The organism is Mesorhizobium sp. M1334 (assembly GCF_040317995.1).
Taxonomy (GTDB): domain Bacteria; phylum Pseudomonadota; class Alphaproteobacteria; order Rhizobiales; family Rhizobiaceae; genus Mesorhizobium.
Window position 1 is genome coordinate 283,543 of sequence record NZ_JAMYLM010000002.1, and the last position, 57,169, is coordinate 340,711.

52 protein-coding genes (2 of these 52 running past the window's edge) are annotated in these 57,169 nt (G+C 63.5%); 22 read left to right on the forward strand and 30 right to left on the reverse strand.

Annotation, left to right across the window (positions count from 1 at the left end; genetic code table 11):
• A protein-coding gene (locus NKH17_RS04795; protein WP_352468341.1) for a helix-turn-helix transcriptional regulator crosses the window boundary here: on the reverse strand, positions 1-575 show its 5' portion. The gene continues 109 nt to the left of window position 1, outside the view; 575 of the gene's 684 nt are visible here — the first part of the coding sequence; the start codon lies at positions 573-575; the stop codon falls past the left edge of the window.
• Between the two features lie 123 nt (positions 576-698).
• Between NKH17_RS04795 and NKH17_RS04800 the strand changes: the two genes are divergently transcribed.
• The 7 genes from NKH17_RS04800 to olsB all read left to right on the forward strand — a co-directional run bounded on the left by NKH17_RS04800 (position 699) and on the right by olsB (position 8,141).
• Positions 699-1,184, forward strand: a complete 486-nt coding sequence (locus NKH17_RS04800) for an anthrone oxygenase family protein (RefSeq protein WP_352476402.1) — start codon at positions 699-701, stop codon at positions 1,182-1,184.
• An 89-nt stretch (positions 1,185-1,273) separates the two neighbouring features.
• Positions 1,274-2,335: an RsmD family RNA methyltransferase gene (locus NKH17_RS04805; RefSeq protein ID WP_352476401.1), complete on the forward strand. Its 1,062-nt coding sequence runs from the start codon at positions 1,274-1,276 to the stop codon at positions 2,333-2,335.
• Positions 2,336-3,199 carry a TrmH family RNA methyltransferase gene (locus NKH17_RS04810; protein WP_352476400.1) on the forward strand — a complete coding sequence of 288 codons (864 nt, stop codon included), beginning with the start codon at positions 2,336-2,338 and terminating at the stop codon, positions 3,197-3,199.
• Positions 3,200-3,225: 26 nt separating this feature from the next.
• A complete protein-coding gene (gene lspA / locus NKH17_RS04815) occupies positions 3,226-3,702 on the forward strand; it encodes a signal peptidase II (protein WP_352476442.1) in 477 nt (158 codons plus the stop codon).
• Between the two features lie 51 nt (positions 3,703-3,753).
• On the forward strand, positions 3,754-4,743 hold the full coding sequence (gene acuI / locus NKH17_RS04820) for an acrylyl-CoA reductase (NADPH) (protein WP_352476399.1): 990 nt from the start codon (positions 3,754-3,756) through the stop codon (positions 4,741-4,743).
• 84 nt (positions 4,744-4,827) lie between these two features.
• Positions 4,828-7,116, forward strand: coding sequence for a PAS domain-containing hybrid sensor histidine kinase/response regulator (locus NKH17_RS04825; protein WP_352476398.1), 2,289 nt, complete (start codon positions 4,828-4,830; stop codon positions 7,114-7,116).
• A gap of 149 nt (positions 7,117-7,265) precedes the next feature.
• Positions 7,266-8,141: a l-ornithine N(alpha)-acyltransferase gene (gene olsB, locus NKH17_RS04830; protein WP_023675251.1), complete on the forward strand. Its 876-nt coding sequence runs from the start codon at positions 7,266-7,268 to the stop codon at positions 8,139-8,141.
• Positions 8,142-8,236: 95 nt separating this feature from the next.
• Here the strand turns inward: olsB and grpE are convergent, their stop codons facing one another.
• Positions 8,237-8,872 carry a nucleotide exchange factor GrpE gene (gene grpE, locus NKH17_RS04835; protein ID WP_352476397.1) on the reverse strand — a complete coding sequence of 212 codons (636 nt, stop codon included), beginning with the start codon at positions 8,870-8,872 and terminating at the stop codon, positions 8,237-8,239.
• A 238-nt stretch (positions 8,873-9,110) separates the two neighbouring features.
• Here grpE and NKH17_RS04840 point away from each other — a divergent pair, with 238 nt between their 5' ends.
• On the forward strand, positions 9,111-9,311 hold the full coding sequence (locus tag NKH17_RS04840; RefSeq protein WP_254816803.1) for a hypothetical protein: 201 nt from the start codon (positions 9,111-9,113) through the stop codon (positions 9,309-9,311).
• A gap of 125 nt (positions 9,312-9,436) precedes the next feature.
• On the forward strand, positions 9,437-10,459 hold the full coding sequence (locus NKH17_RS04845) for a fatty acid desaturase (RefSeq protein WP_254816802.1): 1,023 nt from the start codon (positions 9,437-9,439) through the stop codon (positions 10,457-10,459).
• 149 nt (positions 10,460-10,608) lie between these two features.
• Here NKH17_RS04845 and NKH17_RS04850 read toward each other — a convergent pair whose 3' ends face one another.
• The 6 genes from NKH17_RS04850 to cysG all read right to left on the reverse strand — a co-directional run bounded on the left by NKH17_RS04850 (position 10,609) and on the right by cysG (position 16,347).
• Entirely contained in the window at positions 10,609-11,229 is a 621-nt protein-coding gene (locus tag NKH17_RS04850; protein ID WP_352476396.1) for a DJ-1/PfpI family protein, read from the reverse strand.
• A gap of 136 nt (positions 11,230-11,365) precedes the next feature.
• On the reverse strand, positions 11,366-11,902 hold the full coding sequence (locus NKH17_RS04855; RefSeq protein ID WP_352897527.1) for a DUF934 domain-containing protein: 537 nt from the start codon (positions 11,900-11,902) through the stop codon (positions 11,366-11,368).
• 208 nt (positions 11,903-12,110) lie between these two features.
• On the reverse strand, positions 12,111-12,875 hold the full coding sequence (locus NKH17_RS04860) for a phosphoadenylyl-sulfate reductase (protein ID WP_352649547.1): 765 nt from the start codon (positions 12,873-12,875) through the stop codon (positions 12,111-12,113).
• Positions 12,850-14,520, reverse strand: a complete 1,671-nt coding sequence (locus NKH17_RS04865; protein WP_352802202.1) for a nitrite/sulfite reductase — start codon at positions 14,518-14,520, stop codon at positions 12,850-12,852. The genes NKH17_RS04860 and NKH17_RS04865 overlap by 26 nt, the downstream gene beginning before the upstream one ends.
• A 73-nt stretch (positions 14,521-14,593) precedes the next feature.
• Complete coding sequence (locus tag NKH17_RS04870; protein ID WP_352649545.1) at positions 14,594-14,899, reverse strand: DUF2849 domain-containing protein; 306 nt, start codon at positions 14,897-14,899, stop codon at positions 14,594-14,596.
• Positions 14,896-16,347 carry a siroheme synthase CysG gene (cysG, locus tag NKH17_RS04875; protein WP_352476391.1) on the reverse strand — a complete coding sequence of 484 codons (1,452 nt, stop codon included), beginning with the start codon at positions 16,345-16,347 and terminating at the stop codon, positions 14,896-14,898. Before cysG ends, NKH17_RS04870 begins: the two co-directional genes overlap by 4 nt.
• 437 nt (positions 16,348-16,784) lie before the next feature.
• Here cysG and NKH17_RS04880 point away from each other — a divergent pair, with 437 nt between their 5' ends.
• Entirely contained in the window at positions 16,785-17,234 is a 450-nt protein-coding gene (locus NKH17_RS04880) for a baeRF12 domain-containing protein (protein WP_254816796.1), read from the forward strand.
• Positions 17,235-17,358: 124 nt separating this feature from the next.
• Here the strand turns inward: NKH17_RS04880 and NKH17_RS04885 are convergent, their stop codons facing one another.
• From NKH17_RS04885 to NKH17_RS04905, 5 genes are all read right to left on the reverse strand, one after another.
• Complete coding sequence (locus NKH17_RS04885) at positions 17,359-18,111, reverse strand: SDR family NAD(P)-dependent oxidoreductase (RefSeq protein WP_254816795.1); 753 nt, start codon at positions 18,109-18,111, stop codon at positions 17,359-17,361.
• 61 nt (positions 18,112-18,172) lie between these two features.
• The gene (locus tag NKH17_RS04890) at positions 18,173-20,425 is read right to left on the reverse strand and encodes a transglycosylase domain-containing protein (protein WP_352476390.1); all 2,253 of its coding nucleotides are present in this window, start codon (positions 20,423-20,425) and stop codon (positions 18,173-18,175) included.
• Positions 20,426-20,716: 291 nt separating this feature from the next.
• A complete protein-coding gene (locus NKH17_RS04895) occupies positions 20,717-20,968 on the reverse strand; it encodes a hypothetical protein (protein WP_352448348.1) in 252 nt (83 codons plus the stop codon).
• Between the two features lie 43 nt (positions 20,969-21,011).
• Positions 21,012-21,632 (reverse strand): ribonuclease D, encoded by a 621-nt coding sequence (locus NKH17_RS04900; RefSeq protein ID WP_023675237.1) that lies wholly within the window; start codon positions 21,630-21,632, stop codon positions 21,012-21,014.
• A 103-nt stretch (positions 21,633-21,735) separates the two neighbouring features.
• Positions 21,736-23,121: a M20/M25/M40 family metallo-hydrolase gene (locus tag NKH17_RS04905; protein WP_352476389.1), complete on the reverse strand. Its 1,386-nt coding sequence runs from the start codon at positions 23,119-23,121 to the stop codon at positions 21,736-21,738.
• Between the two features lie 442 nt (positions 23,122-23,563).
• Here NKH17_RS04905 and polA point away from each other — a divergent pair, with 442 nt between their 5' ends.
• Entirely contained in the window at positions 23,564-26,512 is a 2,949-nt protein-coding gene (gene polA, locus NKH17_RS04910) for a DNA polymerase I (RefSeq protein WP_352897531.1), read from the forward strand.
• A 110-nt stretch (positions 26,513-26,622) separates the two neighbouring features.
• Here the strand turns inward: polA and NKH17_RS04915 are convergent, their stop codons facing one another.
• Positions 26,623-27,027 (reverse strand): Fur family transcriptional regulator, encoded by a 405-nt coding sequence (locus NKH17_RS04915; protein ID WP_023675234.1) that lies wholly within the window; start codon positions 27,025-27,027, stop codon positions 26,623-26,625.
• 207 nt (positions 27,028-27,234) lie between these two features.
• Between NKH17_RS04915 and NKH17_RS04920 the strand changes: the two genes are divergently transcribed.
• The 3 genes from NKH17_RS04920 (at position 27,235) to NKH17_RS04930 (ending at position 30,621) form a co-directional block, all read left to right on the forward strand.
• Positions 27,235-29,436 carry a caspase family protein gene (locus NKH17_RS04920; RefSeq protein ID WP_352897533.1) on the forward strand — a complete coding sequence of 734 codons (2,202 nt, stop codon included), beginning with the start codon at positions 27,235-27,237 and terminating at the stop codon, positions 29,434-29,436.
• A gap of 103 nt (positions 29,437-29,539) precedes the next feature.
• Entirely contained in the window at positions 29,540-29,920 is a 381-nt protein-coding gene (locus NKH17_RS04925) for a hypothetical protein (protein ID WP_352802208.1), read from the forward strand.
• Positions 29,917-30,621 (forward strand): DUF4760 domain-containing protein, encoded by a 705-nt coding sequence (locus NKH17_RS04930; protein ID WP_352802210.1) that lies wholly within the window; start codon positions 29,917-29,919, stop codon positions 30,619-30,621. The genes NKH17_RS04925 and NKH17_RS04930 overlap by 4 nt, the downstream gene beginning before the upstream one ends.
• Before the next feature lie 150 nt (positions 30,622-30,771).
• Here NKH17_RS04930 and NKH17_RS04935 read toward each other — a convergent pair whose 3' ends face one another.
• Positions 30,772-31,854 carry a trypsin-like serine peptidase gene (locus NKH17_RS04935; RefSeq protein WP_352802212.1) on the reverse strand — a complete coding sequence of 361 codons (1,083 nt, stop codon included), beginning with the start codon at positions 31,852-31,854 and terminating at the stop codon, positions 30,772-30,774.
• A 266-nt stretch (positions 31,855-32,120) separates the two neighbouring features.
• Here NKH17_RS04935 and NKH17_RS04940 point away from each other — a divergent pair, with 266 nt between their 5' ends.
• On the forward strand, positions 32,121-33,335 hold the full coding sequence (locus NKH17_RS04940; RefSeq protein ID WP_352970257.1) for a S1 family serine peptidase: 1,215 nt from the start codon (positions 32,121-32,123) through the stop codon (positions 33,333-33,335).
• A gap of 66 nt (positions 33,336-33,401) precedes the next feature.
• On the opposite strand, the gene NKH17_RS04945 is transcribed toward NKH17_RS04940, so the two are convergent.
• Entirely contained in the window at positions 33,402-33,752 is a 351-nt protein-coding gene (locus NKH17_RS04945; protein ID WP_352476382.1) for a hypothetical protein, read from the reverse strand.
• 190 nt (positions 33,753-33,942) lie between these two features.
• On the opposite strand from NKH17_RS04945, the gene NKH17_RS04950 reads away from it, so the two are divergent.
• Positions 33,943-34,272 (forward strand): DUF2934 domain-containing protein, encoded by a 330-nt coding sequence (locus NKH17_RS04950; protein ID WP_352649531.1) that lies wholly within the window; start codon positions 33,943-33,945, stop codon positions 34,270-34,272.
• Positions 34,273-34,327: 55 nt separating this feature from the next.
• On the opposite strand, the gene NKH17_RS04955 is transcribed toward NKH17_RS04950, so the two are convergent.
• The 8 genes from NKH17_RS04955 to NKH17_RS04990 all read right to left on the reverse strand — a co-directional run bounded on the left by NKH17_RS04955 (position 34,328) and on the right by NKH17_RS04990 (position 42,644).
• Complete coding sequence (locus NKH17_RS04955; RefSeq protein WP_352802215.1) at positions 34,328-35,020, reverse strand: molybdate ABC transporter substrate-binding protein; 693 nt, start codon at positions 35,018-35,020, stop codon at positions 34,328-34,330.
• Between the two features lie 131 nt (positions 35,021-35,151).
• Positions 35,152-36,198 (reverse strand): L-glyceraldehyde 3-phosphate reductase, encoded by a 1,047-nt coding sequence (gene mgrA, locus NKH17_RS04960; RefSeq protein ID WP_352802217.1) that lies wholly within the window; start codon positions 36,196-36,198, stop codon positions 35,152-35,154.
• Positions 36,199-36,329: 131 nt separating this feature from the next.
• Positions 36,330-37,478 (reverse strand): Gfo/Idh/MocA family protein, encoded by a 1,149-nt coding sequence (locus NKH17_RS04965; protein WP_352897539.1) that lies wholly within the window; start codon positions 37,476-37,478, stop codon positions 36,330-36,332.
• Positions 37,479-37,490: 12 nt separating this feature from the next.
• Entirely contained in the window at positions 37,491-38,237 is a 747-nt protein-coding gene (locus NKH17_RS04970; RefSeq protein ID WP_352649528.1) for a sugar phosphate isomerase/epimerase family protein, read from the reverse strand.
• 103 nt (positions 38,238-38,340) lie between these two features.
• Positions 38,341-39,471, reverse strand: a complete 1,131-nt coding sequence (locus tag NKH17_RS04975; RefSeq protein ID WP_352897541.1) for an ABC transporter ATP-binding protein — start codon at positions 39,469-39,471, stop codon at positions 38,341-38,343.
• A gap of 5 nt (positions 39,472-39,476) precedes the next feature.
• Entirely contained in the window at positions 39,477-40,412 is a 936-nt protein-coding gene (locus NKH17_RS04980) for a carbohydrate ABC transporter permease (RefSeq protein ID WP_352802223.1), read from the reverse strand.
• A complete protein-coding gene (locus NKH17_RS04985; RefSeq protein WP_352476374.1) occupies positions 40,405-41,298 on the reverse strand; it encodes a carbohydrate ABC transporter permease in 894 nt (297 codons plus the stop codon). The genes NKH17_RS04980 and NKH17_RS04985 overlap by 8 nt, the downstream gene beginning before the upstream one ends.
• Before the next feature lie 107 nt (positions 41,299-41,405).
• Positions 41,406-42,644 carry an ABC transporter substrate-binding protein gene (locus NKH17_RS04990; protein ID WP_352476373.1) on the reverse strand — a complete coding sequence of 413 codons (1,239 nt, stop codon included), beginning with the start codon at positions 42,642-42,644 and terminating at the stop codon, positions 41,406-41,408.
• Positions 42,645-43,036: 392 nt separating this feature from the next.
• Between NKH17_RS04990 and NKH17_RS04995 the strand changes: the two genes are divergently transcribed.
• From NKH17_RS04995 to NKH17_RS05005, 3 genes are all read left to right on the forward strand, one after another.
• Positions 43,037-44,086: a LacI family transcriptional regulator gene (locus NKH17_RS04995; RefSeq protein WP_352802226.1), complete on the forward strand. Its 1,050-nt coding sequence runs from the start codon at positions 43,037-43,039 to the stop codon at positions 44,084-44,086.
• A gap of 317 nt (positions 44,087-44,403) precedes the next feature.
• Complete coding sequence (locus NKH17_RS05000) at positions 44,404-44,832, forward strand: YybH family protein (RefSeq protein ID WP_352476371.1); 429 nt, start codon at positions 44,404-44,406, stop codon at positions 44,830-44,832.
• Positions 44,833-45,248: 416 nt separating this feature from the next.
• Complete coding sequence (locus NKH17_RS05005; protein ID WP_352476370.1) at positions 45,249-46,967, forward strand: adenylate/guanylate cyclase domain-containing protein; 1,719 nt, start codon at positions 45,249-45,251, stop codon at positions 46,965-46,967.
• Between the two features lie 192 nt (positions 46,968-47,159).
• Here the strand turns inward: NKH17_RS05005 and gnd are convergent, their stop codons facing one another.
• The 6 genes from gnd to NKH17_RS05035 form a co-directional block, all read right to left on the reverse strand.
• Entirely contained in the window at positions 47,160-48,584 is a 1,425-nt protein-coding gene (gene gnd, locus NKH17_RS05010) for an NADP-dependent phosphogluconate dehydrogenase (protein WP_352476369.1), read from the reverse strand.
• A gap of 140 nt (positions 48,585-48,724) precedes the next feature.
• On the reverse strand, positions 48,725-50,362 hold the full coding sequence (locus NKH17_RS05015; protein ID WP_352476368.1) for a copper resistance CopC/CopD family protein: 1,638 nt from the start codon (positions 50,360-50,362) through the stop codon (positions 48,725-48,727).
• 52 nt (positions 50,363-50,414) lie between these two features.
• Positions 50,415-50,930, reverse strand: a complete 516-nt coding sequence (locus tag NKH17_RS05020) for a YcnI family copper-binding membrane protein (RefSeq protein WP_352476367.1) — start codon at positions 50,928-50,930, stop codon at positions 50,415-50,417.
• 25 nt (positions 50,931-50,955) lie between these two features.
• Positions 50,956-51,492 carry a copper chaperone PCu(A)C gene (locus NKH17_RS05025; protein WP_352476366.1) on the reverse strand — a complete coding sequence of 179 codons (537 nt, stop codon included), beginning with the start codon at positions 51,490-51,492 and terminating at the stop codon, positions 50,956-50,958.
• 99 nt (positions 51,493-51,591) lie between these two features.
• A complete protein-coding gene (locus NKH17_RS05030; RefSeq protein WP_352476365.1) occupies positions 51,592-51,948 on the reverse strand; it encodes a DUF2946 family protein in 357 nt (118 codons plus the stop codon).
• Positions 51,949-52,067: 119 nt separating this feature from the next.
• The gene (locus tag NKH17_RS05035) at positions 52,068-52,970 is read right to left on the reverse strand and encodes a GntR family transcriptional regulator (protein ID WP_352476364.1); all 903 of its coding nucleotides are present in this window, start codon (positions 52,968-52,970) and stop codon (positions 52,068-52,070) included.
• Positions 52,971-53,226: 256 nt separating this feature from the next.
• On the opposite strand from NKH17_RS05035, the gene NKH17_RS05040 reads away from it, so the two are divergent.
• From NKH17_RS05040 to NKH17_RS05050, 3 genes are all read left to right on the forward strand, one after another.
• Positions 53,227-54,732 carry a UxaA family hydrolase gene (locus NKH17_RS05040; RefSeq protein WP_352476363.1) on the forward strand — a complete coding sequence of 502 codons (1,506 nt, stop codon included), beginning with the start codon at positions 53,227-53,229 and terminating at the stop codon, positions 54,730-54,732.
• Positions 54,733-55,061: 329 nt separating this feature from the next.
• Positions 55,062-56,057, forward strand: a complete 996-nt coding sequence (locus NKH17_RS05045; protein ID WP_352476362.1) for an ABC transporter substrate-binding protein — start codon at positions 55,062-55,064, stop codon at positions 56,055-56,057.
• Positions 56,058-56,157: 100 nt separating this feature from the next.
• Positions 56,158-57,169 carry the 5' portion of a sugar ABC transporter ATP-binding protein gene (locus NKH17_RS05050; protein ID WP_352476361.1) on the forward strand. 542 nt of this gene lie beyond the right edge of the window, so 1,012 of the gene's 1,554 nt are visible here — the first part of the coding sequence; its start codon is at positions 56,158-56,160; its stop codon lies beyond the right edge, outside the window.

Consider the following 57,169-nt stretch of genomic DNA (forward strand, 5'->3'; position numbering starts at 1 on the left):
TGCCTGAAATCCTGGCGCATCTCGCACCAGGCCGCGACGACGCGCACCTTGTCGAAGAAGCCGAGTGCGAACGGCCAGACGGTGCGCTCGGAGGCAGCGCCGCCGGCGTCGCGATAGACAAAGCTCAGCTTGCGCTCCTCGCGGATGGCCTGCCGCACCACGCCGAGATCGATGCCTTCTGTGACCTCGGTGCGCGACCCGACCAGCAGCGTCGAGGCATCGAGTTCCTCGCGCAAATCGTCCGGCAGCACCGCCGCGATCTTGGCCAGCGCGTCGGTGGCGGCGTTCGCAAGCCGCCAGTCCGGCTGCTTGGCCACCCAGCGCGAACCGAGAACGATCGCCTCGATCTCCTCATCGGTGAACATCAAGGGCGGCAGCATGAAACCTGGCCTGAGCACGTAACCCAGCCCCGCCTCACCCTCGATCGGCGCACCCTGCCCCTGCAGCGTGGCGATATCGCGATAGAGCGTGCGGATCGACACACCCATTTCGCCCGCGAGGCTGCGGCCGCTGACCGGCCGGCGATGCCGGCGCAGGATCTGGATCAGGTCGAGCAGGCGTTCGGCGCGGGACATGGATCGCAACCCGGTATGATGGATGTCCAATTTGAATGGACGATAGTGCGCCTGCCCTTTCGACGGCAAGCAAGACGATCGCCGACCGGAACGTCTGCGCCCTGACGTCGTTGTCTGGCCATTATGGATATACGCGGTTTTCTGTTGTTCTGGTCGGTTTTGACCGCCATCGTCGCGGCGCTCAGCCTTGGGCCGTCTTTCGCCCATGTGCTGGAATCGGTGCCGCGGCTGACCAGATGGCCGCCTTCGCTCTGGCGTGAAACCACTGTCTTTAACGCTCAGTTCCAATTCTTCGCGATTGTCGGCGCACCGCTGGACCTGGCGGCAATCGTCTGTCCGGGCCTCCTCGCCTGGATGCTGCGCAGCGATCGCCCGGCATTCTGGTGGGTCTTGGCCGCCACCGTGCTCTACCTGATAGCGCTTGGGGCGTGGTTTGCGCTGGTCAAACCGGCAAACGATGTCCTGGCCACCTGGGTACCTGGACCGATCCCGGACAATTTCGAAACTATCCGGAGCCGCTGGGAAACCGGCCATATGGTCGTCACCGGCTTCAAGGCCGTTGGTTTCATAGCGCTCGCAATCGGCCTGCTGTCGATCAGGCGCGGCTGATCCGGCTGCGCACGTCGGCAGCCCTTTTGTTGCGCCGGTCAATGTGCTGTGGCAGAAGCGGCCAAGCCGCCGTCCGGAGATGCGCCTTCTTGAAACCTTTTCGCGACAGACGCCGCGATAGCCGACCGCCCGCAAAAGGCGGGGCGGAGCATGTCCGGCGGCGCGACGCCAGCCCAACCGCCGGTCCGGAGCCTAGACCGCAAGACCGGTCCGAGCCAAAAGCCGCGCCGCGCATGCTCTCGCGCCGCGATGGCGCGCTGCCTGCCGAACATTTGCCGCTGATCCTCGAAGTCGGCCCCAATCAGGACTACGCGCTGCTAGACAGTGGTGCCGGAGAAAAACTCGAGCAATACGGCCCCTACCGCATCGTTCGGCCGGAGGGCCAGGCGATCTGGCAAAAGGCATTGGCGGCCAGGGACTGGGAACGCGCCGACGCCATTTTCACCGGCGATACCGACGAGGAAGGCATCGGCCGCTGGCGCTTCCCCAAGACGCCGCTCGGCGAGACCTGGCCGATGAAGCATGACGGCATCGACTATCTCGGCCGCTTCACTTCGTTTCGCCATGTCGGCGTCTTTCCCGAGCAGGCCTCGCACTGGGACCACATGGCCGGACTGATCGCGGCGGCAAAACGGCCGGTGAAGGTGCTGAACCTGTTCGGTTACACCGGCCTTGCCTCCCTGGTGGCGGCGCATGCCGGCGCCGAGGTCACCCATGTCGATGCTTCCAAGAAGGCGATCGGCTGGGCACGCGAAAACCAGGAGATGGCTGGGCTGTCGCAAAAGCCGATCCGCTGGATCGTCGACGATGCCGTGAAATTCGCCGAACGCGAGGAGCGCCGCGGCAGCCGCTACGACATCATCCTGTTCGACCCGCCCGCCTATGGCCGCGGACCGAAAGGCGAGGTCTGGCAGTTGTTCGAGGACCTGCCGGCGCTGACCGACATCTGCCGCGCGATCCTGACGCCGAAGCCGCTCGCCGTGGTACTGACCGCCTATTCGATCCGCGCCTCTTTTTTCGCGATCCATGCCCTGATGCGCGACACCTTCGCCGGCATGGGCGGCACGGTCGAGTCGGGCGAATTGATCATCCGCGAGAAATCTGCCGGTCGGGCGCTTTCGACCTCGCTGTTCTCGCGCTGGGTGGCCTGAATGAGTGCGTACGAACGGCACGCAGGCGCGCCAGGGCAGGTGAAGGAAGTCACCAGCCTCGCCAACCCGCTGATCAAGGACATCAAGGCGCTCGCGCTGAAGAAATTCCGTGACCAGCAGAATGCCTTCATGGCCGAAGGCCTGAAGCTGGTCATCGACGCGCTCGATCTCGGCTGGTCGATCAGGACATTGGTCTTCGCCAAGGCCGGACGTGGCAACGCGGCAGTCGAAAAGGTCGCGGCGCGCACGGTCGCCGCCGGCGGCACGGTACTTGAAGTCTCGGAAAAGGTGCTGGTCGCCATCACCCGCCGTGACAATCCGCAAATGGTCGTCGGCGTGTTCTCGCAGAAATTGCTGTCGCTGAAGGACATCCGCGTCGAGGACAGCGATGTCTGGGTAGCACTCGACCGCGTTCGCGACCCCGGCAATCTCGGCACCGTCATCCGCACGGTCGACGCTGTCGGCGCCAGGGGCGTCATCCTGGTCGGCGAGACCACCGATCCCTTTTCGGTCGAGACGGTGCGCGCCACAATGGGCTCGATCTTCGCCGTGCCCGTCGCCAAGGCGTCGCCCGAGGCTTTTCTCGCCTGGCGAACGAGCTTTCCCGGCCTCGTCGCCGGCACCCATCTGAAGGGTGCGGTCGACTACCGCTCGGTCGATTTTTCAAAAGGCCCGGTGCTTTTGGTGATGGGCAACGAGCAGCAAGGCCTGCCTGACGAGCTTGCCGCAAGCTGCGACAAGCTGCTGCGGATACCGCAGGCCGGCCGCGCCGATTCACTCAACCTTGCGGTGGCCACCGGCGTCATGCTGTTCGAGATCCGGCGCGACGCGCTGAAGCTCGGCCCGGAGGACGCCAGATCGTGACATCTCAAACCGTGAAACTGCAAACCATGAAGTCCTGGAGGCCGTACGCTCTTCTGGTCATCGCCGCGATAGCGCTCGACCAGTGGCTGAAATACCTCGTCGAAACCGGCCTTGCCTTTCAGGAACGGCTCGACCTGCTGCCGTTCCTGGCGCTGTACCGCACCTACAACACCGGCATCGCGTTCTCGCTGTTTTCGTCCTTCGGCGACACCGGCCTGGTGGTCGTCGCGGTTCTGGTGGTCGCTTTCGTGCTCTATCTTGCGGCCCGCACGCCGCCCGGCCACCTGCTTGCCCGCATCGGCTTCGCACTGATCGTCGGCGGCGCGCTCGGCAACCTGATCGATCGCGCAATCTACGGCCATGTCATCGACTATGTCCTGTTCCATACGCCGGTCTGGTCCTTCGCCGTCTTCAACCTCGCCGACGCCTTCATTTCCGTTGGTGCCGTGCTGGTCGTCTTCGATGAGCTCATTGGTTGGCGGCGCGGAATGTCGAGCGATTGACCTCACTCGCCTGGCGCCGCACATTCTGATCTGCAAGCCCGAGGAGAAAACATGCCCGAAACCTTCAAAGCCATCCTCGTTTCGCGCGACGCCGAGAAAAACCAGTCGGTCGCGGTGACCGAGCTTACAGAGGCAGACCTGATGGAGGGCGACGTCACCGTCGCGGTCGAGGCGACGACGGTGAACTACAAGGACGGCCTTGCGATTACCGGCAAGGCGCCGGTAATCCGCCGCTGGCCGCTGGTGCCGGGCATCGATCTCGCCGGCACCGTCATCTCGTCCTCCAATCCTGACTGGCGCAAGGGTGACAAGGTCATATTGAACGGCTGGGGCGTCGGCGAGACGCATTTCGGCGCCTTTGCCGGGCGCGCCCGCGTCAAGGGCGACTGGCTGGTGCCGCTGCCGGACGGAATGAGCCCGCATGATGCGATGGCGATCGGCACCGCCGGCTACACCGCCATGCTTTGCGTCATCGCGCTGGAGCGCCACGGCATCGTGCCCGATCGTGGTCCGGTGGTGGTGACCGGCGCTGCCGGTGGCGTCGGCTCGGTCGCGATCTCGATCCTGTCCAGCCTCGGCTATCACGTCATTGCCTCGACCGGCCGCGCTACCGAAAGCCCCTATCTGATCGACCTCGGCGCCGCGGAAGTGATTTCACGCGACGAGCTTGCCCAGCCGGCAAAACCGCTCGCCAAGGAACGCTGGGCCGGCGGCGTCGATGCCGTCGGCAGCCACACGCTGGCCAACGTTCTGTCGATGACCTCCTATGGCGGCGCCGTCGCCGCTTGCGGCCTCGCCGGCGGCATGGACCTGCCGGCCAGCGTCGCCCCGTTCATCCTGCGCGGTGTCTCGCTGCTCGGCATTGATTCGGTGATGGCACCCAAGGCGGTCCGCCTCGAGGCCTGGCGCCGCATCGGCACCGATCTCGATCACGCAAAGCTTGCCAGTCTGTCGACGAGCATCGGCTTCGACGGCATCATCGGCTCCGCGCATGACATCGTCGAGGGCAAGATCCGCGGCCGTGTGGTGGTGGACATGTGAGCCCCCGGGGAAAAAGAGCGCGACCGCTAAAATTCGAACGATCAATCACAACCTTCGATAAGCTCTGTCTGGCAGGAGTTCCGTATGATTGCGGAACCCGGCATCAGAGCGGCGGAACCAGCCGAACGGGCCGACGGGCCGGCCCCCGAGGCGCCAGCACGGCAGCTTGTCGCCGCGCCACCGCTGGCGCCGGAATTACCCGACGCCAACCGCGAAGGCCTGTCCTTCCTGACGCTGGTCGCCATCGTCGTGCTGGCGGGCCTGTCGCATTTGACCGGAGCGCCGATCTTCATCACCATCGGCCTTTTGGCGACAGCCATGGCCGGGCTCGCCATGCATCTGCGCAACAGGCGCACCGAGCGCCGCGCGGTGGCCCTGCTCGATGCCACCACCGCCCGCAGCCGCGCCGAAATCGAGACGCTGGCCGACCGCATGTGGGAGATGCGGGAGAGCGAGGAGCGCTTTCGCGGTCTGATCGATGCACTCGGCGATCTCGTCGTCCACCGCGACCGCGACGGCCACATCGTCTACGCCAACAAGGTTTTCGCCGACCTTGTCGAAACCGACCAGCGCGAGTTGGCCGGCAAGACCCTGGCCGAACTAGGCATCGATGTCGGAATCGTCCCCGACGCCGCCTTTTCCGACCATGAATGCCTGAGTTCCACCGACGTCGCCATTCGCACGCCGGACGGTCCACGCTGGTTCTCTTGGATCGAGCTGTCGGTGCGCGACAAGGACAGCGGCGCCGTTTCGCATCGCGCCATCGCCCGCGACATCACCGCCCGCAAGCGCGCCGAATCCTCGCTGATCACCGCCCGCGAGCGGGCCGAATATGCGAGCCAGGCCAAATCGCGTTTCCTCGCCACCGTCAGCCACGAGATCCGCACGCCGATGAACGGCATCATGGGCATGGCCCGGCTTCTCGCCGACACTAGCCTTTCGCCCGAGCAGCGGACCTATGTCGGCGCCATCTCGACCTCGGCCAGCGCGCTGCTGGCGCTGATCGAGGACCTGCTCGACTACTCCAAGATCGAGGCCGGCCGCTTCGACCCCGAACCGCAGCCGATGTCGGTGCGTGAGATCGCCGACAATGTCGTCGAGCTTTTGGCGGCGCGGGCTTTTGCCAAGGATATCGGCCTCGGCTGTCATGTCGAACCCGACGTGCCGCAGCTGATCACCGCCGACCCCGGCAGGGTCAGGCAGGTGCTGCTCAACCTCATCGGCAACGCCGTCAAGTTCACCGACAGCGGCGGCGTCCTGGCAAGCATCGCCCGCGTCCGCACCGAAACCACCGACCGCATCCGCTTCACCATCACCGACACCGGCCCCGGTCTGCGCGAGGAGGACATGGAGCGTATCTTCGAGGACTTTGAACAGGCTGACGGCACCTCGACCCGTGCGCATGGCGGTGCCGGCCTCGGTCTTGCCATTTCCAAGCGCCTGGTGACCGCCATGGGCGGCACCATCTCTGTTTCGAGCCGCCTTGGCCAGGGATCTGAATTCGTCTTCGAGATTCCCGCTATTTCCGCCGTCGAGGCGCCGCAGATCCGCGAGAACCCGCTGTCGGGCCGGCATGCGGTGATCGTGTCGAAGAACCCGGTCGAGGCCGAAGCCATCGCCCGCACCATTCGCGCCAATGGCGGCACGGTCGATCTGGCCACCGCCGCCGCCCAGGCCACCGCTTTCGCCGAGGGCTGTGACGTGCTGCTGATCGATGCTGCCATGGAGCAAAGCGACGGCAGGCTGCTCAGGCGCCTGCGCCAGAGCGGATTTGCCGAGTGCGAGGCAGTGACGCTGATCGCGCCGACCGACCGCGGCATGCTTGGCGAGTTCCGTGCCAATGGTTACGCCACCTTCCTGGCGAGGCCGGTGCGCGGCGAGACACTGCTGCGCGTGCTTTTGACCAGCCATGCACCGGTCATCGCCGAGCCGCAACTGCAAAGGCGCGGCGCGCAGGCCGGGCATGCCATTGGCGCCCGCCAGCAGGGCCTGTCGGTGCTGATCGCCGAGGACAACGACATCAATGCCATGCTGGCCCGCGCCACGCTGCTGAAGGCCGGGCATCGCGTGAAAGTGGTCGGCAACGGCAAGGCCGCGGTCGAGGCGGTCATCAGCACCGGCCACAAGCACCGCTACGACGTGGTGCTGATGGACTTGCACATGCCTGTCATGGACGGCCTGGACGCCATCGCCGCCATCCGCCGCCATGAGGAGGAGACCGCGGTGCCGCCGGTGCCGATCATGGTGCTGTCGGCCGACAGCCAGGAAAAGACCCGCCATGCCGTGCTCGCTCACGGTGCCAGCGGCTTCGTCACCAAGCCGCTCGACCCCGATGCCCTGGTTCATGCCGTCGAGGGGCAAGTGGCCGCCTGAGGCACAACATAGACGGTTGATAGATTACCCAGCCGACGAAGTATTGCCCGCAGAGCCGTATCACGGTACTGTCACAATCCTGTTGCACCTACACCGTATCCCCGTGCCAAGAGGGATGGCTCGAAGGAGAATCACTCGTGCATACAGTCATGCCGGAATGTGATGCTCGGCCGAACGCCAGCGGGCCTTTGCTCGTCGGCCGGAACGCCGATGCCGTCATAAAAGGCGCATCGCTCGGCCGCATCGGCAATCTCGAAGTGCGGCTCGCCCGCAACGAGGCCGAGATCGCTGCCGCGCAGGAAGTGCGCTACCGGGTGTTCTACGACGAGCTTGGTGCCAGGAAGGACCTGTTCCAGATGCAGGACCGCCGCGATGCCGATCGCTTCGATCCCCTCTGCGATCATCTGCTTGTGTTCGATACTTCGCTTTCCGGCCCCGAGCATCGCCGCATCGTCGGCACCTACCGCCTGCTGCGGCAGGAGATTGCCGCGGCGGCCGGCGGCTTCTATTCCGAAGGCGAATTCGAGCTGACCAAGCTGATCGCGCGGCATCCCGGCCAGCGTTTCCTCGAGCTCGGCCGCTCCTGTGTTCTGCCGGAATACCGCTCGAAGCGCACCATCGAGGCGCTGTGGCAAGGCATCTGGGCCTATATCAACCATTACGGCATCGGCGTGATGACCGGATGCGCGTCGTTCCACGGCACCGTGCCGGCGGCACATGCGGAGGCGCTGACCTATCTTGCCCACCACTGCCGGACGAATTCATCCTGGGACGTGCGCGCCGTCGCCGGGCGCTATTGTTCCATGGACCTGATGCCGATCGAGGCCGTCAACACCAAGGCGGCGATCGCCGCGATGCCGCCGCTGGTCAAGGGCTATCTGCGCGTCGGCGCGCGCATCGGCGACGGCTGCGTCATCGACCGTGAATTCTCGACGGTCGACGTGTTCGTGGTGATGCCGGTCAAGGAGATCGGTGCCCGCTACGTCAATTATTATGGCGGAGAAGCGCAGCGGTTTGCTGCCTGAGTAGGGCAGTAGGGGAGAGAAGGTAACGGCCGGAGTAGGCAATTGCTCTACTTTATCCGACGTAGCGTTAATCCCTGATCCCCTACTCCCCTAACCTACGCATCCTTCTCAGCTTGCTCATTCACCGGCCCCGGCTCCACCGGCGCTTCGCTCGCCACATGCTTGGGGCCGCCCTTGGCGACGCCGACCATGGCCGGCCGCAGCACACGCTCGCCGATCGAATAGCCGGGCTGCACGACCTGCACGACCGTGTTGGCCGGTACGTCGGGATTGGGCACCTCGAACATCGCCTGGTGGAAATTCGGATCGAATTTCTCGCCCTCGGGCTCAAGCTTCTTCACGCCGTGACGTTCCAGCGCCGACAGCATGGCGCGCTCGGTGATCTCGACGCCGTCGATCAGCGCCTTGAAACCGGCATCGCCCGAAGCCTTGGCCTCCTCCGGGATGGCATCCAGAGCACGGCGCAGATTGTCTGACACTGAAAGCATGTCGCGGGCAAAGTTGGCAACCGCATAGGCACGCGCATCGTGGACGTCGCGGGCGGTGCGGCGGCGCAAATTCTCCATGTCGGCCGCGACGCGCAGCGCGCGATCCTTCAGCTCTTCGTTTTCCTTCAGAAGCCGCACAAGCGCTTCATAGTCGCTGTCGACGCCGCTTTCCCTTGGCTCCGCGGCAGCCTCGGTCTTCTCGGCTTCATCGGGCGCGCGTTCGTCTTTTGCCTGGTCGCTCATCGCCGTTTCCCGTCATTTTCGATGGTGTGGATTTGCGCCCGATATCGAGGTTTGGCGGCCAAAAATCAAGGGGCAAGCGCTACTGCAGCCGCTGCCGCGGCTGGAAGGCGAACAGCGGAGACTTTTCGATTTTAATTCAAACTTTACCGTATCCGACGGCTTTGCTTGCCAGGCTACTACAATGCGGGAACCATTTCTCTCCTGGAGGAGTTTCGAAGCCGACACAGGATTTTGGAAGATGTCCCGCACCAATGGCGAAAAGCACGACGCGCTCGCCGTCGATATCCGGCGCCAGCTCGGCAATGAGACCACCAAGCGCTTCCTGCGCACCCTGCCGGCATTCCGCACGGAGACGGATATTCCCGACCGCCTGAAGAAATTGCTCGACCGCCTGGATGGCATCGAAACCAACATGGTCGCAGGCGGGCGCCGTCGATAGGCGCCGTTGCCGGCGACGCGCCCGGCGACTGTGGCCGGAATTCGTCGCATCGCGCGACATTTACCCGCAGTAACTTTGCGTGATCTTCGTCTTGCGGCAGCGCCCTGCTCCGCCTATGTTTCATGATGAACATGATTTCCCCCGAAGCTGTGGCAAACAGCAAGCGCGCCTGGTTGAAAATCCTGTCGCGCTATAAAAAGCCCGACAGGCGTCGCAGCGCCGTCGAACTCGCCATCACCCTCATTCCCTTCGCCACGCTGTGGGCACTGTCTTCGGCCGCCTATGCCTATGGCCATTGGTGGGGTCTGGTCCTCATCCTTCCGGCAGCCGGCTTTCTGGTGCGGATCTTCATGATCCAGCACGATTGTGGCCACGGTTCCTTTTTTGCCAATCGCTATGCCGACGACTGGATCGGCCGTGTGCTTGGCGTGCTGACGCTGACGCCCTACGATTGCTGGCGCCGCGCCCACGCAACCCATCACGCCAGCGCAGGCAATCTCGACGAGCGCGGCACCGGCGACATCAAGACACTGACCGTCGCTGAATATCGGCAACTGTCGTGGCGGGGCCGGCTCGCCTATCGCCTCTATCGCCATCCGCTGGTGATGTTCGGCCTTGGCCCGATATGGATTTTCATGTTCGAGCAGAGACTGCCCTTGGGCATGATGCGGGGCGGTTTCACCCCCTGGGTGTCGTCGATGTCGACCAACCTCGCCATTGCGGTCATCGCCGCGCTGCTCATCTGGTTCGTTGGCCCCGGCGCGTTTCTGGTCGTGCATCTGCCGATCGTCATCCTCGCCGGATCGGCCGGCATCTGGCTGTTCTATGTCCAGCATCAGTTCGAGGAGACGGAGTGGACAAAGGACTCCGAGTGGGAATTCCAGCACGCTGCCCTGCACGGTTCGTCCTATTACGACCTGCCGCCGGTGCTGAACTGGATCACCGGCAATATCGGCGTCCACCACGTGCACCACCTTTCGGCCAAGGTGCCGTGCTACCGGCTTCCGGAAGTGCTGAGGGACTATCCGGAATTGCGTGAGATCGGCCGCGTCACGCTCCTCGACAGCCTGCGCTGCGTCAAGCTGGCGCTGTGGGACGAGACCCGCAGCAAGCTGGTATCGTTCCGCGAAGCGCGGATGGCCGTGTAGGCGCACCGCCGCACCTAAGGCGCGTCGCGCTCGACCAGCCTCATGCGACGCGCTCTAGGTTCTTGTTTATGCATGCCGTTATCACAAAACCGCTGAACACACTTTTGCGCGACATGCGTTAGGGGTGCGGCAGGCTCCAAATTCCGAGCTTAAGCCGCCTGGCGTTGGTCGCGCATCAGGATCTCGCCTTGGCGGATCTCGGTGCCCAGCACTTTCAGGCATTCGCGCATGAACGCGGCAAGGCCCGGCCAGCCCTTGGCCGACACCAGATTGCCGTCGACATGGGCGCCGGTCGGCGCAACATCGATATAGATGCCGCCGGCCAGCGTGACTTCCGGCTCGCAATATTGCAGTGCCGCGACTTCGCGGCCGCGCACCACGCCGTCGACTGCGATCAGGATCTGCACGCCGTGGCAGATGGTGAAGATCGGCTTTCCCGTCTCATGGAAATGCCGCACCAGCGCCTGCACGCGTTTGTCGATGCGGATATATTCCGGCCCGCGCCCGCCCGCCGCGTAGACGGCATCGTAGTCGGAGGGATTGACCTCGGAAAACGTCTTGTTGAGGATGTAGTCGTGGCCGAGCTTTTCCGTATAGGTCTGGTGGCCCTCGAAGTCGTGCAGCGAGGTCTTCAGGATATCGCCGGCCTTTTTGTCGGGGCAAACGACATGGACGGTATGGCCGACCGCATGCATGGCCTGTTCAAAGACGAAAATCTCGTACTCCTCGCTGAACTCGCCAACGAGCATCAATATCTTCTTGCCAGCCATACCCGGTTCCTCCCTTGTGGCCACATTTATTCTGATCGCGAAATAATGGGCCTATCCTAAGGCGGATAGGCGCAAAATAAAAGGCTGGAATCAGGATGTGGTCCGACCAGATAGGCTTCTGGCCCTCTGGAGGGGATCAGCCGGGGCGCACCCGCCGCCAGGAATATTTCGGGCCTTTGGGCTCCGGCTTCACCGCCGGCTGATAGAACAGCGGCAGTCCGCCTGTGCGGCCTTGCTCGAGCCGCTTCAGCAGCACCGGGTGCGAGATCTCGAATTCGTCGAAGCCGAGGCGCAGCATATGCGGCAGCTGGTCGATAAGCACCTGCCCGGTGGCGCGCATGGCGCCGGTGAAGTGGTAACGGCTGCGCAGCAATTCGCCCTTGGAGAAGGAGCGGCCGTCATTGAACGCCGGAAAGGCCAGCGCCACCAACGACAGCTGGTCGAGCAGGCCGGCGATCTTGTCGAGCTGGTCGCCGGGCTGCAGCAGCACGCCGATGCGTTCCTTCGCCGACCGCCGCACCTCCGGATCAAAGCCGAGAAACGCCTGCAACGGCAGGATGAAACGGCCATTGCCGCCCAGCGCCTCGGCGCTTTCGGCATGAACCCACTCGTCCTCTCGGAACCCATCCGGTGTCCACAGCCGCATGGCGTTTTCGGTTATCAAGTCGCTCATCAAGAAAATTCCCAAGTCCAAAGATTCTAAAGTGCAAAACACCTCAGGGTGCGTTGAGATTCAGGTCAGGCCGAGCCGGAGCCGAAGGCGGACGCGAAGCGACCAAAATGGTGGCTTCCAGGAACCGGAGCGGAGCGTACTCTTGGGTACGTGAGCACCGGAAGCGCAGGAATCCGCCGTTTGCAGGCCGGCTGAATATCAATCTACCCTAAAGTGAGGCGTCAGTCAGCGACCTTTCCAACCCCGACAAGTGGATGCCGCATTCGGTCTTGGCGTGCCCGGCCCAGCGGCCGCTGCGCGCGTCGTCGCCCGGTTGCACCGGCTGCGTGCATGGGAAGCAGCCGATCGACAGATAGCCATAGGCGACCAGCGGGTTTTCACGCAGCGCATGTGCGCGCATGTAGCCGGCCTGGTCCGATGTCGTCCAGTGCGCCAGCGGATTTATGCGGATGCGCGAGCCGACCGCCTCGAACACCGGGAGCGCTGCCCGGGTCGCCGCCTGGAAGCGCTTGCGGCCGGTGAACCAGGCGCGGAACGGCTCGACGCCGCGCGCCAGCGGCTCGACCTTGCGCACCTCGCAGCAGGCGTCGGTGTCGGTCTCGTTCAGATTGCCGGTCGGATCGATCCTTGCCAGCGCCGCATCGTCGGGCCTGATCACCCGGATATCGGTCAGCCCGAAATCGGCGGCCAGCGCGTCACGATAGCCGAGCGTCTCCTCGAAATGCTTGCCGGTGTCGAGAAAGATCACCGGCAGCGTGCGGTCGATCTCGGCGATCATGTGCAGCAGCACCGCCGAATCCGCGCCGAAGGACGAGACGGCGGCGATTTCGCCGTGAAAGAATTCCCGGGTTGACCGCTCGATGATCTCCAGCGGCTTCAGATGGCCGTAGAGCGCGTCGAGACCCGCCGCTTGGGCGGCGATGCCGGCCTCGACGTCGACAATACGGTCAAGCGGCCTTGGCTTCGCCAGCATAGAGCGCCTCCTTGAACGGCGCAGGACCGACACGGCGGTAGGCGTCGATGAATCTTTCGTTTCTGTCCAGCCGAAGCCCGAGATAGGTCTCGACGATCTGCTCGATGGCATCGGTGATCTCTTCCGAACTGAAGCCGCGGCCGATGATCTCGCCGACCGAGGTGTTCTCGTCGGCCGAGCCGCCGAGCGTTACCTGGTAGAGCTCGGCGCCTTTCTTCTCGACCCCGAGGATGCCGATATGGCCGACATGGTGATGGCCGCAGGCATTGATGCAGCCGGAAATCTTCAGCTTCAATTCGCCGATCTCGCGCTGGCGCTCCAGTGAGGCGAAGCGCCGCGAGATTTCCTGCGCCACGGGAATCGAGCGCGCCGTCGCCAGCGCGCAATAATCGAGGCCGGGGCAGGAGATGATGTCGCTGATCAGGTTCGAATTGGCCGTCGCCAGCCCGATATCGACAAGCGCGTCATAGACCGCTTTGAGGTCGGCCCGCGCGACATGCGGCAGGATCAGGTTCTGCTCGTGGCTGACGCGCAGCTCGTCGAATGAATATTTTTCGGCAATGTCGGCGACCGCTTCCATCTGGCTGTCGGTGGCATCGCCCGGCGTCTCGCCGATGCCCTTGAGCGAGATGGTCACCGCCGCGTAGTCGGGATGGCGATGGGTGACCACATTCTGGTCCAGCCATTCGGAAAAGCTCTTGGAGTCGAGGCGGGCAAGCTTGACCGCCTCGTCGCCTTCCGGCCGGTCGACAAGCGGAGGCGGCGCGAAATAGGCATCGATGGCGCGGATGTCTTCTTCCGGCAGCCTCAGCTCGGCGTCCTTCAACTCCTGCCATTCGGCCTCGACCTGGCGGGTGATCTCCTCGACGCCGGTCTCATGGACCAGGATCTTGATGCGCGCCTTGAACTTGTTGTCGCGACGGCCGTAGAGGTTATAAACGCGCAGGATCGCCGTGCAGTAGGACAACAGATCCGCTTCGGGCAGGAAATCGCGGATCTTCTTGGCCACCATCGGCGTGCGGCCCTGGCCGCCGCCGACATAGACGGCGAAACCAAGCTCACCGGCGGCGTTCTTCTTCAGGTGCAGGCCGATGTCATGCGTCTGGATGGCGGCGCGGTCGCGCTCGGCGCCGGTCACCGCGATCTTGAATTTTCGCGGCAGGAACGAGAATTCCGGATGCACCGAGGACCATTGCCGCAGGATTTCGGCATAGGGACGCGGATCGGCAACCTCGTCGGCGGCGGCGCCGGCGAAGTGGTCGGCGGTGACGTTGCGAATGCAGTTGCCGCTGGTCTGGATGGCGTGCATCTCGACGCTTGCCAGATCGGCCAGGATCGCCGGGATGTCCGACAGCGCCGGCCAGTTGAACTGGATGTTCTGGCGCGTCGTGAAATGCCCATAGCCCTTGTCGTATTTGCGGGCGATGTGGCCGAGCATGCGCAGCTGCTTGCTGTTCAGCGTGCCGTAGGGCACCGCGATGCGCAGCATATAGGCATGCAGCTGCAGATAGACGCCGTTCATCAGCCGCAGCGGCCGGAACTGGTCCTCGGTGATCTCGCCGGCAAGGCGCCGCGCGACCTGGTCGCTGAACTCGGCGACGCGGGCCTTGACGAAATCGTGGTCGAACTCATCGTAACGGTACATATTCAGGTCTTTCCGGGCGCGTCCGCCCGTTATTTTCTTCGTTCGAGCATGATCGGGATCATGCTTGTGTCATCTATGCCGCGCGTGCGGCTTGCAGACGGGCCTGCTTGCCCAGATCGTTGCGGGTGGTCGGGCCGGCGGCACGGATCTTTTCGCGCAACCGGACCGCTTCGACCGTGCCGTTGGCCACGGTCACGTCTATCAGGTTGACGTCGACCACTTCGTTGGCGGCGGAGGCCTTGGCGCCGATCGCCTCCAGCCGGTCCTCGGCCGCCTTGTCATGGGCGATGTCGGCATGGTCGATGGTCTCGGCCCAGCCGCCATTGGCGTACCAGACGGCTATGCCGTCGGCGAGGCGGTTCGCGGTCAGGACTTTCATTGGCTCACTCCATGCGCGGCAGACCGGAGCACGCTTTCCTGCCTGTGTGCCGCCAGCGGCTCGGACCGTTCGAAATTGGCGCCGGCGACCGCGTCGCCGATGATGGTCATCACCGGGCCGCTAAGGTCGGCGCGCGCCTCCAACGACGGCAGGTCGGCGAGTGTGCCGTGGAAACGGCGGCGGTTGGCAAGGCTGGCATTCTCGACCACGGCGACGGCCGTATCCGGCGACAGGCCGGCTTCGATCAGCCGGCCGGCGACCTCGGCGGCGACCGAGCGGCCCATATAGACGGCGACCGTCGCGCCGGAAATGGCGAGCTTTGCCCAGTCGGGCAGCGAATTGCCCTTGAGGTCATGGCCGGTGGTGAACACCATCGACGACGACACGCCGCGCAGCGTCAGCGGCAGTTCGAAATCGGCGGCGGCGGCAAAGGCTGCGGTGACGCCCGGAACCACTTCGTAGGCGACGCCGGCATCGCGAAGCGCCGCCATCTCCTCGCCGGCCCGGCCGAACACCAGCGGGTCGCCGGACTTCAGCCGCACGACGCGCTTGCCGGCGTGGCCAAGCTCGACCAGCAGCGCATTGATCTCGGCCTGGCTCTTGGAATGGCAGCCCTTGCGCTTGCCGACCGGCAGGCGCTCCGCATCGCGGCGGCCCATGGCGACGATCGCCTCCGGCACCAGCGCGTCATGGACGATCACGTCGGCTTCCATCAGCAGGCGATGGGCGCGCAGCGTCAAAAGGTCCTCGGCGCCTGGACCGGCGCCTACAAGCGCGATATGGCCCGATGCCGGTTCCTTCGAAAGCAGCAGGCCGACGGCCGCATCATGCGCCTGCGAAAGCTCGCCGGCCTCGACAGCGCGGGCTGGCGCGCCGCCAAAGAAATCGCTCCAGAAGCGGCGGCGGGCATTGCCCTTCGGCAGCAGTCTTTCGGCGGTATCGCGAAACGAGGCGGCGAGCGCTGCGAGCGGACCGAGCGACGGCGACAGCATGCGGTCGATGCGGCTGCGCAGCATCTGCGCCAGCACCGGGCCGGCACCTTCCGTGCCGATGGCAATGGCGACCGGCGCGCGGTTGACCAGCGCCGGCGTGAAGAAATCGCATAGCTCCGGCCGGTCGACGGCATTGACCGGAATGCCCAGCCGGCGCGCATCCCCGGCAACGCGGCGATCGAGCGCCTCGTCGCCGCTGGCGGCAAACACCATCACCGCACCGTTGAGATGTGCTGCATCATAGGCGCTGGCAATGTGGGCGGCCCCCGTCTCGGCGATAAAGGCCAGCAGCTCCGGGCTTGTTTCATCGCTGACGATGCGCAGCACAGCGCTCGACTGCGCGAGCAGCCGCGCCTTGGCCAGCGCTTCCTCTGCGCCGCCGACGATGGCTATGGCTTCGCCCTCGACCCGCATGAAGACGGGAAAGGCATTGAGCTTGGGCGTGGCTTGCGGCATGACGAGCGGAATCCTGGAACCGTTTGTCAGTTCTACGCGGGGGCGCGAAAAACCAGAAGGCACCCACTCGCGCATCGCTTCGTAGCAGGCAATCTCTTTTCTGCAAGCACGAAGGCCAAGAGAAAAATATTCCACATTCAAAGGCGGAGCAGATTGAAGCCGCTGTTGCAGCCCTTGATCCGCTGCCTTTTTAGCGGCCGGAGGAGCTAACCACAAACCAGATTTTTCTAAATTCTATCAATTTAGTAGATTAAGCCGCCGGATGCTGACCGAGCAATCGACGGCGGCCCCGCACTCTCGCCGACCTCTGTCGGAGCACCGGGTCCGAGTGCCGGAACATTCCCGCCTCGGTACGCGTTTGCCCTATGGACCCGGGCCGGTCACACCCCTGCAGCAAAGGCCCGGCGATGGGTTCGAAAATCAAAAAGGAGCGCCCCATGAGCAACGTCAGACTGAAACGCGGACTGTGGATCGTGGTGGCAGATGGCGAAAAGGCGCTGTTCCTCGAGAACCGTGGAGACGTCCAATATCCCGACCTTCAAGTCGTGCACGAGATGGAGCAGGAAAATCCGGCAACCCGAGAACAAGGCACGGACCGCCCCGGCCGCTACAGCGACGGCCCTTCCGTCCACCGCAGTGCGGTCGAGGACACCGACTGGCACCGTCTCGGCAAGGAGCGTTTTGCCGAAGAGATTGCCGACAGGCTCTACAAGCTCGCGCATCGCGGCACATTCAAGGAGATCGTGCTGATCGCGCCGCCGCCGGTGCTGGGCGACATGCGCAGGAAACTGCACAAGGAGGTCACCGACAAGCTAACGGCCGAAATTCCAAAGACGCTGACCAACCACAGCATACCCGATATCGAGAGCCTGCTGCAGGCGACCTGATCGGGCATCGGCGGCGTGCAATTTCCTTACTAATCCCAGGCTGGGGCAGGTCCTCCCGTGAAGGATAGGGAGAGGGGGTCGCCAGCGCTGGAGGGAGCGCCGACGATTGATAAAACTCAGCCGCTCAAACGTGCTGGCCGCCGTTGATGTGAATTTCCGAGCCGGTCACGTAGGACGCCTGCTGCGAGCACAGGAAGAAAATGATGTCGGCAACTTCCGCCGTGGTGCCCAGCCGCCTCAGCGGGATCGTCTCGACGATTTTTTCCGTGCCCGGCGACAGGATCGCCGTATCGATCTCGCCCGGCGCAATCGCATTGACGCGGATGCCGTGCGGGCCGAAATCATGCGCCATTTCGCGCGTCAGCGAGCCGAGCGCCGCCTTCGATGTCGCATAGGCGGTGCCGGCGAAAGGATGCACGCGGGTGCCGGCGATCGAGGTGACGTTGACGATCGAGCCCTTGGCCGATGCCAGTTCCTTGAACAGACCGCGCGCCAGCATGATCGGGGCGAAGAAATTGACCTGGAAGACGTCGCGCCAGACATGCATCGGCGTGTCGATCGAGTTCATGCGGCTGTTGCCGTCCTTGAGCTTCGGCGAGATACCGGCATTGTTGACCAGCGCGTGCAGCTGCCCGCCATGCGCCTCCAGCCGGTGGCGGATCTCGGATATGGCGATGCCGACATCCTCCTGGTCGGCGAGATCGACCTTGATGTGGTCTTCCGGGCCGGCCGGCCACGGGCAGTCCTCGGCAAATGCCTGGCGCGAGCAGGTGATGACGCGCCAGCCTTCGCGTGAAAAGCGCTTCACCGTGGCATGGCCGATGCCGCGGCTGGCGCCGGTCAGCACGATCGTCTTTCTGGTGTCGAGTTCAGCCATGTCGCTTGTCTCCAGGCGGACATGTAGCGGAACGCGGTCGCGGTTGCGAGGGGGATCAGCCTCAGCCGCCTGTCAGAATATCCAATATCGAGGTCTGCCGCTTCTTGACCGGTCCGCCGACTTCGCCGGGCGGCACCGGGTGCTTGATCGATGCGGTGGCGCTGTCGACGCCCGGCATGGCCAGGCCGCCGGCATCGACCGTCTCGGCAGGACGCACGGGACGCGAGGCCGGCTGGGTAGCTGCTGTTGGCGGCGCCGATTGGCCGACGGAAGCGACCGGCGCCGGCGGCGCCGTATCGGACGGTATCTCGTCCGGCACGATGGTGTCGGGCGGCGTCGACTTCCAGGTTCCAGGCAGCGGCCGCACCGGCACGCCCTCATGCGCGGCGACCATGAACTCGTGCCAGGCCTGCGCCGGTAGCGCGCCGCCGGTGACCTTCTTCATCGCGCTGCCGTCATCGTTGCCGAACCAGACGCCGGTGGTCAGATTGGCTGTATAGCCGATGAACCAGGCGTCGCGCGAATTCTGGCTGGTGCCGGTCTTGCCGGCCGCCGGCCAGGCGAACGCCGCCTTCCTGGCAGTGCCGATCTCGACCGTGCCGGTCATCATCGAGTTCATCATCCCCACGACATCGGGCTTGACGACGCGCGGCGCACCGCCGCCATTGTTTTCGTAGAGCACCTTGCCGTCGCTCGTCGTGACCCGGCGGATGAAATGGATGTCCGGCTTGTAACCGCCATTGGCGAAGGGAACATAGGCCGAGGTCAGTTCCAGCGGCGTCACTTCCGAGGTGCCCAGCGCGATCGAGGTGTTGGCGGTCAGCTCGGACTGAATGCCCATGCGGTGCGCCGCCTCGACCACCGCATTCGGCCCGACTTCCATGGTCAACTGCGCGGCCACCGAGTTCAGTGATTTTGCCAGCGCCGTCGCCAGCGTCACCTTGCCGAAATATTTGCCGCCGTAATTGTCGGGCGTCCAGTTGCCGATCTTGATCGGCGCGTCGTTGCGCACGCTGTCGGGCGTGCGGCCGGATTCCAGCGCCGCCATATAGACGAACGGCTTGAACGCCGAGCCCGGCTGCCGGCGCGCTTCCGAGGCGCGGTCGAACTGGCTGGTCGAATAGTCGTAACCGCCGACCATCGCGCGCACCGCGCCGGAATTGTCGATCGACACCAGCGCGCCCTGGCTGACATTGAGTTTTTTGCCGCTCTGGTCGATCAGCCGGCGGATCGATTGCTCGGCGAGCTTCTGCAGCGTCAGATCGACTGTTGTGTCGACGACGATATCGCGGCGCACGTCGCCGATCAGGTCGGGCAGTTCTTCCATGATGGTGTCGGCGACGTAGTTTTCCGAGCCGGTCCAGTAGGATGGCGCGCGTGTCGCCGGCGCGCTCATCGCCGTGGTCTGCTCCTTAGCGCTGATCTTGCCCTCGTCGCGCATCGCAGCGAGCACCAGCTGCGCGCGCTGCTCGGCCGCCTTCGGGTCGCGCGCTGGCGACAGCCGCGACGGCGCCTTGAGCAGGCCGGCGAGAAGTGCCGCCTCCGACAGCGTGACGTCACGCGCGCTCTTGCCGAAATAACGGCGCGAGGCTGCTTCGACACCATAGGCGCCAGAGCCGAAATAGACCCGGTTGAGGTACATTTCGAGGATCTGGTCCTTCGTATGCTTGTGCTCCAGCCAGAGCGCCAAGAGCACTTCCTGCACCTTGCGTTCCAGCGTGCGGTCCGGCGTCAGGAACAGGTTCTTGGCCAGCTGCTGGGTCAGCGTCGAGCCGCCCTGCGAAAAATGTCCGCCCAGCACATTGGTCACCATGGCCCGGGAAAGGCCGATCGGGTCGATGCCGAAATGCGAATAGAAGCGGCGGTCTTCGATGGCGATGACGGCCTCGGGAATATAGGGCGACATTTCGTGCAGGCCGACGGCCTCGCCGCCGCTCATGCCGCGATTGCCAAGCAGCTGACCGTCGACCGAGACGATCTTGATGTTGGGGGCGCGATCGGGAATGGCCCAGGTGGTGGCCGCCGGCATTTTCGCGCCGTAATAGACGACGATGCCGGCAGTGGCGATGCCGCCCCAGATGGCCAGCACGAAGCACCAGTAGAACAGCCGGCCAAGCACGCCGAACACGCCGCGCCGGCTTTTGCCGCGCCCGCCACGAGACGGCTTGGCCTTGGTCGATTTGCGCTTTGCAGCGGCTTTACGGTTGCTCGGCACGACGCGGTCCTCCTCGCTCACCGAAAAACCGGCCGAAGATCTCGCCCCCGGCGATGCCTCGAAGCTGGGCTCGATGCGGCTGTCTTTCCGGTTCGCCATGCGCTGTGCTGTCTTCCCGATGCCTATGGCGTTCGGGTTGAAGACTAGATGCGGCGATTTAAGGGCGGGTTAAGCCGGGAAAAATCGAAGTAAAGTGTATTCAACCGTTTGCGGAACAGGCGCGGCCCGCGACAGCGCCAAAGCCGGAAATGAAAAACCCGCCTCGGCGGACGGGTCCTTGGAGCCAATGAGCACCATAGCGAGATTAGTAGCATAGCTGCCGGCACAAAGCAAGAACAAAATATGCCTTGCCTCAGAATAATCACTTCAGTTCGGCGGTTGCGACAACCCTCAGTCGTCGGCGTCCGGATCGTCGGAGGCCGGCCGCCAGCTGATTGGCTCGATCTTCCTTTGCGTATGGCCGTCGGTATAGGCCCACCAGCCGGCATCGCTTTCGTCCCAGTCGCCGCCGGCCGCCTTCAGCCGGTCGAGCGAACGGTATTGCGCGATGCTCTCGTTCATCACGCCGTCGCTGTCCTGCCAGTAGACGGTGACCTTGGAACCGTCCTTGGGTGCCGTCTCGATTGGTTTTCGCGCAGCCATTTCAATTCCTCCCGGCCGACGGCGTTAAAGTGCCAGAAGGCCATTAGCTGTGGGCGAAGATGTCCTCTTCATCCCAGCCCATCAGGTCGAGTTTCGCACGCGTCGGCAGGAAGCGGAAGCAGGCATCGGCCTCCCTGGTCCGGTTGTCGCGCGCCAGACGCGCGCTCAGTACGTCGCGCAGTCGGTGCAGATAGAGCACGTCGGAGGCGGCATATTCGAGCTGCTCAGGCGACAGCGTCTCGGCTGCCCAGTCGGATGATTGCTGCGCCTTCGACAGGCCGACCCCGAGAAGCTCGAAGCAGATGTCCTTCAGCCCGTGCCGGTCGGTGTAGGTGCGCGTCAGCCGCGACGCGATCTTGGTGCAGAACACCGGCTCCGGCATGACGCCGAAGGCGTTGTAGAGCACGGCGAGATCGAAGCGGCCGTAATGAAAAAGCTTGGTGATGCTGCGGTTCTTGAGCAGGCTGACGAGGTTCGGCGCCTTCTTCTGGCCGGGCGCAATTTGGATGACGTCGGCCGAGCCGTCGCCCGGCGAGATCTGCACGACGCAGAGCCGGTCGCGATGCGGGTTCAGCCCTAGCGTCTCGGTATCGATGGCGACCGCCCCGACATCGTAATGCAGCAGGCCGGGCAGATCGTTTTTGTGGAAACGTATGTCGCTCATCGTCTTCTCCGGTCGCGGCCCCGTGCAGCGATGCGCGACGGACCGTGCCCGTCCTTGCCGCGATCCGGCGAAAAATCAACAAAAACTTGAGTCTGGCGCAATTTCAGCGTGTCAGCGCCTCGAGAATGCGCGCCCAGGAGCGCTGGCCCTTGTGGAAGGAGCTCATCTCGTACTTCTCGTTCGGCGAGTGGATGCGGTCATCGTCGAGGCCGAAACCGACCAGCAGCGATTCCATGCCGAGATAGGTCTGGAAATCGCCGACCACCGGGATCGAGCCGCCGCCGCCGGTTATTACCGCCGGCTTCGGCCATTCGTCCGACAGCGCCTGCTTGGCCTTGGCCAGGAAGGGCGAGTCGTAGGAAAGCTGGATTGCCGGCGAGCCGCCATGCGGATGAAATTCGACCGAGCAGTCCGCTGGCACGCGCTGCCTGGCAAATGCCTGGAAGGCGGCGCGGATTTTTTCCGGATCCTGTTTGTGGACCAGGCGGAAGGAGACTTTTGCCGAGGCTTGCGCGGCGATCACCGTCTTGAAGCCCTTGCCGGTATAGCCGCCGATAATGCCGTTGAACTCGGCCGTCGGTCGCGCCCAGGTGAGCTCGAGCACCGAGCGGCCCTTTTCGCCGGACGGAATCGACAGGCCAATCGGGCCGAGGAAGGTCTCGGCCGTCTCGCCGAGCGACAGCCACGACTGCAATATCTGCGACGGCGTTTCCTCGACGCCGTCATAAAAACCTGGAATGGTGACGTGACCATCGGCATCGTGGATGTCGGCCAGGATCTTTGCCAGGACGCGGATCGGATTGGCGGCCGCACCGCCATAGAGCCCGGAATGCAGGTCGCGGTCGGCGGCAGTCACCGTGATCTCCTCGCCGACCAGCCCGCGCAGCGAGACGCAGATCGACGGCGTATCACGGTCCCACATGCCGGTGTCGCAGACGAGCGCGAAATCGGCCTTGAGCTCATCCGCATTCGCCTCGAGAAACGGCTTCAGCGACGGCGATCCGGACTCCTCCTCGCCCTCGAACAGGATTGTGATTCGGCACGGCAATCCGCCATGCACCTGCTTCCACGCCCGGCAGGCCTCGACGAAGGTCATCAGCTGGCCCTTGTCGTCGGCCGCGCCGCGGCCGGTGATCACCTTGTGGCCGGGCCCGATCTCCTTGACCGCCGGCGCGAACGGGTCGCTTTCCCACAGCTCGATCGGATCGACCGGCTGGACGTCGTAATGGCCGTAAAACAACAGATGCGGCGCGCCCGCCGGCCCATCGTGATGCGCGACCACCATCGGATGCCCCGGCGTGTCGCGCAAGCTGGCGTCGAAGCCGATCAGCTTGAGCTCGGCGACCAGCCATTCGGCGGCCTTGCGGCAGTCGGCGGCGTAGTCCGGATCGGTGGAGATCGACTTGATGCCGAGCAGGCCGAACAGCCGTTCCAGGCTCTGGTCGAAGTTCTTGTCTAGGCGGTCGAGAACAGGGGAAACTGCGGACATCTGGCGGGCCTTTCGATTCTGGCGGCAAATCTAGAGCCCATGCGGCGAAACGGAAAGCCCGCGACCGTTGGGCCACAGCTTCCTGTCCAACGGCAAAAAAATGCCGCCGTGGTGGAGGGGAACCACGGCGGCCTTTACTCGAAACGATGCGGCAGCCCGGAGAGGGGGGATAGGCTGCCGCAAGTGTCCGGGATAGGCGGGGGACGGGCCTTGCTCCGGACTTCGGCGAAAACTGCCGATGCGTTTTATCTGTGTCTGCGAACGTGGCGATTCAAGGGCACAAAAATTACACTTTTGTAACATAGGCGTGAGCGAACAAAGCTGCGGCCAAGCGCCAGGGCCGGCCAAGCTCGCACGCCATTTGTCAGGGTGTTGCCGGAACCCTTGGCGCAAGCCGCCTTTGGCATGGACCGCGGCGCTGCGCCGCGCTATCCCTCGTGCCATGAAAAAAGGCGATCATCTCTTCCTTGTCGACGGCTCCGGCTACATCTTCCGTGCCTATCACGCGCTGCCGCCGCTGTCCCGCAAGTCCGACGGGCTGCCGACCAGTGCCGTGCTCGGCTTCTGCAACATGGTCTGGAAGCTGACGCAGGACGCCCGCAACACCGATGTCGGCATCGTGCCGACGCATTTCGCCGTGATTTTCGACTATTCGTCGAAGACCTTCCGCAACGACCTCTACCCCGAATACAAGGCCAACCGCTCGGCGCCGCCGGAAGATTTGATCCCGCAATTCGGCCTGATCCGCCAGGCGACCAGGGCCTTCAACCTGCCATGCCTCGAGACGGAAGGCTACGAGGCCGACGATTTGATCGCCACCTATTGCCGGCTTGCCGGCGAAGCCGGCGCCGACACCACCATCATCTCCTCTGACAAGGACCTGATGCAACTGGTCGGCCCAACGGTTGCCATGTACGACCCGATGAAGGACCGCCAGATAGGCGTTTCCGAGGTGATCGAGAAATGGGGCGTGCCGCCGGAGAAGATGATCGACCTGCAGGCACTGACCGGCGATTCGGTCGACAATGTGCCCGGCGTGCCCGGCATCGGGCCGAAGACGGCGGCGCAATTGCTCGAACAGTTCGGCGACCTCGACACGCTGCTTGCCCGCGCCGGCGAGATCAAGCAGGACAAGCGGCGCGAATCGATCATCGCCAATGCCGACAAGGCGCGCATTTCGCGTGACCTGGTGAGGTTGAAGAACGACGTGCCGGTGACCGAAGGGCTTGACGAGTTCGTGTTGCATGCGCCGGACGGCCCCAGGCTGATCGGCTTTCTCAAGACCATGGAATTCTCGACGCTGACCCGCCGCGTGGCCGAAGCGACCGGAACCGACGCGGGCGATGTTCCAGCCACTCCCGTCACCATAGAGCGTGCCGATACCGCGCATGGCCCCGATATGGGTTTTGGCCTGCCCGCCGCCGCCGAGAGCGCGCCGCCGCCGGACGAAGCGGCGCTCGAAGCCCCGGCTGCAGCCAAGCAAGGCGACACCCCATCCCTGCTTTCGGCGCTTCGCCTGGAGGCTGCCACCACCCGCAAGATCGACACCAGCGCCTACGCCTGCATCCGCGATGCCGCGACGCTGAAGGTCTGGATCGCCGAGGCGATGGAGAGAGGCATCGTCGCCTTCGACGTTAAGGCCTCCTCGCCCGATCCGATGCGGGCCGAACTGATCGGCCTTGCCATGGCCGTCGCGCCTGGCCATGCCGCCTATGTGCCGCTTGCCCATAAAAACGGCAATGGCGACCTGCTCGGCGGCGGCGCGGTCGAAAACCAGGTCCCGGTCCGCGACGCGCTGGCGTTGCTCAAGCCGCTGCTCGAGGACAAATCCGTCCTCAAGATCGTGCACGACATGAAATACCGCCTAGTCATCATGAGCCGTCACGGCATCGAGATCGGCCCCTATGACGACACCATGCTGATCTCCTACGTGCTCGAGGCCGGCACCCACGGTGGCTACGGCCTGGAGGCGCTGGCCGATAAATGGCTCGGCCACGCGACCATTCCGCTGAAGGAATTGGCCGGTTCGGGAAGAAGCTTCGTCGGCCTCGATCAGGCCGACCTCGGCAAGGCGACGGCTTACGGCGCCGAGCACGCCGACGTCGCGCTCAGGCTCTGGCAGGTGCTGAAGCCACGGCTTGCCGCCAAGGGCCTGGTCTCGGTCTATGAACGGCTGGAACGGCCGCTGGTGCCGGTCTTGGCGCGGATGGAACAGCGCGGCATCTCCGTCGACCGGCAGATTCTGTCGCGGCTCTCCGGCGAACTGGCACAGGGTGCCGCACGGCTCGAGGACGAAATCTACCAGCTGGTCGGCGAACGCATCAACATCGGCTCGCCAAAACAGCTCGGCGACATCCTGTTCGGCAGGATGGGCCTGCCCGGCGGTTCTAAAACCAAGACCGGCCAGTGGTCGACCTCGGCGCAGCTTCTCGAAGACCTCGCCGCCGAAGGCCATGAATTGCCGCGCAAGATCGTCGACTGGCGCCAGCTGACCAAGCTGAAATCGACCTATACCGATGCGCTGCCCGGCTTCATCCATCCCGACACCAAGCGCGTCCACACCTCCTACGCGCTTGCCGCGACGACGACCGGGCGGCTTTCGTCCTCGGATCCCAATCTGCAGAACATTCCGGTGCGCACCGTCGAGGGCCGAAAGATCAGGACGGCCTTCATTGCCGAAAAGGGCAACAAGCTGGTTTCCGCCGACTACAGCCAGATCGAGCTGCGCGTGCTCGCCCACGTCGCCGAAATCCCGCAGCTCAAGCAGGCCTTCGCCGACGGCGCCGACATCCACGCGATCACCGCGTCTGAAATGTTCAACGTGCCGGTCGAGGGCATGCCTTCGGAAGTGCGCCGCCGTGCCAAGGCGATCAATTTCGGCATCATCTACGGCATTTCCGCTTTTGGCCTCGCCAACCAGCTGTCGATCGCGCGCGAGGAAGCCGGCGACTACATCAAGAAATATTTCGAGCGTTTCCCCGGCATCCGCGACTATATCGATGCGACCAAGGCCTATGCCCGCGAGCACGGCTATGTCGAAACCATTTTCGGCCGCCGCATCCACTATCCGGAAATCAGATCGTCAAATCCTTCGGTCCGTGCCTTCAACGAGCGCGCCTCGATCAACGCCCGCCTGCAGGGCACCGCGGCCGACATCATCCGCCGCGCCATGATCCGCATGGACGATGCCCTGGACAAAGCCAGGCTTTCCGCCCGCATGCTGCTGCAGGTGCATGACGAGCTGGTCTTCGAGACCGTCGAAGCCGAGGTCGAGGCGACGATCCCGGTCGTCTGCCACGTCATGGAGAACGCCGCCATGCCGGCGGTGTCGATGTCGGTGCCGCTGCACGTCGACGCCCGCGCCGCCGACAACTGGGAAGAGGCGCATTAGCGTGCGGACGTCCGCGGCCGACCAATTGTAATCTGTAGCGATCTTTCGCGCCCCCTCTGTCCTGCCGACATCAAAAGGTCGCCACCGCTATGTTGCGGCCTAACCGGCCTTCAAGCCGCTTCAGCCAAACACTTCGCACATGTCCCACGAAACTCGATCACCGCCTTCTTGGCGGCGAAGCCGGTCGAACGCACCCATTCGTCGAGCCGGTGGCCGACATCGTGGTCGGAGAACTCGGTCACCTGGCCGCAGGTGTCGCAGATAGCAAACGCCGTCATCGAATGGCTGTGGTCGTGCGGCTCGGCACAGGCGACGAAGGAATTGAGGCTTTCGAGCCTGTGCACGAAGCCGGATTTCACCAGCGTGTCGAGCGCCCGGTAGACCTGCAGCGGCGCGCGAAAACCGCGCTCGCGCAATTGGTCGAGCAAAGTATAGGCGCTGAGCGGTCCGCTGGCGGCCTCGAGTTTCTCGAGCACGCAAAGCTGGTTCTTCGTCAGTACATCCCTTGCCGCCATGATCCCGTTCCAAGCCGCTCCGTGCCGATCGCTGCCATTAGGCATGCAATCCGGCCTCTTCCACTGAGATAGCGACGAACTGCCTTTTTTGCTACTGTTTGTATCGCAGCCGATGGTCGGCAGACCGGCGACGCCATATTCAAAATACTGACATCCTCGGCCAGGCTGGCCGTGCTTGGAAATTCGATCGGGCTTGGGGAAGCAATCATGATCAAAGTGACGCGGCGGACGCTGCTTGCCGGCACGTCCGCGCTGGCCGCTGCCGGCCTGGTGCCGTTTCGGGCATTCGCAGCGGCGCGCACCTACCATGCGCTGCTTGTTGCCTGCACCGATTATCCGAACCTGCCGAAGAAGAACTGGCTGATCGGACCGAAGAACGATGCCGGCCTGGTGCGCGATTACCTCCTGAAGTACACGCCCGCGCCGGTGAAGTTTTCAGCCGAAAACGTCGCGCTGCTCGCCAAGGATGTCGAAGGCGCCAACGGACCGCCGACACATGCGGCGATCAAGGCAGCACTCGCCGACCTTGCCGCCAAGGTCCAGCGTGACGATTTCGTCTACCTGCATTTGTCCGGTCACGGCGCGCAGCAGCCGGCGGCGAACAAGGGCGACGAGACGGACGGCCTCGACGAGATTTTCTTGCCGTCCGACATCGACAAATGGGTCAACCGCGAAACGGGCGTGCCCAATGCGCTGGTCGACAACGAGATCGGCACCGCGCTCGACGCTATCCGCGACAAGGGCGCCTTTATCTGGGCCGTATTCGACTGCTGCCATTCCGGCACTGCGACGCGCGCCGCCGAGGTCGACGACGAGCTGGAACGCAAGGTCGAGTTCGCCGATCTGGTCGGCGGCGGCGACGCTGCCAGGGCGGCTGCGGTGAAAGCCTATGACGCGATTGCGTCGGCCGCGCCGCGCGGCTTTGACGAGGACGGGCAGCGCAAGCCAGCCTTCAAGCTGACGCCGACCGGCGCCGAGCCGACCACCAAAGGCAAATTGGTCGCCTTCTACGCGGCGCAGACGGTGGAGACGACGCCCGAGATGCCGCTGCCCAAGGGCACGGCCGATGCGCCTCGATTCGGGCTGTTCACCTTCACCATCCTGTCGAAACTGGCCGAGAATCCCAACATCACCTACCGCCAGCTCGGCCAGGCCGTGCTGCAGCAATATTCGGCGGACGGCCGCACCCGGCCGACGCCGCTGTTCGAAGGGGAACTCGACGCCCGCGTCTTCGGCACCGACAAGACAGACGCGGTCATGCAATGGCCGATCGTCATCGAGAACGACAAAGCCACGATCAGCGCCGGACTGCTGCATCGCCTCACCCCAGGCAGCAGGCTCGCAATATTGCCCTCGGCGCTGTCGCCGCTGTCGGACGCGCTTGGCTATCTCCAGGTGCAGTCGGCGAAAAACCTGGAAAGCCGGGTCAAGCCGGTCGAGTTCGGCGGCAAGCCGGCGATCAAGCTGGCCGACATCCCCGCCAATGCCTATGCCCGGCTCGCCGAGCTCGCCGTCGACTACAAGCTCGTGATTGCGCGGCCGGCGGCGACCAACGGCCTCGAGAAAGAGGCCGCGCTGGCGAACTCGGTTCTCGACGATCTGGCGGCCAGGGAGAACTCAGGGTTCCACATCGCGCTGGTCGAGCCGGGCAAGAGCGCAGATCTGCGTCTCGCCGTGCTGCGCGAGAACGCCATTGCCGGCGCCGCCGAAGATGCCACCGACGCGCCGGCGCTGTGGTTCCTGCCGGCTTCGGGCGACATGACGCTCAAGGAGGGCAGCAAGCCGCCGATGATCGTCATTCATCCGGACGGCCGCGAAAAGTTGGTCGATGCCGCGGCCAAGAACCTGACGAAAATCTTCCGCGCCATCGGCCTGTCGAGGCTGGCCGCCGCTTCCGATTATCGGCCGGAAGAGGTCAGCGTCGAGTTCCGGATCAAGCGTTTTGACAGCGACACGCTGCAGCCGATCGAACCGTCGACGGTGCCGCGTGTTTCGCCCGACGATCAGGTCCACGTGCTGGCCAGGAACGGTTCGACCAACCTGGTCGACATCAACGTGCTCTATGTCGGCTCCGACTATTCCATCCAGCTTTTTCTTGCCGAGCGCCTGACCGAAGGCGCCGTGCTCGAGGAAGGCCTGTTCAAATTCACCGACACCAGCTTCGGCATGGAGCGGATGATCGCCGTCTTGACCGAAGCACCGCCGCAGAGCGAGAAGCAGGATCTGAGTTTCCTGGCGCAAGAGGGCGTTGTCTCTGTAACGCGCGGACTTGGACAACCAAACTTCTCCGATATGCTGGCCGATATCGGCAGGGCGCCGGCGACGCGTTCGGCCATGCGGCTCACCGACGACAAGGGACCGAAGGGCGCCGTGATGATCTTCCCGATGGAGACGGTGCCGCGCGCCTGAGGCGGGGTCAGGTGCCCCGGCCGGGCCTCTTGCCTAATCGGCTGATAATGAACATTCTTCGACCGCCGCTGTCGGCGGCCGAACGGAACGGATGAGGGCGTTCGTGAACAGGACCGTATTTTCGTGGCGCGCAACAACCGCCGGCCTTGTCGCCGGGCTGCTGCTGGCCGCCAATGCTTCGGCGGACGAGACTTGCGGCCTCTGCGCCAAGGAGGTCGTCATCAATTCCGAACTGGCGAGTTGCTTTCTCGACCAGTACGACCAGATCGCCAAATCCGGCAACGCCGCCGTCGTCGTCGATCTCAGCAGCTGCACCTCCCGCGGCGTGGTCGAACCATTGCCGTCGCCGGGCAAGGCGCAGGTGGCGCCTGACGTGCAGTTCATCGTTTCGCGGGCGCAGCTGGATTGCCTGAAGAAGAAGCTGGAGACGCCGGGCATCGTGCTCGACCCGTCCGCCACCATAGACCTGGACAGCTGCGGATGACGAAAGCGGGGGGCCACGCAACGCAGCAGGCAGTGACGGCGCCGGTGCCGCAAAAGAAGCCGGTGTCGCTGCCGGAAACCGTCGAAGGCCTGCCGTGGGTGAGCAATCACGAGGTCAAGAAGGAGGCGAACCCATTCACCGATCGCGACTGGCGCATGCTCGTCTATGCCTGGTCCGGATTGCTGGTGCGCCTGGCGATCATCTTCACCCTGATCTTTTCGGTCTACCAGTTCCTGGCGAACCAGGAGCAGAAGCGCGTCGAGCAAACGATGTCGCTGGTCGAGCTCTGGGAAAGCAAGGATTACCAGCAGGCGCAACGGGCCCTCAAGCAACGCCTGGCGGCGCTCAACGCCAAATACGGCAATCTGCTCAGTGCCAATCCGACGCCGACCGAGGAACAGGTGTTCAGACAACGCATCGGCATCGAAGCGATGAGCGCAACCGGCGGCGACATGCCGCTTGCCGAGTTCAGCGACAATTTCGACCGCATCGTCTATTTCCTCAACCGCCTGTCCTTCTGCGTCGAAGGCAGGCTGTGCTCGCGTGAGGTCGCCGACTCCTATTTCCGCGACTATGCCGCTTCCTTCTGGAGCTATTTTGCCGGCTATATCGACAAGGAGCGCAAGGCCGGTTCACCGACTTTCGCCCAGCCAATCGAGAACTATGTCCGCCAGGCGCCACCCTCGGCCCAGTCCAGATAATCCCCGAAAAATGCGAAGCCGGCGACGGAAATGCTCCGCCGCCGCCTTTGATTGGAGCATTTTTGCAGCCGAGTGTGATCACACTTGGCGTCGCAGAAATGCGGCTAGTAGATAAGCCGCCCCGACGATCGCGGCGGAAAGTCTGCAGGCCTATTTGTACAGGCTGTTGATCCACTGGACGTTGATGGCGTTCAGACGCACGGCGGTGTTGGCATCCGGGCTCTCGGCCACGTTCACGCCGGTGATGACGCGCTGCTTTGAGCCATTGTCATAAGCGTAGACCGAGCTGCCGCTCGATCCTGGATAAGTGTCGCAGTCGTACTGGAAATACTCGGTGGCGATGTGTTCGGCGAGCACTTCGCAGGTCGCCTTCCACATCGTGCCCATCGGCTTGTCGCCGGGATAGCCGACGATGTTGGCGGTGAAGTCGCCGAGATCCACATAATTGGCATAGCCCAGCCAGCCGAGGTTGGTGCCGACATCCTGCTTCAAGGTGACGATGCCGAGATCCCATGGCACGACCGAGCCGTAAAAGCCCTGATAATTGTCGATGAAGCCCTGGACGATATAGGCGCTTTCATAGGTGAAGGCGCCGAACGGTGCGTCGTCGGCAGTCTTGCCGTTGAGAGCCGGCACGAACAGGATATCGTCCAGCCAGGCCTTGTCTTCGTGGCTGTAGAGACAGTGCGCCGCTGTGAGCACCGTGCGCGGGCCGATCAGCGTCGCCGAGCAGCTGCCATAGCTGCCGCTCTTCGATTTGCCTTCGAGGTAGCCGATCGCGGTGAACGGGTAGGTTTTGGTATTCTTGATCTGCTCTCGGTCGTCCGTCCCGAACACCTGGCGGCCTGCCTCTTCGCCTCCGCTCAGCCCGGAATTCTCGGACTTCTGTCCCTCGGCGGGCGCGTTCATTTCCCTGATGACAAGGTCCTTCAGCGTCTCGTTCGGATCGATCTTGATGTCCTTGCCATCGGCGGAGCGGCCGACGATGCCATAGGATTTGACGGCCGTTGCTTCGTCGGTGAGCGGCGCGGCGCGGTTGGCCTCGTCCTCGGTCAGTTTCGGCGGGGCGATCGGTTTCGCCCGGCCAGGCTTGTAATCGCCCGATGTCACGTCACGCATGCTTTCGCCGTTGCCGGCGTTGGCGGAACCTGGCTCGGCAGCCAAGGCAGGAACCGCCCACATTGCGGTGGAAAGCAACGCGGACGCAATAATGCACTGTGTCAGTTTTGTCATGGTGAGACTCTCCCAAAAGTCAGCAAGGACTGGATCAAGATATAGAAATATTGTCGAGATCGTGGTGGCGCCGAAAAATGAATTTGGTTGCCGGCGCCTTTACCGGGCCATTATTCAGTGCAGCCAGTTTAGGTCCCCGCCAAAAATGCCCGCAACGGTATACTGCCTAAAATAATCCAACATTGGCAACGACAAATTGCTTCCACATAGCCCGTGGGGGATTATAGATTTGGGCGGGTTTGGCTCGACACCACGATTTAGCAAAAGTGGTACTCGGTTTTGTGACGGATCACGCTCCACATCGGCGCATGATCGGCTCACCGGCCGGTTCCCATTTCAGTGGATCGCGCGTCGAGGCCGATCTGTCGGAACATCGTCTCAGGGGGTTCGAGGTGAAGATCATCCACAGGTTCAGACCGATTGCTGCCGCCTCGCTGCTTGCCATCGCGGCGGCCTTGCCGGTCGTCAATTCCGTTCATGCCACGGACGCGGCCGCCCGGCCGGAGGCGGCGATCTCGCCGATGAAACGCGTGGTCGAGGCCAGGGCAAAAGCCAAGGCGGAGAACCCCGACGGCACCGATCGCGTCTACGGCGGCAAAGAGGCCGAGAAGGGCGCCTACCCGTTCCAGGTGGCGTTGCTGACCACCGGCAAACTGGACGAAAGTCCGGCCTCGCAGGCAAATGCCCAGTTCTGCGGCGGCAGCCTGATCGCGCCGCAATGGGTGCTGACGGCGGCGCACTGCCTCAACGACGACGGCGAGCCGATTTCGCCTGATGTAGTCACCGTGCTCACCGGCGCCACCGATCTCAGCGAGGGCAAGCGCTACAAGGCGGTGGAGATCATCGTCAACGAGGGCTACAGCGAGCAGACGCTGGACAACGATCTCGGCCTGATCCGGCTGGCCGAGCCGGCCGATGCCCCGATCATCAAGATTGCCCGTGAGCCGACCCCCGACGCCGGCAAGACCACGGTCACCGGCTGGGGCAAGATGCAGGACGGAACATTTCCCACCGCGCTGATGGTTGCCGACCTGGACCTCCAGCCGAACGCAACCTGCAACAACGGCATCAAGGCGATTTATGCGCGTGATTTGAAGGCTGCGCTCGGCGAGCTCGCCCGCCGCATGCGTTACTCGGAAAGGAGCATCGAGGCGGCCGCCAATGCAATTGCTGCTGATATGGCCGATCCGCTGACCGGCAACATGATCTGCGCCGGCACCGTCAGCGGCGAGCGCGACGCCTGCAATGGCGACAGCGGCGGACCGCTGTTCATGACCGGCGCCGATGGTCCGGTGCAGGTTGGCGTCGTCAGCTGGGGCGAAGGTCCGGCCGACGGCAGCACCGCCTGCGGCCACAAGAACGCCTACGGCATCTACACGCGGCTGGCCAATTACACCGGCTGGATCGAGGAGAAGATGAAGACGGCAGCGCCTGCAGCGCCCAAAGCCCTCGGCACGGCGCAGAAGCCCGCCACGCCCTGACCGGTGTCATTTGCTGAACGACGGGGGAGCAATCCCGCCGTTTCTGCCCGGAACCTTAGGTTTGGACTAGAACCAGCGATCGCGGCGCTGGTCTGTGGCGGCCAAGGTGAGGCCCAGTAGCGCCCCTAGGGCCGCTCCGAGTATGAATGCGGACGATACCGTGCCGGGATTCTCCTGGACGACCCCGGACACCGTCTGCGCCCTGTTGCGCAGGGCTTGTGCCGTCCGGGAGGCGCGCTCGGCAGCGCTGTCATACCAGTCGCCGGCGTCTTCGATCGCCTCTTCCGCGCGTTCGGCCAAGGTCCGATTGATCTTGCTGATCTCGCGCTTCAGCTGCGCGACCTGCTTCTCCAGGGCTTCCTGAGCTTCACGTTGAGTCATCTTCGGTGTTGCGGATTCGTTCGGTTCGTCGGCCATGGTAATCTCCTTTGCTCAGGTTCGGCTCAACGGCCGGCCCGCTATCTAGGTTCCTCCGCAAAACGCATCTGTCCGGTGTTTGTTCGATGAGAGACCGGGTTTTGTCCGGCATGTGTGCGAAATCGGCCTGAACATAGGATCGTTCCGGCGCTCCCCGCGTTGGTGAAAACGCCACAAGGGAGGAACCGTCATGGACAACGATCGGCATGAAAAGATTCGGCAGCGAGCCTATGAAATCTGGATGCGCGAGGGCCGACCGGATGGCGCGCATGAGCGTCATTGGCAGCAGGCGAAGCAAGAGCTTGGCTACGATGAGACGACGACCGGTCAGGCTGATGATGACGCGGCCGAGCACGGTCCCACTGGAACGATCGCCAGTTCCGACGTTCTGACGGTCGAGGCACTGGCGATGCGCACCGGGATAACCGGTGATCAGGCGCAAGAGCTGATCGACAGGCTTGGCAACGACAGGGCGACGCTCGAGCAAGCCGCGCGGAACATCAAGGCAGCCGAAAGTTAGAGCCTGTTTGAGGAGAAATCTCCAACGTGCCTCTGGCGTGATTCATCGCACGCTCTTAGCGGCGCTCGACACCCTTTGCCGCCAGCATGTCGTCAACGGCTGCCGACATCAGAAATTCCGACAGCTGCTCGGCAGCTTCTGCGTTCGTTGAACCGGCACTGATGCCAATGGCGAAGTCGACGTAACTTTGGAGTTCTGCCGGAAACCGACCGACAAGCACGACCTCGGGAGCGGCCGCGAGAATCGAAGTCACGGGAACGACCCCCAACTCGGCTTCCCCACGGCCCACGGCGGGCGCTGTCTGCCCTCCTGGTATGGCCACCAGCTTCGGCTTCACCTCATCCGCTATCCCCAAGCGTTCCAGCAAACCGGAGAAGTAGCCACCGCTGGTTCCTTCACTGGCATAGGCGATCGATCTGGCGCTCTTCAACGCCTGTTCGAATGCTTCCACGGACCCGATATCGAGCGGTCGACTGCCCGCCTTGGCTGCCACCCCCATTGCTATCCGGCCAAACGCCACCTGGCTCCCCGCCTTGACCTTTCCCGAGGCAGTCAGATCCTGAACCAGGTCCGGATTGGTGATGACGAGGTCAAAAGCTTCCCCAGCTTCAATCTGCTTCTTTACTGTCGGATTGAGCTCCCACCTGACCGCAACCGTGAATCCTGTGGCCGTTTCGAACTGGGGTATGAGGGCTAGGATGGCGGGGCGGACCGCAATAGCGCCAAAAAGCCGGGTTTCCTGATTCATGGCCTAATCCCGAATCGGTCTAAACGACTTCCTTACAATGCGCATCTGGCCTTCATTCCACGGCTGCCCGGCCATTCTATGCTCAGCGTCGCGGAAGCCGTCACTGTTTGGCGACCGGATGCGGTCGTCGCCTACTTCCTCGGCGGCCCCTTGCGCTCGGCCGATGCCGCCCAGAGGTTGATGTCCGACTCGCGGGCAAAGGTATCGATCTCGGCGAGCTCGGCATCGCTGAAGGCGAGCGCCTTCAGCGCCCCGACACAATCCTCGACCTGTTCCGGCCGGCTGGCGCCAATCAGCGCCGACGTCACCCTGCCCCTGCGCAGCACCCAGGCCAGCGCCATCTGCGCCAGCGTCTGGCCGCGGCGACGGGCGAGGACGTTCAGCGCCTCGATATTGGCGATCGACTTGTCGTTGATGAATGCCGGGCGCAGCGACTTGCCCTGGCTGGCGCGGCTGCCATCGGGGATGCCGCCGAGATATTTGTCGGTCAGCATGCCTTGCGCCAGCGGCGAGAACACGATCGAGCCGACGCCAAGCCCCTCCAGCGTATCGAGCAAGCCATCATCCTCGACCCAGCGGTTGAGCATCGAATAGCTCGGCTGATGGATCACGCAAGGCGTGCCGAGCTGCTTCAAAATATCGGCGGCCTCGCGGGTGCGCTGCGAATTATAGGAGGAAATGCCGGCATAGAGCGCCTTGCCCGAGCGCACCGCGTGATCGAGTGCGCCCATCGTCTCTTCCAGCGGGGTGTCGGGGTCGAAGCGGTGCGAATAGAAGATGTCGACATAGTCGAGCCCCATCCGCCTCAGGCTCTGGTCGAGGCTGGCCAGCACATATTTGCGGCCGCCCCATTCGCCATAGGGCCCTGCCCACATTTCGTAGCCTGCCTTGGTCGAGATGATCAGCTCGTCGCGATAACCGGCAAAGTCCGTCCGCAGGATCTCGCCGAACGCCCGCTCCGCCGAGCCGGGCGGCGGGCCGTAATTGTTGGCGAGATCGAAATGCGTGATGCCCAGATCGAAGGCCCTGCGCGTGATCGCCTGCTTGGTTCTATGCGGCGTGTCGTCGCCGAAATTGTGCCACAGCCCAAGCGAGATCGCCGGCAGCTTCAGGCCGGACCGCCCGCAGCGATTGTAGACCATCTTTTCGTAGCGGTTTTCGGCGGGAACATAGGGCATGGGAAATCCTCATATCGAAACGAGCCCGACGGCTGCCGCCGCGATGACGGGCAAGTCGAGTCCGGCCCACCCTTAGCCTCTCCCCGCGCAAACGGGGAGAGGCTTTTTGCGGTGCTTGGGAGGTGCGCCGACTACTTGGTTTTCTTCTTCGCCAGCAGCTCCTTCGCCGCCTTGACGCCGAGTGCCGCGGGCCGCTCGCAGCTGGTCTGCATGGCGACGAACTTTCCGGTCTCGCCCGAACGCAACAGGCCGGTCATGACGTCGACGGCATGCAGCGCCAGTTCCATCGAGCAGCGGTGCGGCCGGCCTTCTCTGATCGCGATCGCCATGTCGGCCAAACCGGCGGTGCGGTAGTTGGCCATCATGCCTTGCGAATGCATCTCGTTGGGCACGCCGAACGGATGCGGCCATTTCGGCAGCTTCTTCACCGGCTTGGCGGCTTCGGTGTAGCGCACCTCGCCGCCGAAGAAGTTCGGATCCGGCACGAACACCGTGCCCGCCTCGCCATAGAGCTCCATCGGCGCGTGGCCGTGGCTCCAGACATCCCAGCTGGTGTTGAGCGTCACCACGGCGCCGTTCTCGAATTCCAGCACGCCATGGATCGTCGTCGGCGTGGAGACCGGGATCTTTTCGCCGGCGCGCGGCTTCGAGCTGATGATGCGTTCCGTCATCGGGATCGAAGCGAAGGCGGCGACCCGCTTCACCGGCCCGATCAGCTGGATCAGGTTGGTGATGTAATAGGGTCCGATGTCGAGCACCGGCCCGGCGCCCGGCTGGAAGAAGAAGTCCGGATTGGGGTGCCAATGCTCCATGCCATGGCTCATCACATGACAGGTGCCGCTGGTGACCTTGCCGAGCCTGCCGGTGTCGATCAGGTCGCGGACAAGCTGGTGGGCGCCGCCAAGGAAGGTGTCGGGGGCAGAGCCGATGCGCAGCCCCTTGTTTTCCGCGCGTTTCTTCAGGTCGAGCCCTTCCTTGACCGACAGCACGAAGGGCTTCTCCGAATAGACGTGCTTGCCGGCGTCTAGGATCTGCTTCGACACCTCGTAATGCACCGCCGGAATGGTCAGGTTGACGATGATGTCGATATCGTCGGCCTCGAGCAGCCCCTCGACAGTCTCGGCGCGCAGCTTGAACTCTTTTGCCCGCGCTTTCGCCGCTTCCATGTTGATGTCGGCGCAGGCGCGCATTTCGATGCCGCGAAACAGCGGCGCCAGAGAGAAATAAGCCTTCGAGATGTTGCCGCAGCCGATGACGCCGATCCCAAGTTTTGTTGCCATGCTGATGTGCTCCTAATAGGTCTTGGCGGCTGCGATCGAGCGGCGGGCGAAGCGCTCGATGTCGTTGGGATTGTCTTGTTCCATGACGTAGTATTTCGCAGCGCTTTTGGCGCGCAGCGCCTTGATCAGGCCGGGCCAGTCGATGGTGCCGTGGCCGACGTCGGACCAGCCGTCCTCGTCGAGGCCCTCGCCCGGCTTGGCCAAGTCCTTGACATGGACGGCGACGATGCGCTTGCCGTGCTTCTCGATCCAGGGCAGCGGATCGACGCCGCCGCGCACCACCCAGGCGACGTCCATCTCCCAGCCGATGTCGGGCGCGGAAGACAGGATATGGTCCTGCGGCACCGAGCCGTCGGCGAGCGCCTTGAATTCGAAATCATGATTGTGCCAGGCAAAACCATAGCCGGCTTTCCTGGCCGTCTCGCCGACCTTGGCCAGGCGTTCGCCGAAGCCGCGCCAGCCGGCCGCATCGGCCGGCCTGAACTCGGCGTTGAGGAACGGGCAGATGAGCAGCGTCATGCCGAGCGCGTCGGCCGTCCTGCGCACACCGTCGAAATCCTTCTCGAGCGCGTCGATCGAGAAATGCCCGGTCGGCATGGCAAGGCCGTTCTTGTCGAGCTCGGCACGGAACGCCTTGGGATCGTCATAGACGCCGCCGAACCCTTCGACTTGGCTGTAACCAAGCTCGCCCAGCATTTTGAGCACGCCCTCCCAGGGCTGGAAATTACGCGCGCTGTAAAGTTGAAATGACCAGTTCATCGTCTCTGTCCGTTTCTTGGGGATGGTTATTTTTGGGGGGATGAGTCTTGGGGATGGAAGAGTCTTGGGGGAATGGAAGAGTCTTGGGAGGCTATATCATGCTCTAGAGGCGGTTACCTGTGGCGGCGTCGAACAGCGAGGCCCGCATCGGGTCGAAACCGATGCCGACCGCCTCCGCGTTGTTTGGCGTGCGCTCGGCTGTCACCCGTACCGTGAAATTCTGGCCGGCGAGCTTCAGCCAGACCAGCGTGTCGGAACCCATGGGCTCGACGACCTCGACATTTGCCGTTGCTGCGAACGGCCATCCCGTGCCACTGTTGAACGCCACGTGCTCGGGGCGGATGCCGAACACGGCCGGCCCCGGCACCGGGTCCTTCTCGAAAGCATAGGTGGCAAGCGGGATCCGCACATCCTCGACGACGAAGTGCCAGTCGCCGTCCGCCTGCTCCAGCCTGCCGTCGAGGAAATTCATTGCCGGCGAGCCGAGGAAGCCGGCGACAAACCGGTTGACCGGCCGGTTATAGATGGTCTGCGGCGCATCGAGCTGCTGGATGACGCCGCCCTTCATCACCGCGATGCGGTCGGCCAGCGTCATCGCCTCGATCTGGTCGTGGGTGACGTAGATCATGGTGTTCTCGAGCTTGCGATGCAGCAGCTTGATCTCGACGCGCAATTCCGCGCGCAGCTTGGCGTCGAGGTTGGAGAGCGGCTCGTCGAACAGAAAGACATCGACGTCGCGCACAAGTGCGCGCCCGATCGCCACGCGCTGGCGCTGGCCGCCGGACAGGGCCGCCGGCTTGCGATGCAAAAGCGGTTCGATCTGCAGGATCTCGGCGGCCCGGGCGATGCGCTTGGCGATCTCGTCCTTGGCGAGACCGGCAACGCGCAGCCCAAACGACAGGTTCTTCTCCACCGTCATCTGCGGATAAAGCGCGTAGGACTGGAACACCATGCCGATGCCGCGATCCTTGGGCTCTTCCCAGGTGACGTTCTTGCCCTTGATGAAGATGCGGCCTTCGGAAACGTCGAGCAGCCCGGCAATGCAGTTGAGCAAGGTCGACTTGCCGCAGCCGGACGGGCCGAGCAGCACGATGAACTCGCCTTCCGCGACATCGAGGTTGAGCGTCTGCAGCACCGATATCGCGCCGAAATTCAGCGACAGGTTCTGGATCGAGACGCTGGTGCCGTTTGCCCCCTTGCTGCCGTTTGCCGCAATGCTGCCGTTTGCGTTCATCGCCATCATCCTTTCACCGCGCCGGCGGCGATGCCGCGCACAAACAATTTTCCGGACAGGAAATAGACGATCAGCGGCACCAGGCCGGTCAGGATGGTGGCTGCCATGTTGACGTTGTATTCCTTCACGCCTTGCACCGAGTTGACGATGTTGTTGAGCTGCACCGTCATCGGATAGGTGTCGGGGCGGGTGTAGACGACGCCGAACAGGAAGTCGTTCCAGATGCCGGTCACCTGCAGGATAATGGCGACGACGAAGATCGGCAGCGACATCGGCAGCATGATGCGGAAATAAATGCCCCAGAAGCCGGCGCCGTCGACACGCGCCGCCCGGAACAGCTCCTCCGGCATTGAGGTAAAGTAGTTGCGGAACAACAGCGTGAGGATCGGCATGCCAAAGATGGAATGGACGATCACCAGGCCGCTGAGGCTGCCGTAGAGGCCGACTTCGCGCAGGATGATGACGATCGGATAGATCATCACCTGATAAGGGATGAAGGCGCCGACGATCAGGATGATGAAGAAAGTGTCGGCGCCTTTGAAGCGCCAGTTGGCAAGCGCATAACCGTTCACCGAGGCGAGCGCGATCGACAGGATCACCGACGGGATGGTGATGCGCACCGAATTCCAGAAGCCACGCGACAGCCCGTCGCAGTTGAGCCCGGTGCAGGCGCTCGACCAGGCCTTGACCCACGGCTCGAAAGTGATCTCCATCGGCGGCGAGAAGATGTTGCCGAGGCGTATCTCGGGCATGCCTTTGAGCGATGTCACCACCATCACGTAGAGCGGCAAAAGATAGTAGAGCGCCACCACGATCAGCGTGCCGTAGAGGAAGATGTTACGGCGCGAGAATGTGTGGCGCGGCTTCGGCCCGCTCGGCCCGTAGCCTTCCAGCCCGCCGGCGCCGGCAATCGCAGGCGATGAAACGGTATGGTCAGACACGCTTCTTGCCTCCGAACTCGAGATAGGCCCACGGCACGATGACGATGATCACCGACAGCAGCATCATCGTCGAGGCGGCGAATCCTTGGCCGAGGTTCTGGGCGAAGAACATGTAATCATAGACATATTTGGCCGGGACTTCGGAGGCGATGCCGGGCCCGCCGCTGGTCTGGGCGACGACAAGGTCGTAGACGCGAACGATGTTGGAGGCGACGATGACCAGCGTGGTGATGAAGACCGGCCGCATCATCGGTATGATGATGAACAGATAGGTCTTCCAGGTCGGTATCCCGTCGACCCGCGCGGCCTTCCAGATATCCTCGTCGATGCCGCGCAGGCCGGCCAGCATCAGGCACATTATGAGCCCGGTGCCTTGCCAGAGAGCGGCGATCAATATGCCGTAGATGACGATGCTGGAATCATAGAGCGGATTGAAGCTGAAGCTCGTCCAGCCGAGGCTGCGCACCACTGCCTGGACACCGAATTCGGGGTTGAGCAGCCACTGCCAGACCAGACCGGTGACGATGAAGGACAGGGCGAAGGGATAGAGGAAAATGGTCCGGAACGTGTCCTCGAACCGGATCTTCTGGTCGAGCAAGGCAGCAAGCAGAAAGCCGATCACCAGCGAGAACACCAGCGACAGCACGCCGTAGATCAGCAGGTTCTCGATCGAGATCAGCCAGCGCGGCGTCGCCCACAGCCGATAGTACTGGTCGAGACCGACGAAATGCAGCCGCGGCAGCAGCTTGGAATTTGTGAAGGAATACAACACCGTCCAGAGGGTGCCGCCGACAAAAATCACCAGCGCGGTGAAAATCATCGGGATCGAAGCGACTTTCGCATTGAGGTTGCGAAAGAGTTGGCTAGGGCGTTCGCTCTTGCTCATCTGCACAGCCGCGCTGGATCGGGTAAGGGCCGGAGGGTCAAGAGGCCTTGACCCTAGCTCCCGACCCTGCGTTCGCAGGGGCGGGAGTGAGGCGGTTGGTCGATCGCTCAATCTGCCGAACCGACAATGGCGGCGAAGCGCTTCTGCGCATCTTCCACGGTCATGTCCTGCTTGGCGAAGAACTCGGAGAACAGATCCTCCTTCTGCTTTTGCGTATCCTGCGAAAGCAGCTGGTCGGTCCAGGGCATGACATTGCCCTTGGCGAGAATTTCGAGCCCCTTCTTCATGCAGTCGTTCGCCGCCTTGAGGTCGACGTCGCCGCGCACCGGCAGCGAACCTTTCTTGAGATTGAAGGCGACCTGCGTCTTGGGATCGAGCAGCGTGTGGGCCAGCACTTCCTGTGCCTTCGATTTTTCGGGATCCTTCAGCAGCGGAAAGTAGAAAGCGTCGCCGCCGGTGGCGATCATCTCGTTGAGGCCGAGGCCCGGAAGGCAAGTATAGTCCTTGCCGGCGGTCTGGCCGGCAACCTGGAACTCGCCTTGCGCCCAGTCACCCATGATCTGGCCGCCCGCCTTGCCGGTGATGACCAGATTGGTGGCCTGGTTCCAGTCCTGCACATTGGTGTTCTTCGCCATCTTGCGGGCGTCGTCCGCGGCCTTGAAGACCTTGGCGACTTCGGGCCCGGCGGCGAATTCGGCGTCCTTGTCCTTGTAGACCTTGAGGAAGGCGTCGGTGCCGCCGACCGCCGCAAGCAGCACGTCGAAAGCGCCGGAGGCCTGCCAGGGCTGGCCGCCGACCGCAAGCGGCTGGATGCCTGCCTTTTCCAGCGCGGGCGCCGCAGCGACATATTCATTCCAGTTCTTCGGCACCGGCACGCCGGCCTTTTTGAAGGCGGCGTTCGACAGCCACAGCCACTGCCAGGAGTGGATATTGACCGGCACGCAATAGATCTTGCCGTCGAGGGTACAGCCGTCGAGCAGGCTCTTCGGCTGCACGATTTCCGTCCACTTTTCCTTGGTGGCGAGATCGGTGAGGTCGCGCATCAGCCCGGCCTGCACCAATTCTTCAGCCTGCCGGCCGTGATTGAACTGGGTCGCGCCCATCGGGTCGCCGCCGGTGATGCGGCTGATCATGATCGGCCGCGCCGTGCCGCCGGAACCGGCGATGGCGCCGTCCACCCAATGATTGCCGGTTGCGTCGAAAGCCTTGGCGAGTTCGGCGACCGCTGCCGCCTCGCCGCCGGAGGTCCACCAATGGGTGACTTCCAGATCCGTCGCGGCCGCCGGGCCGGCAAATTGCAGCGCGACCGTCGCTGCCAGCGCAGCAGTCATGAGTTGGTATCGCATTTCGTTCCTCCCAGAATCTGAAACGTTACAGATTTTCGATACGGCAATTGCTTGAGGCGCGCAACCCCTCAGGCGAAGGTGGCATCAAGTTTTTTCGAAGCACGAATAAAATCGCGCGGCTCGCTGGCCTACCGGATCGCAACCAGAGTGGTTGCACTGCAAAATGCAATGCTGCGACGCCAAAAAATCGGAAAAGCCCGTTCCAATCGCTGTTTTGCGCCGATTACAGCGCCGCTCGTTCTGCATCTGTCACCAGCGATATGGCAATGGTCGTGACAATCTGTAACGTTTCAGTATATAGCGGTCTCATTCGGTGAAGGCCGCGGCGTGCCCGCGGCCGGCCGATTGCCGGGCGGTTCGGCAACTGTTATGCGCCTGACGGGGCGGGACGAATGAACAGACATCAAAAAGAGAAGGCCGACGAAGCGTCGGGCCAGGGCCGGCCGACACTGAAGACGCTCGCCTTCATGACCGGGCTGGGCGTCACCACGGTGTCGCGCGCGCTGAAGGACGCCCCCGAGATCGGCGCCGAGACCAGGCGGCGCGTCCAGCTTGTCGCCAAGCAGATCGGCTATCGCCCCAACCGTGCAGGCGTACGCCTGCGCACCGGCAAGACCAATGTCATCAGCCTGGTGCTCAACACCGAGCACGAGATCATGAGCTTTGTCTCGGACATCATCTACGGCGTTTCGGAAGTGATCGCCGACACGCCCTATCATTTGATCGTGACGCCCTATTCGCGGTCCCAGGATCCGCTCGACCCGATCCGTTACCTCGTGGAAACCGGTTCAGCCGACGGCGTCATCATTTCGCGCACGCAGCCGAACGATCCCAGGGCCCGTTATATGCTGGAACGCGGCATTCCCTTTGCCACGCATGGCCGCACCGATATGGGGCTGATCCATCCCTATCATGATTTCGACAATTACGCTTTCGCAGCCGAGGCAGTGCGCCATCTGGCCGGCCTCGGCCGCCGCCGGCTGGCTCTGTTGGCGCCCCCGGTCGAGCTGACCTATCACGGCCACACGCTCGCCGGCTTTGCCGATGCGCTGAGCGAGGTCGGCGCCAGCGAGATTCCGTTCAACACCGTTTCGATCGATCATTCGATCGAGCAGATCAGAATGCGGACGGCGCAGCTGATGCGCCGCGATGTCAGGCCGGACGGGTTCATCAGCAGCGCCGCCGCCGCGACGCTCGCCATCGTCGCCGGCATCGAAGACGCCGGCCTCAAGCTTGGCCGCGATGTCGATGTGGTGTCCAAACAATCGTCGGAGCTTCTGCATCTGTTTCGCAGCGAATTGCTGGTCGTCAACGAGAACTTCCGGCTGGCCGGCGCCGAACTCGCCCGCTCGGTGCTGGGCTGGATCGGCGGCGCCGCCCCTGGTTCCTTGCAGAGCCTGAGCGAGCCGGGCGAAGTGCAGGCCTATCGCCGCCCCGACTAGGGCGGGATATGTTCAAATTGAAATGGGCTCCATCTATTTGCCTTCGCCGCATTTCTGCGACGCCAAGTGATTCCACTTGGCTGGAAAATGTGCGCTGCCGACGGCAACCTTGGGACCGAATGCTGTCCGTCCGATATGGGGACGAGATCACCAAAGAGCGGCCGTAGGAGCACGCGGCAGTCACGTTTCGGGACTAAGGGGCTCATCACTCTCCACGATGCAACAGCAGCTTGGACCGGCCATATTTGTTACGACTAGTGTCGATGTCGGATTGATCGCCCCGGCCTCGTCGTTCCAGAAAATGAAGGAGCAACGATATGTCTGAAAAGGAAGTCTTGTCTGTCATCCGGGGCCAGGAAGACGCAACTGCCAAGGGGGACGCCCGCGCCAACGTCGATGCCATGGACCCGGATGTCGTGGTTTTCGATCTGCCGCCGCCGCTTGCCTATAGAGGCGAACAGGCACGCGACATCGAAGGGATAAATGCTTGGTTTGCAACTTGGCGCAACGGCGTCACCGTTCACATGGCTGACCCGCAGCTCATGATCGACGGCGATCTTGCAGTGGCCTTCGGGCTGTCGCGCATGACTGGCATTAAGACGGATGGCACAGAGGTCGACTCCTGGAGCCGGCGAACCATCGTGCTAAGGCGCATCGGCGGTTCTTGGAAAATCATCCACGAACATGCCAGCTTCCCTATGGCAATGGACGGAAGTGGGCGCGCTGTGACGGATCTCTTGCCGTAGTTCCGGAACGCCTAACGTCCTCAACAGGGATGTCGGCTTCACGCGGCAAGGGTTCGTAGGCGAACGGTCGAATTGGCGGCCCGTTGCTGACAGTCAATCTTGGGGCCGAAAGCGGATTGGCAGCTCCGGGCCGCAGATCTTTAATTGCGGACATTTAGGTCGGCGTGGGCATCGTCGTGACCTGACCCGAAGCGGTCACGGGTCCGGTTGAGAGGCAACTGCCGCGAACAAGCGGTAGGGATAGATGGGACTCGCTCGTCAGTGGCGCTGCGCAGGAGAGCCAAGGCGTCGCGCGAGTCATACTCTCAAGAAGCGTGATCTGTGGTATAGAGGCCGGTGAGGGCACGCCGGAGGCGCCGGTCCTACTTGCCTCTGACCTGCGCCTGGCGTGTCGCGAATCTGAACTGAGGCTCAACATGGAGCGGAAGCTCGCTGCCATCCTTGCCATTGATGTTGTCGGTTACTCGGCGCTCATGGAGGTGGATGAAGCGGGCACCTTCGACCGGCTGAAACGGGGCCGCAAAGAGTTGTTCGAGCCGGAAATCGCGACGCGACACGGGCGAATCTTCAAGCTTATGGGAGACGGCCTGCTGGCGGAGTTCGGTAGCGTGGTGGATGCGGTCGAATGCGCGGTCACGCTTCAGCGCGGCATGACGGAACGTAACGCGAGCGTCGCCGAAGACCAGCGCTTCGAAGTTCGGATCGGAATCAACCTTGGGGAAGTGATCGTCGAAGGGGACGATCGCTATGGCGAGGGCGTGAATGTAGCGTCGCGCCTCCAACAACTCGCCGAGCCCGGTGGCATCTGCGTTTCGGAGAAGGTGTCCAAGGAGGTCAGGCAGAAGCTGGCGTTTGCGTTCGAGCCTATGGGCGAGCAGCGGGTGAAGAACATAGCCGAGCCGATATACTGCTATCGCGTCAACCTGCAGCTTCCGAGAGCCGCTCAGGTCGGGCGACTGGCATCGCTGGAATTGCCCGACAAGCCCTCGATCGCGGTCTTGCCTTTCACCAACATGAGCAACGATCCGGAGCAGGAAACCTTTGTCGACGGCTTGACCGAAGACCTGATCACCGACCTATCTCGCTGCCCCGGCCTCTTCGTCATCGCACGCAACTCGACCTTTGCTTACAAAGGGCGGTCGGTCGATGTGCGTTTGGCCGCGCGTGATCTTGGGGTGCGCTATGTGGTTGAAGGCAGCGCCCGGCGCGCCGCGGGGCGCGTGCGCATCAATGCGCAGCTGATCGACGCGATCGGCGGCGATCATATCTGGGCCGAGCGCTACGACAGCAGCCTCGAGGATATCTTTGCAGTGCAGGACGAGGTCACGGCCAAGATCGTCGAAGCCCTGGTCGGCCGATTGGCCGGACAGCCGGCGCGCAAACGGCCGACGAGTCTCGAAGCCTATGACCTCTGTGTACAAGCCCGCGGCGTCAGTTTTCAGACCGGGTTAGGCGCGCAGGAAGCGCGCATGCTGCTGGAGAAGGCGATCAGACTCGATCCCGACTATGCCGAAGCGCATAGCTTGCTGGCCCTCAATCTTTGGCTCGGCTGGCTGTTCTGGAACGAGCCGAAGGAAACCAACCAACCTCGCTCGCTCGCGGAAGCGCAGCAGGCAGTGGCGCTCGACCCTAACGATGCCGGGAACCGGTGGGTGCTGGGCATCATACTTGGTCACGAACGGCGTTTCGCGGAATCGGATGCAGAGTTCGAGGCGACTTTCAAGCTCGATCCCAATCATGCCGATGCCTGGGCGATGCGCTCGGATCTCATCACCTTGAGGGGCGATGCGGTCAAGGGCGTCGAATTCGTGAAGCGGGCGTTGCGGCTCAATCCGCGCCCTCCGGGGTGGTACCATTGGATGGCGGGCCAAGCCTATTATGCGCTCGGCGACTATCAATCCGCGGTCGAGGCTTTACGCAAGCCGGAAACCTACCGCACCACGTCGCGGCGCATGCTTGCGGCAGCCCTCGCGCAGCTCGGACGCCTGGATGAAGCCCGTCAGGAGGCGGAGTTCTTCATGATGAGCAATCCCCATTTCAGCATCAGGCACTGGGCGACATCGCAGCCATTCGACGACGAGGAAGTGCTCCAGCGCTTCGTCGAAGGCTACCGCAAGGCTGGCCTTCCCGACTAAAGAGCGCATCGCTTTGGATCGCCGGCTTGCTCTCGTCAGGACATAGGCTCGTCTTTTGGCTGTGAGGGCAAATGCCCGTGGGTTCCCTCGATCAATGTCCGTTGATGGCGCAACCACGATCTCCAGCGTGATCGCCAGCAAGGTCCGCTTTCAAGAAACTGCGAAGCCGATCTCTACGGCCGAGACCGGGCGCTAACCCGCCGCGCCGCTCCCCCACGGGCCATGGAAAGCACCCTGCCCGTCGATGCGCTCGAAGCCGTGTGCGCCGAAGAAATCGCGCTGCGCCTGGATCAGGTTCGAAGTGCCGCGGCCCTGCCGGTAACTGTCGAAATAGGCAAGTGCGGATGACAGGGCCGGCACCGGCGAGCCGGCTTCGGCCGCCCTTGCCACGACCCGGCGAAGCGACGGATGTGCCTCCTGCATCAACGAGACGAAAGCCGGCGCCATCAACAGGTTGGTGGCCGCACCGCCGGCGCCGAAGGCCTCCGCCATCGTATCCAGCAATTGCGAGCGTATGATGCAGCCGGCCCGCCAGATCTTGGCGATGACCGGCATCGGCAGGTTCCAGTTGAATTCCTTCGACGCGCCGCTCATCACCGCGAAGCCTTGCGCGTAGGCGGCTATCTTGCCGGCAAACAGCGCCAGCTCGAGATCGCCGAGCAGGGCGTCCCTGTCTCGGGAAATCTTGCTCACGCCGCCTCCATAGACCTTTTCGGCGGCCAGCCGCTCGTCCTTGATCGACGACAGCACGCGTGCCGCCACCGCGGCTTCGATCGCGGTGGCCGGAATGCCGAGTTGCTGCGCCTCGATCACCGACCATTTGCCGGTGCCCTTCTGGCCGGCGCGGTCGAGGATGATGTCGACCACCGGTTTGCCGGTCTTGGGATCGTCGGCGGCCAGCACCTTGGCGGTGATCTCGATCAGGTACGAATTGAGCCGGCCCGTGTTCCACTGCGAAAACACCTCGCCGATCTCCTTCGGCCCCATGCCCAGGCCGTCGCGCAGGATGCCGTAGATTTCGGCGATCATTTGCATGTCGGCATATTCGATGCCGTTGTGGATAGTCTTGACGAAATGGCCGGCGCCGTCGGTGCCAAGCCACGCCGCGCAAGGCTCGCCCTTGAACTTGGCCGAGATCGCGGTCAGCACCTTTTCGACGCGCTTCCAGGACTCTTCGGTGCCGCCGACCATGATCGAGGGACCGTGGCGTGCGCCCTCCTCGCCACCGGACACGCCCATGCCGATGAAGGTCAGGCCCGAATCGGTAAGCTCCGAGAAGCGCCGCATCGTATCACGGAAATTGGCGTTGCCGGCGTCGATGACGATATCGTTGGCCGACAGCACGCCGCGCAATGCCGCGATCTGCTCGTCGACCGGCTTGCCGGCCAGCACCATGATGATGATCGGCCGCGGCGGCCGGATCGCGGCGGCCAGTTCTTCGAGGCTGTAGCAGGGCACCACCCTATCCCTGAGCGCGCCGGCATTTTCGACAAAGGCATCGGTGCGCGCCGCCGTGCGGTTGAAGACGGCGATGCGGTGCCCCTTCTCGGCGATGTTGAGCGCCAGGTTGGAGCCCATCGTGCCAAGGCCGATCAGGCCGATTTCGGCTTTTTCCATTGTTTCTTCCCTGCTTTCGGATCTTGTTGCTTTGAGCCCGCGATTGGGTTGGACGCCCATTCTTGATGGCGATGATTGACGGGGGTTCGCGGCCGCGTCAACCGCCTCGTCGAATTGTGTTGCGTGGACCAGCGCTCTCGTCACGGCCTGATGTCGATCGGTGCCTCGATCTTCACCATCTCGAAATCGGAGACCAGGATATCGAGCCGCGCCGTCCACCGGCCGGCGACCGGAATGACGAGATCGTCGACGCGCCAGGTGCCGTCGCCAAGCCTCGTCGCCGGGCGCTTGATGGGTTCGATGCCGGAATCGGGCTTTGACAGCACCAGCGTCACCTGCTTGGCGTCGAGCGGGCCGAAATCGCCGGTCATGATGAAGATCGAAGCGGCAACAGGCCCGGCATGGCCGGGCGCAATACTGAGGTCGGCCATGGCTTGCAGCGTGTGGATATGCACCGACGCCGGCTGTGCCGCGGCGATCGCCAGCGCGCGCGGCGGCGGCGTGAAGCGCCAGCCGGCGGCAACGCCGAAGATCGCCAGCACGATCAGCAGCTCGATAAAGATCGAGCGGGCCAGCCGCCGCTGGACTTCCGTTTCGCCCGCCTCAGCCGGGGCCGTAAGCTTGAAGCGATTGACGGCGGCGAGCGTGAACAGAAAGACGAGCAGCACCAGCTTGAGCAGCAGCAGCCGGCCGTAAGCGGTATGGACCAGCGCCGACGGCGTTTGCACCTGGATGACGGCGAGCACGATGCCGGCTGCCGCAAGCACCGCCACGACGGGCAGGATCGCTCGCGAAAACCGGCGCAGCAATGGCCCGGCTTCGGCCGGCTGCCGTTTCAAGGCAAGACCGAGCGGCGCCAGCGCCCCGGCCCAGACCGCGATACCAGTCCCGTGCAGAAACACCATCGGCCGGGTCAGCCATTGCGGCTCGGCGGCACTGGCATGCCCGCTGGCGGCAAGTGCTGCGCCGACGCCAACCAGTCCGGCCAAGGCGAGCGGCTTTGCGTCGGCCGGCGGCACGACCAGCGACAACAGGCCAAGGCCGAGCGCCATCAGCGCGATCAGCACCGTCCAGCCGAAGCTGGTGCCGAGCCCGGTCTGCCAGATGACCGGCTGCGCCAGCCGGGCAAGCGGTGCACCGAGCGCATCCAGCCCCTGGAAACCGAGCGACAGCGGTGCCGCCGCCAACCCGCACAGGATCGCAGCGACGATCATGTTCCGGCCGGATCGCCCGCCTTGCGCCAGCCAGGCCTGCGCAAAGGCACCGCCGACGCCGAAAAACAGGCCGATATACAGAAAAACCTTGCCGATCCAGATCGCCGTTCGAAGCCCCCGGTCAACGGCATCGGAGGCGGCCGGCGCAGCACTCGGTGTGCCGACCGAGAACAGCACCGAGCCGCCGACCGGATGGCCGTCGGCGGAGATTACCCGCCAGCTCAGTACATGCGTGCCCGATTTCAGCGCCTGCGGATTGTCGATCTCGACGGTCTGGCCGCTGAGCCGGAAGGAGCTCAGCGGGACCGCCGTGCCGTCGGGCCGCACCAGCGTCAGCACCAGCGGCGAAACCGGCTCGCTGAAAGTCAGCGACAGCTGCGACGGGCTCTGCCCCAGCACCGCACCGTCAGCCGGCTCGGCCTTGATCAGCGCTGCATGGGCGAAGGCGGGACAAGGCATGGCAATTGCGGCGAGCAGCACGATGGCGGCCAGCAGGCCAGCCACAAGCCGGCCAGAACAGTTGCCGGCCATGCAAGCTTGCCGCAGGAAGGATGCCGCGCTCATCTCACCGCCAAGGGCAGCGGCGCGCTCATCTGCCAAAGCGCGCCGCTGGAGCTCACTTCGGCAGCAGCCTGAGGCCGGGCGCCGGAAATTCCAGCGCGTCCTCAGCCTGCCCGGCCGCCGGAATCTCGATCCAGCGATCGGCAACGCCGTCACATTCCTGCACCACCGGGAAATGCAGCGTCTGGCCTGCCGGCAGGTCGGACGCCAGCGTCGCGCGAAAGACGAATTCGTCGTAGAATTCGTCCGGCAGGCTGCCGGCGCTCCAGTCGATCTCCTTGACGCCGCTGGTCACTGCCTGGCCGTAGAGCTGGTAGGACTTCTCGTATTTGCCGTTCTTGACCTGCAGCGTCCAACCCGGCTTCGGCATCGGTTTGACCGAAAGCACGCCTTCCGGGATCTGCACGCGCAGCGCGGTCGTCGCCTTGCCCTCGCAGCCATGCGGCACCCGAAGAACCGCCTTGTAGGTCGAGCCTACCGCCGCCTCCGGCGTTTCGAGCGTGATGTGGGCAAAGGCCGCGCCAGTCCCGAGGACGAAAAGCACGCAGCCGGGCAAAAGAGATTTCTTCATGATGGTACCTCTCGAAGCGGCCAAGTCAGTGGTCGTCCTGCGGCGCCGCGCTGCCGATGCCCTGCACGGCGAATTCAATCTGCACGGGCCCGGCTTTTTCGAAGGTCAGGGTTGCGGAGAACATTTCGCCCTCCTTGGGCTGCCGCTTCAAATCCATGAACATCAAATGATAGCCGTTGGGCGCCAATGCGACCTTGCCGCCAGCCGGGATTTCGAGGCCGCCGCTGACCGGCCGCATGGTCATGACGCCATTGCTGACGCCCATCTCGTGCAATTCGGCCTTGGCCGAAATGTCGGAGGTGATCGACAGCAGGCGATCCGGCGCACTGCCGGTGTTGGTGATGGTGAAGTAGCCGCCGGCTACCTTGGCACCGGCTGGCGTGGCGCGCGACCAGGGGTGCCCGATCTCGAGATCGCCAAGCTTGAACTCGTGTGCCAACACGATCCGGACGCTGGCGAACAGGAGGGCAAGAACGCAAAGGGCGACGCCGAGACGCTGCTCGAAACGACCCAGTACGAAGCGCCTGCGACTGGATGCGGCAGCGCGAAAATAATGAGACATGATTGCTCCGTGGATTTTAAGGGACCGCGCCGATGGCCGGTCGCGAACGATGTCGATAAACGCGCCGGCAAAGGGTTGCGCGGCGCGAACCAGAACGGATCAGGCCGTCGCCGGTGGTGCGCGCGGATTGGACGGAGTGCGGGCGCGGGCGAAATCGCGATGCCGGAAGGCCGGCAGGAAAAAGGCGATGGTTTCGACGGAGAGGCTGCGAGCCAGGCTCCCGGCGGCATCGGGCGGGGCGTAGACCGCCGAAGCGAGGTTGCAGCCAAGCATGCAGCAAGCCGGCATGTGCTGCTGATGCGGATCGCCGGCGGGGAGTTGCGCCGCACCGTCATGGGTGCAGATCGTGTTGCCGAAAGCATCCAATTGCGAGGCGTTCGGCTCGCTGCCTGAAGCAAACGCGCCGAACATCGACTGGAGCACGAAAAGCCACGCCGCGGCGAACGCGACCGGCATGCTCCATCGTCTCCGGCGTATGGTCAAGAACCAGCCTCTTCACGCAGCAACGTCAGCTCTCTAGCACGGAGCCGGCGGCCGGAAAATCGCCAAAACGTTGCTGCGGCAACGCAACACAATCACGCGCGTTGCGGCTGCCTGCCCTCGGGAATGGACGTCAGCAGCGTGTGGCGGGCCGATTTCAGGTGCTTGCGGCAGGCGGCGTCGACCTTGGCGAGATCGCGCGATTTGAGCGCGGCGATATAGGCGAGATGCTCCTGGACCGCGACTTCGTTGCGCTCCCGCTCCTGCGCCTTGTTCCACTGGTAGTGGTAGTGGAAGATCATGGCGATGACGTCGTAGAAATCGACGATGAAGCGGTTGTGCGACGCCCGGTGGATCAGCCGGTGAAAGCGCTCGTCGAGCTCGGAGAATTCGTTGAAACGCACGGCGATCTCACGCGCCAGCAGGCGATGCTCGTCCTCCAGGCGGTCGAGGTCGGCCCACACCGGGCTGTCCTCGGGCAGAGCGGCAAAGGCTGCGGCCGAGCGCAGTTCGAACATTTCGCGGATCTCGGTCAACTCCAGCGCGAAGGCGCGGGTAAAGCCTTTCAGCACCCAGTGGCTGTTGCGGCGCTTCTCGATCAGCCCAAAGCGCGAGAAGCGGATCAGGAATTCGCGCACGCTGGTAGTGCCGACGCCGATCTCGCGCGCCAGCTCGAGCTCGTTGATCTGCATTCCGGCTTCGGCACCGCTGGCAAGCAGCCGCCGCATGAAGGAACGCTCGATGATCTCGGCCAGCGTGTCGGTTTCTTCCTCGGGGAAGAAATCATCCGGCCGCGGCTCGCGCAGAACCGTCTTGCTGCGCTTGTTCCAGTCGATCAGCCCGGTCTCTTCCATGCGCGCAAGGATAGTGCGGACCGTCGTGCGGCTGACGCCGAGCAGCGTACCCAGTTCCGGCTCCGAAGGCAGGCTCCTGGTTTCGTCGAGCAGCCTCAGACCGCGATTATAAGCGTCCTTGTAAACGTTGTTGCTCTTCGACATCCCCTGCCCCGTGGCGCATTGGCGATTGCGGCCGGTTTGAAGCGTTTCGCGCGCATGAAATCGGAATCGCTTCGCAAAACACCGTGCGCAACGCTAGTCTTGGTTGTAGAGCCTACTTCACGCATCCAAAAGACGCGTCGCGCTCTGGCGAAAAAACAATTGACGCAAAAATGTTTTTTCACGATAAAAGACATTATATGTTAAGAGCCGCGTGTCAATCCGCTCGCGCACCCAGGAACACACCCAGGAAGCTCCCGTGAACGCCGCAAACAGCATTCTTCTGTCTCCCGCCGACAATGTCGCGGTCGCCAATGGCCGCATCGAGATCGGCACCGTGCTGCCGGGCGGCGCCGTCGCCGCCGCGCTGATCGAGCCGGGCCACAAAGTGGCGATCAAGCCGATTGCGGCCGGCGAAGCCGTGGTCAAATACGCCCAGGCGATCGGCCGCGCCACGCAGAACATCGCGGCTGGCGAGCATGTCCATTCGCACAATCTGGTCTTCGAAAGCGGGCGTTTGCCGGTGGTGCCGCCGAGCGAGGCGGTGCATGCGACCGAGGCCGACCGCGCCCGCACCTTCATGGGCTACCGGCGCGCCGACGGCCGCGCCGGCACGCGCAACTTCGTCGGCATTCTCGCCAGCGTCAATTGCTCGGCCACCGTCTGCCACGCCATCGCTGACGCGGCGAACCGCACGCTTCTGCCGCAATATCCCGGCATCGACGGCTTCGTCCCGATCGTCCACGGCCAGGGCTGCGGCATGAGCGCCACGGGCGACGGCATGATGGTGCTGCACCGCACGCTGGCCGGCTATGCCCGTCATCCGAATTTCGGCGGCGTGCTGATGGTCGGGCTCGGCTGCGAGGTCAACCAGCTCACCCTCTATGGCCAGAAGGGCGTTGCCGCGGGAAAACGTCATTTCAACATCCAGGAAGCCGGCGGCTCGCGCAAATCGGTCGAGAAGGCGCTGGTCGTGCTGGCCGAGATCGCCGAAGAGGTCGGCAAGCTTCAGCGTGAGCCGATCCCGGTCAGCGAGATCGTCGTCGGCCTGCAATGCGGCGGCTCCGACGGCATGTCCGGCATCACCGCCAATCCGGCGCTGGGTGCCGCGGTTGACATCCTGGCCGGCGTCGGCGGCATCGGCATCCTCTCCGAAACGACGGAGATCTACGGCGCCGAGCACCTGCTCGCCTATCGCGCCGCAACCCCCGAGATCGCCGCCAAGCTCGACGGTTATGTGAAATGGTGGGAAGACCATGTCGCCAAACATGGCGCATCCATCGACAATAATCCCTCACCGGGCAACAAGCGCGGCGGCCTGACCACCATCCTGGAAAAGTCGCTCGGCGCGGTCGCCAAGGGCGGCCAGACGCCGCTCAACGGTGTCTTCGGCTATGCCGAGAAGGTCACCGGGCACGGGCTGGTGTTCATGGACACGCCCGGCTACGACCCGGTCTCGGCCACCGGCCAGGTGGCGGGCGGCGCCAACGTCATCGTCTTCACTACCGGCCGCGGCTCCTGCTTCGGCTGCCGGCCGACGCCGTCGATCAAGGTCGCCAGCAACTCGACCATGTACCACGCCATGGAAGAGGACATGGACGTGAATTGCGGCGTCATCGCCTCGGGCGAAAAGACCATTGCCGGCATGGGCCGCGAGATCTTCGAGCTGATCGTCGAGACAGCTTCGGGCCGCAAGACCAAGAGCGAGGAATTCGGCTACGGCGACAACGAGTTCGTGCCGTGGCATCTCGGCGCGACGCTCTAAGCCTTAGCACCCGGGAAGTCGCGAGCACCTGACGTGAGCGCCAGGTGTCACAGTTCGTACACCGCCAAAAACGAATGTACATTCCATATTGACTGGTTGATGGAATTAATATTCCATGCTGGATATTGAAGCAGATTGGCAGCGGAGTTCCGACAGAAAATATCTTCCATCCAGCCATTCGAAGCGGCCATCAAACAGCGCTTGCGCCGACCGAGATGATGCACTATCAAAATACGGTAAATGTTTTTTATTGATAAAGTTCCGTTTGGGCCGCGCCATCCGAATGGAGCTTCCGTAACATTCACCGGGCGACTTAGGGAGGACTCCTAATGAAATTCGTGACCAGCATTCTCAACCGCCGCGCCTTCGTGGCACTCGCAGCCGCGTCGATGCTTGCCGGCGTGATGCATTCGGCTCCGGCATCCGCGGCCGACGTGACCATTCCGATCATCGTCAAGGACACCACGTCCTTCTACTGGCAGATCGTTCTGGCCGGCGCCCGCAAGGCCGGCAAGGATCTCGGCGTCAACGTGCCGGAGCTCGGCGCCCAGGCCGAGACCGACGTCAACGGCCAGATCTCGATCCTCGAGAATGCCGTCGCCGGCAACCCGGCCGCCGTCGTCATCGCGCCGACCGAAGCCAAGGCGCTCGGCAAGCCGATCGACGAGGCCGCCACCAAGGTCAAGATCATCGGTATCGACTCCGGCGCCGACTCCAAGGCCTTCACCTCGTTCCTGACCACCGACAACATCCAGGGCGGCCGCGTCGCTGCTGACGGCCTTGCCGCAGCCATCGGCGAAGCCAATGGCGGCAAGATCGAGGGCGACGTCGCCCTGATCACCGCACTTCCGGGCGCCGGCTCGCTCGAACAGCGCGCCCAGGGTTTTAAGGAACAGCTCGCGGCCAAATATCCCGGCCTCAAGCTGGTCGCCGACAAATACGCCGACGGCCAGGCCACCACCGGCCTCAATATCGCCACCGACCTGATCACCGCCAACCCCAACCTCAAGGGCATCTTCGCCTCCAATCTGATCATGGCGCAGGGCGTCGGTCAGGCGATCGCCGAGAACAATCTTGCCGGCAAGGTCGCGCTGGTCGGTTTCGACAGCGACGAGAAGCTGATCAAGTTCCTCAATGACGGCGTCATTTCGGCTCTCGTCGTTCAGGATCCGTACCGGATGGGCTATGACGGCATCAAGACGGCGCTCGCCGCCTCGAAGGGCGAGAAGGTCGAGGCCAATGTCGACACCGGCGCCAACCTGGTCACCAAAGCCAACATGAAGGATCCGAAGATCGACGCGCTGCTCAACCCCAAGCTCGACTGAGCATCGCCACAAGTGAACTGTTTCCGGGGCCTTTGCCCCGGAAACATCCCACTCGCGCCAATCGTCAGGCCATCTGGCGGGCCAATCTGGGAGGATTGTCATGATGTCGACGGCGCAGGAACTCCATCCGGCCCCAACGCTGGAACCGGGCAGGACCATCCTCGAACTCCGCGGCCTGGAAAAACGCTATCCCGGCACCCACGCGCTGAAGCCGGTCGACCTCGCCTTCAAAGCCGGCGAGATCCACGCCATCGTCGGCGAGAACGGCGCCGGCAAATCCACCCTGATCAAGCTTCTGACCGGCGTCATGCCGCGCACCTCCGGCGACGTCATCTGGGAGGGCAAGCCTGCCGCATTGGCAACGCCGCATGAGGCGATGGCACTCGGCATCAATGCCGTGCATCAGGAAGTGGTCCTGTGCCGCCATCTCACCGTCGCCGCCAACATGTTCCTCGGCGAGGAGGATGCACGTTTCGGCATCCTGCAGCAGCGGGCGATGGTCAGGCAGGCGCAGAAGATCATCGACGACCTAGGCTTCGACCTGCCCGCGCATGTCATGCTGGGTGACCTGACCATCGGCCAGCAGCAGCTGATCGCCGCCGCCCGCGCCACCGTGCGCGGCACCAAATTCCTGATCTTCGACGAACCGACCGCCTATCTCACCCGCAAGGAGGCCGACCAGCTGTTCACGCTGATCCGCCGGCTGAAGGGCGAAGGCGTCACCATCATCTACATCAGCCATCGCATGGAAGAAGTGTTCGAGCTCGCCGACCGCGTCTCGGTGCTGCGCGACGGCACGCTGGTCGGCACCAGGAACATTGCCGAGACCAATGACGCCGAGCTGGTCAAGATGATGATCAACCGCTCGATCGAGCAGGTCTACCACAAGGAGCATTTCACCCCTGGCGCGACCATCGTCGAAGCCAGGAACCTGTCAGGCAAGGGCTTCGAGAATGTCTCGATGTCCGTCCGTGCCGGTGAGATCGTCGGCCTCTATGGCCTGATCGGCGCCGGGCGCAGCGAGTTCGTCACCACGCTCTATGGGCGCCACCGCAAATCGGCCGGCCAGATCCTCTGGGAGGGCAAGGAGGTCAAGGTCAATTCCGAACATG

Bases quoted from the DNA above. Each gene is read 5' to 3' on its own strand.
- NKH17_RS04965 (WP_352897539.1), bottom strand. From the start codon at position 37,478: ATGGCAACAAAACTTGGGATCGGCGTCATCGGCTGCGGCAACATCTCG.
- NKH17_RS04850 (WP_352476396.1), bottom strand. From the start codon at position 11,229: ATGGCTGGCAAGAAGATATTGATGCTCGTTGGCGAGTTCAGCGAGGAG.
- NKH17_RS04975 (WP_352897541.1), bottom strand. From the start codon at position 39,471: ATGAACGCAAACGGCAGCATTGCGGCAAACGGCAGCAAGGGGGCAAAC.
- NKH17_RS04870 (WP_352649545.1), bottom strand. From the start codon at position 14,899: ATGAAAGTCCTGACCGCGAACCGCCTCGCCGACGGCATAGCCGTCTGG.
- NKH17_RS05035 (WP_352476364.1), bottom strand. From the start codon at position 52,970: ATGTCGAAGAGCAACAACGTTTACAAGGACGCTTATAATCGCGGTCTG.
- NKH17_RS04945 (WP_352476382.1), bottom strand. From the start codon at position 33,752: ATGGCCGACGAACCGAACGAATCCGCAACACCGAAGATGACTCAACGT.
- NKH17_RS04890 (WP_352476390.1), bottom strand. From the start codon at position 20,425: ATGGCGAACCGGAAAGACAGCCGCATCGAGCCCAGCTTCGAGGCATCG.
- NKH17_RS04905 (WP_352476389.1), bottom strand. From the start codon at position 23,121: ATGTCCGCAGTTTCCCCTGTTCTCGACCGCCTAGACAAGAACTTCGAC.
- NKH17_RS04825 (WP_352476398.1), top strand. From the start codon at position 4,828: ATGATTGCGGAACCCGGCATCAGAGCGGCGGAACCAGCCGAACGGGCC.
- NKH17_RS04985 (WP_352476374.1), bottom strand. From the start codon at position 41,298: ATGAGCAAGAGCGAACGCCCTAGCCAACTCTTTCGCAACCTCAATGCG.
- NKH17_RS04915 (WP_023675234.1), bottom strand. From the start codon at position 27,027: ATGGCGGCAAGGGATGTACTGACGAAGAACCAGCTTTGCGTGCTCGAG.
- NKH17_RS05025 (WP_352476366.1), bottom strand. From the start codon at position 51,492: ATGTCTCATTATTTTCGCGCTGCCGCATCCAGTCGCAGGCGCTTCGTA.
- NKH17_RS04935 (WP_352802212.1), bottom strand. From the start codon at position 31,854: ATGACAAAACTGACACAGTGCATTATTGCGTCCGCGTTGCTTTCCACC.
- NKH17_RS05005 (WP_352476370.1), top strand. From the start codon at position 45,249: ATGGAGCGGAAGCTCGCTGCCATCCTTGCCATTGATGTTGTCGGTTAC.
- NKH17_RS04920 (WP_352897533.1), top strand. From the start codon at position 27,235: ATGATCAAAGTGACGCGGCGGACGCTGCTTGCCGGCACGTCCGCGCTG.
- cysG (WP_352476391.1), bottom strand. From the start codon at position 16,347: ATGCCGCAAGCCACGCCCAAGCTCAATGCCTTTCCCGTCTTCATGCGG.
- NKH17_RS04865 (WP_352802202.1), bottom strand. From the start codon at position 14,520: ATGTACCGTTACGATGAGTTCGACCACGATTTCGTCAAGGCCCGCGTC.
- NKH17_RS04810 (WP_352476400.1), top strand. From the start codon at position 2,336: ATGAGTGCGTACGAACGGCACGCAGGCGCGCCAGGGCAGGTGAAGGAA.
- NKH17_RS05000 (WP_352476371.1), top strand. From the start codon at position 44,404: ATGTCTGAAAAGGAAGTCTTGTCTGTCATCCGGGGCCAGGAAGACGCA.
- NKH17_RS04930 (WP_352802210.1), top strand. From the start codon at position 29,917: ATGACGAAAGCGGGGGGCCACGCAACGCAGCAGGCAGTGACGGCGCCG.
- NKH17_RS04970 (WP_352649528.1), bottom strand. From the start codon at position 38,237: ATGAACTGGTCATTTCAACTTTACAGCGCGCGTAATTTCCAGCCCTGG.
- NKH17_RS04955 (WP_352802215.1), bottom strand. From the start codon at position 35,020: ATGAATCAGGAAACCCGGCTTTTTGGCGCTATTGCGGTCCGCCCCGCC.
- NKH17_RS05020 (WP_352476367.1), bottom strand. From the start codon at position 50,930: ATGAAGAAATCTCTTTTGCCCGGCTGCGTGCTTTTCGTCCTCGGGACT.
- NKH17_RS04950 (WP_352649531.1), top strand. From the start codon at position 33,943: ATGGACAACGATCGGCATGAAAAGATTCGGCAGCGAGCCTATGAAATC.
- mgrA (WP_352802217.1), bottom strand. From the start codon at position 36,198: ATGCCCTATGTTCCCGCCGAAAACCGCTACGAAAAGATGGTCTACAAT.
- NKH17_RS04885 (WP_254816795.1), bottom strand. From the start codon at position 18,111: ATGGCTGAACTCGACACCAGAAAGACGATCGTGCTGACCGGCGCCAGC.
- NKH17_RS05015 (WP_352476368.1), bottom strand. From the start codon at position 50,362: ATGAGCGCGGCATCCTTCCTGCGGCAAGCTTGCATGGCCGGCAACTGT.
- NKH17_RS04840 (WP_254816803.1), top strand. From the start codon at position 9,111: ATGTCCCGCACCAATGGCGAAAAGCACGACGCGCTCGCCGTCGATATC.
- olsB (WP_023675251.1), top strand. From the start codon at position 7,266: ATGCCGGAATGTGATGCTCGGCCGAACGCCAGCGGGCCTTTGCTCGTC.
- NKH17_RS04860 (WP_352649547.1), bottom strand. From the start codon at position 12,875: ATGCTGGCGAAGCCAAGGCCGCTTGACCGTATTGTCGACGTCGAGGCC.
- NKH17_RS04990 (WP_352476373.1), bottom strand. From the start codon at position 42,644: ATGCGATACCAACTCATGACTGCTGCGCTGGCAGCGACGGTCGCGCTG.
- acuI (WP_352476399.1), top strand. From the start codon at position 3,754: ATGCCCGAAACCTTCAAAGCCATCCTCGTTTCGCGCGACGCCGAGAAA.
- grpE (WP_352476397.1), bottom strand. From the start codon at position 8,872: ATGAGCGACCAGGCAAAAGACGAACGCGCGCCCGATGAAGCCGAGAAG.
- lspA (WP_352476442.1), top strand. From the start codon at position 3,226: ATGAAGTCCTGGAGGCCGTACGCTCTTCTGGTCATCGCCGCGATAGCG.
- polA (WP_352897531.1), top strand. From the start codon at position 23,564: ATGAAAAAAGGCGATCATCTCTTCCTTGTCGACGGCTCCGGCTACATC.
- NKH17_RS04900 (WP_023675237.1), bottom strand. From the start codon at position 21,632: ATGAGCGACATACGTTTCCACAAAAACGATCTGCCCGGCCTGCTGCAT.
- NKH17_RS04800 (WP_352476402.1), top strand. From the start codon at position 699: ATGGATATACGCGGTTTTCTGTTGTTCTGGTCGGTTTTGACCGCCATC.
- NKH17_RS05030 (WP_352476365.1), bottom strand. From the start codon at position 51,948: ATGCCGGTCGCGTTCGCCGCGGCGTGGCTTTTCGTGCTCCAGTCGATG.
- NKH17_RS05045 (WP_352476362.1), top strand. From the start codon at position 55,062: ATGAAATTCGTGACCAGCATTCTCAACCGCCGCGCCTTCGTGGCACTC.
- NKH17_RS04880 (WP_254816796.1), top strand. From the start codon at position 16,785: ATGAGCAACGTCAGACTGAAACGCGGACTGTGGATCGTGGTGGCAGAT.
- NKH17_RS04845 (WP_254816802.1), top strand. From the start codon at position 9,437: ATGAACATGATTTCCCCCGAAGCTGTGGCAAACAGCAAGCGCGCCTGG.
- gnd (WP_352476369.1), bottom strand. From the start codon at position 48,584: ATGGAAAAAGCCGAAATCGGCCTGATCGGCCTTGGCACGATGGGCTCC.
- NKH17_RS04895 (WP_352448348.1), bottom strand. From the start codon at position 20,968: ATGGCTGCGCGAAAACCAATCGAGACGGCACCCAAGGACGGTTCCAAG.
- NKH17_RS04855 (WP_352897527.1), bottom strand. From the start codon at position 11,902: ATGAGCGACTTGATAACCGAAAACGCCATGCGGCTGTGGACACCGGAT.
- NKH17_RS04995 (WP_352802226.1), top strand. From the start codon at position 43,037: ATGAACAGACATCAAAAAGAGAAGGCCGACGAAGCGTCGGGCCAGGGC.